General features: G+C 66.9%; 55 protein-coding genes. 26 read left to right on the top strand and 29 right to left on the bottom strand.

Features of this window, described 5'->3' with window-relative positions; genetic code table 11:
* The first annotated feature begins 16 nt into the window (after positions 1-16).
* Entirely contained in the window at positions 17-1,387 is a 1,371-nt protein-coding gene (locus AB0C34_RS16560) for an aspartate aminotransferase family protein (RefSeq protein WP_357072813.1), read from the top strand.
* 5 nt (positions 1,388-1,392) lie between these two features.
* Entirely contained in the window at positions 1,393-1,821 is a 429-nt protein-coding gene (gene speD, locus AB0C34_RS16555; protein ID WP_357072810.1) for an adenosylmethionine decarboxylase, read from the top strand.
* 119 nt (positions 1,822-1,940) lie between these two features.
* On the opposite strand, the gene AB0C34_RS16550 is transcribed toward speD, so the two are convergent.
* From AB0C34_RS16550 to AB0C34_RS16520, 7 genes are all read right to left on the bottom strand, one after another.
* Positions 1,941-2,471 (bottom strand): hypothetical protein, encoded by a 531-nt coding sequence (locus tag AB0C34_RS16550; protein WP_357072807.1) that lies wholly within the window; start codon positions 2,469-2,471, stop codon positions 1,941-1,943.
* Between the two features lie 243 nt (positions 2,472-2,714).
* Positions 2,715-3,746, bottom strand: coding sequence for a zinc-dependent alcohol dehydrogenase family protein (locus tag AB0C34_RS16545; RefSeq protein WP_357072804.1), 1,032 nt, complete (start codon positions 3,744-3,746; stop codon positions 2,715-2,717).
* Between the two features lie 75 nt (positions 3,747-3,821).
* Positions 3,822-4,622, bottom strand: a complete 801-nt coding sequence (locus tag AB0C34_RS16540; protein ID WP_357072801.1) for a family 1 encapsulin nanocompartment shell protein — start codon at positions 4,620-4,622, stop codon at positions 3,822-3,824.
* On the bottom strand, positions 4,619-5,677 hold the full coding sequence (locus AB0C34_RS16535; RefSeq protein WP_357072798.1) for a Dyp-type peroxidase: 1,059 nt from the start codon (positions 5,675-5,677) through the stop codon (positions 4,619-4,621). The genes AB0C34_RS16540 and AB0C34_RS16535 overlap by 4 nt, the downstream gene beginning before the upstream one ends.
* A gap of 51 nt (positions 5,678-5,728) precedes the next feature.
* On the bottom strand, positions 5,729-6,055 hold the full coding sequence (locus AB0C34_RS16530; protein WP_357072795.1) for a cupin domain-containing protein: 327 nt from the start codon (positions 6,053-6,055) through the stop codon (positions 5,729-5,731).
* A 201-nt stretch (positions 6,056-6,256) separates the two neighbouring features.
* A complete protein-coding gene (locus tag AB0C34_RS16525) occupies positions 6,257-6,757 on the bottom strand; it encodes a dihydrofolate reductase (RefSeq protein ID WP_357072792.1) in 501 nt (166 codons plus the stop codon).
* Positions 6,754-7,581, bottom strand: coding sequence for a thymidylate synthase (locus AB0C34_RS16520; protein WP_357072789.1), 828 nt, complete (start codon positions 7,579-7,581; stop codon positions 6,754-6,756). The genes AB0C34_RS16525 and AB0C34_RS16520 overlap by 4 nt, the downstream gene beginning before the upstream one ends.
* 44 nt (positions 7,582-7,625) lie before the next feature.
* On the opposite strand from AB0C34_RS16520, the gene cobF reads away from it, so the two are divergent.
* Positions 7,626-8,369: a precorrin-6A synthase (deacetylating) gene (gene cobF, locus AB0C34_RS16515; protein ID WP_357072786.1), complete on the top strand. Its 744-nt coding sequence runs from the start codon at positions 7,626-7,628 to the stop codon at positions 8,367-8,369.
* A gap of 65 nt (positions 8,370-8,434) precedes the next feature.
* Complete coding sequence (locus AB0C34_RS16510; protein ID WP_357072784.1) at positions 8,435-9,304, top strand: DNA-formamidopyrimidine glycosylase family protein; 870 nt, start codon at positions 8,435-8,437, stop codon at positions 9,302-9,304.
* 7 nt (positions 9,305-9,311) lie between these two features.
* On the opposite strand, the gene AB0C34_RS16505 is transcribed toward AB0C34_RS16510, so the two are convergent.
* The 4 genes from AB0C34_RS16505 to AB0C34_RS16490 are packed head-to-tail and all read right to left on the bottom strand — an operon-like array spanning position 9,312 to position 13,906.
* A complete protein-coding gene (locus AB0C34_RS16505; protein ID WP_357072781.1) occupies positions 9,312-10,823 on the bottom strand; it encodes a carboxylesterase/lipase family protein in 1,512 nt (503 codons plus the stop codon).
* Between the two features lie 13 nt (positions 10,824-10,836).
* Positions 10,837-12,273, bottom strand: a complete 1,437-nt coding sequence (locus AB0C34_RS16500; protein WP_357072778.1) for an NAD(P)/FAD-dependent oxidoreductase — start codon at positions 12,271-12,273, stop codon at positions 10,837-10,839.
* 8 nt (positions 12,274-12,281) lie between these two features.
* Positions 12,282-12,527: a DUF2630 family protein gene (locus tag AB0C34_RS16495; protein WP_357072775.1), complete on the bottom strand. Its 246-nt coding sequence runs from the start codon at positions 12,525-12,527 to the stop codon at positions 12,282-12,284.
* A complete protein-coding gene (locus AB0C34_RS16490) occupies positions 12,524-13,906 on the bottom strand; it encodes a PLP-dependent aminotransferase family protein (protein ID WP_357072772.1) in 1,383 nt (460 codons plus the stop codon). The genes AB0C34_RS16495 and AB0C34_RS16490 overlap by 4 nt, the downstream gene beginning before the upstream one ends.
* An 81-nt stretch (positions 13,907-13,987) precedes the next feature.
* On the opposite strand from AB0C34_RS16490, the gene AB0C34_RS16485 reads away from it, so the two are divergent.
* Positions 13,988-14,680 carry a pyridoxamine 5'-phosphate oxidase family protein gene (locus AB0C34_RS16485; RefSeq protein WP_357072769.1) on the top strand — a complete coding sequence of 231 codons (693 nt, stop codon included), beginning with the start codon at positions 13,988-13,990 and terminating at the stop codon, positions 14,678-14,680.
* A 120-nt stretch (positions 14,681-14,800) separates the two neighbouring features.
* The gene (locus AB0C34_RS16480) at positions 14,801-14,923 is read left to right on the top strand and encodes a hypothetical protein (protein WP_357072766.1); all 123 of its coding nucleotides are present in this window, start codon (positions 14,801-14,803) and stop codon (positions 14,921-14,923) included.
* A 151-nt stretch (positions 14,924-15,074) separates the two neighbouring features.
* Here the strand turns inward: AB0C34_RS16480 and AB0C34_RS16475 are convergent, their stop codons facing one another.
* The 3 genes from AB0C34_RS16475 to AB0C34_RS16465 form a co-directional block, all read right to left on the bottom strand.
* Positions 15,075-15,776 carry an MspA family porin gene (locus tag AB0C34_RS16475; RefSeq protein WP_357072764.1) on the bottom strand — a complete coding sequence of 234 codons (702 nt, stop codon included), beginning with the start codon at positions 15,774-15,776 and terminating at the stop codon, positions 15,075-15,077.
* Positions 15,777-16,024: 248 nt separating this feature from the next.
* Positions 16,025-17,260 carry a hypothetical protein gene (locus AB0C34_RS16470; RefSeq protein WP_357072762.1) on the bottom strand — a complete coding sequence of 412 codons (1,236 nt, stop codon included), beginning with the start codon at positions 17,258-17,260 and terminating at the stop codon, positions 16,025-16,027.
* 14 nt (positions 17,261-17,274) lie between these two features.
* Positions 17,275-18,036 (bottom strand): crotonase/enoyl-CoA hydratase family protein, encoded by a 762-nt coding sequence (locus AB0C34_RS16465; protein ID WP_357072758.1) that lies wholly within the window; start codon positions 18,034-18,036, stop codon positions 17,275-17,277.
* Between the two features lie 64 nt (positions 18,037-18,100).
* On the opposite strand from AB0C34_RS16465, the gene AB0C34_RS16460 reads away from it, so the two are divergent.
* The 3 genes from AB0C34_RS16460 to AB0C34_RS16450 all read left to right on the top strand — a co-directional run bounded on the left by AB0C34_RS16460 (position 18,101) and on the right by AB0C34_RS16450 (position 21,102).
* The gene (locus AB0C34_RS16460) at positions 18,101-18,751 is read left to right on the top strand and encodes a TetR/AcrR family transcriptional regulator (RefSeq protein ID WP_357072755.1); all 651 of its coding nucleotides are present in this window, start codon (positions 18,101-18,103) and stop codon (positions 18,749-18,751) included.
* A complete protein-coding gene (locus AB0C34_RS16455) occupies positions 18,738-20,357 on the top strand; it encodes an acyl-CoA dehydrogenase family protein (RefSeq protein ID WP_357072752.1) in 1,620 nt (539 codons plus the stop codon). Before AB0C34_RS16460 ends, AB0C34_RS16455 begins: the two co-directional genes overlap by 14 nt.
* A gap of 61 nt (positions 20,358-20,418) precedes the next feature.
* Complete coding sequence (locus tag AB0C34_RS16450) at positions 20,419-21,102, top strand: nucleoside/nucleotide kinase family protein (protein ID WP_357072749.1); 684 nt, start codon at positions 20,419-20,421, stop codon at positions 21,100-21,102.
* Positions 21,103-21,566: 464 nt separating this feature from the next.
* Here the strand turns inward: AB0C34_RS16450 and pgi are convergent, their stop codons facing one another.
* Entirely contained in the window at positions 21,567-23,204 is a 1,638-nt protein-coding gene (pgi, locus tag AB0C34_RS16445; protein WP_357072746.1) for a glucose-6-phosphate isomerase, read from the bottom strand.
* Positions 23,205-23,523: 319 nt separating this feature from the next.
* Here pgi and AB0C34_RS16440 point away from each other — a divergent pair, with 319 nt between their 5' ends.
* Positions 23,524-24,978, top strand: a complete 1,455-nt coding sequence (locus tag AB0C34_RS16440) for an NAD-dependent succinate-semialdehyde dehydrogenase (protein WP_357072744.1) — start codon at positions 23,524-23,526, stop codon at positions 24,976-24,978.
* Between the two features lie 320 nt (positions 24,979-25,298).
* On the opposite strand, the gene AB0C34_RS16435 is transcribed toward AB0C34_RS16440, so the two are convergent.
* On the bottom strand, positions 25,299-25,592 hold the full coding sequence (locus AB0C34_RS16435; protein ID WP_357072741.1) for a chorismate mutase: 294 nt from the start codon (positions 25,590-25,592) through the stop codon (positions 25,299-25,301).
* Between the two features lie 381 nt (positions 25,593-25,973).
* Between AB0C34_RS16435 and pcrA the strand changes: the two genes are divergently transcribed.
* Together pcrA and AB0C34_RS16425 are read left to right on the top strand one after the other, a co-directional pair.
* Positions 25,974-28,556 (top strand): DNA helicase PcrA, encoded by a 2,583-nt coding sequence (pcrA, locus tag AB0C34_RS16430; RefSeq protein WP_357072738.1) that lies wholly within the window; start codon positions 25,974-25,976, stop codon positions 28,554-28,556.
* A gap of 122 nt (positions 28,557-28,678) precedes the next feature.
* Positions 28,679-29,110: a hypothetical protein gene (locus tag AB0C34_RS16425; RefSeq protein ID WP_357072735.1), complete on the top strand. Its 432-nt coding sequence runs from the start codon at positions 28,679-28,681 to the stop codon at positions 29,108-29,110.
* Positions 29,111-29,144: 34 nt separating this feature from the next.
* On the opposite strand, the gene AB0C34_RS16420 is transcribed toward AB0C34_RS16425, so the two are convergent.
* On the bottom strand, positions 29,145-30,383 hold the full coding sequence (locus tag AB0C34_RS16420) for a M23 family metallopeptidase (RefSeq protein ID WP_357072732.1): 1,239 nt from the start codon (positions 30,381-30,383) through the stop codon (positions 29,145-29,147).
* Between the two features lie 533 nt (positions 30,384-30,916).
* Here AB0C34_RS16420 and sucC point away from each other — a divergent pair.
* The 6 genes from sucC (at position 30,917) to purH (ending at position 38,543) form a co-directional block, all read left to right on the top strand.
* Positions 30,917-32,083 carry an ADP-forming succinate--CoA ligase subunit beta gene (gene sucC, locus AB0C34_RS16415; protein WP_357072729.1) on the top strand — a complete coding sequence of 389 codons (1,167 nt, stop codon included), beginning with the start codon at positions 30,917-30,919 and terminating at the stop codon, positions 32,081-32,083.
* Positions 32,084-32,108: 25 nt separating this feature from the next.
* Positions 32,109-33,023, top strand: a complete 915-nt coding sequence (sucD, locus tag AB0C34_RS16410) for a succinate--CoA ligase subunit alpha (RefSeq protein ID WP_357072726.1) — start codon at positions 32,109-32,111, stop codon at positions 33,021-33,023.
* A gap of 647 nt (positions 33,024-33,670) precedes the next feature.
* Positions 33,671-34,696 carry a DUF5336 domain-containing protein gene (locus AB0C34_RS16405; protein WP_357072723.1) on the top strand — a complete coding sequence of 342 codons (1,026 nt, stop codon included), beginning with the start codon at positions 33,671-33,673 and terminating at the stop codon, positions 34,694-34,696.
* Positions 34,697-34,769: 73 nt separating this feature from the next.
* Positions 34,770-36,263: a DUF6350 family protein gene (locus AB0C34_RS16400; RefSeq protein WP_357072720.1), complete on the top strand. Its 1,494-nt coding sequence runs from the start codon at positions 34,770-34,772 to the stop codon at positions 36,261-36,263.
* Positions 36,264-36,300: 37 nt separating this feature from the next.
* Positions 36,301-36,978 carry a phosphoribosylglycinamide formyltransferase gene (gene purN / locus AB0C34_RS16395; protein WP_357073050.1) on the top strand — a complete coding sequence of 226 codons (678 nt, stop codon included), beginning with the start codon at positions 36,301-36,303 and terminating at the stop codon, positions 36,976-36,978.
* Entirely contained in the window at positions 36,975-38,543 is a 1,569-nt protein-coding gene (gene purH / locus AB0C34_RS16390; RefSeq protein ID WP_357072717.1) for a bifunctional phosphoribosylaminoimidazolecarboxamide formyltransferase/IMP cyclohydrolase, read from the top strand. The genes purN and purH overlap by 4 nt, the downstream gene beginning before the upstream one ends.
* Before the next feature lie 244 nt (positions 38,544-38,787).
* Here purH and AB0C34_RS16385 read toward each other — a convergent pair whose 3' ends face one another.
* Positions 38,788-39,249 (bottom strand): hypothetical protein, encoded by a 462-nt coding sequence (locus AB0C34_RS16385; protein ID WP_357072714.1) that lies wholly within the window; start codon positions 39,247-39,249, stop codon positions 38,788-38,790.
* Positions 39,250-39,451: 202 nt separating this feature from the next.
* Here AB0C34_RS16385 and AB0C34_RS16380 point away from each other — a divergent pair, with 202 nt between their 5' ends.
* Positions 39,452-40,030 (top strand): LysM peptidoglycan-binding domain-containing protein, encoded by a 579-nt coding sequence (locus tag AB0C34_RS16380; protein ID WP_357072711.1) that lies wholly within the window; start codon positions 39,452-39,454, stop codon positions 40,028-40,030.
* A gap of 204 nt (positions 40,031-40,234) precedes the next feature.
* On the opposite strand, the gene rpsR is transcribed toward AB0C34_RS16380, so the two are convergent.
* The 4 genes from rpsR to rpmB are packed head-to-tail and all read right to left on the bottom strand — an operon-like array spanning position 40,235 to position 41,248.
* A complete protein-coding gene (gene rpsR, locus AB0C34_RS16375; protein WP_357072708.1) occupies positions 40,235-40,489 on the bottom strand; it encodes a 30S ribosomal protein S18 in 255 nt (84 codons plus the stop codon).
* Between the two features lie 34 nt (positions 40,490-40,523).
* On the bottom strand, positions 40,524-40,829 hold the full coding sequence (gene rpsN / locus AB0C34_RS16370) for a 30S ribosomal protein S14 (RefSeq protein ID WP_357072705.1): 306 nt from the start codon (positions 40,827-40,829) through the stop codon (positions 40,524-40,526).
* 1 nt (position 40,830) lies between these two features.
* Positions 40,831-41,001 carry a 50S ribosomal protein L33 gene (gene rpmG / locus AB0C34_RS16365; protein ID WP_357072702.1) on the bottom strand — a complete coding sequence of 57 codons (171 nt, stop codon included), beginning with the start codon at positions 40,999-41,001 and terminating at the stop codon, positions 40,831-40,833.
* 10 nt (positions 41,002-41,011) lie between these two features.
* Positions 41,012-41,248, bottom strand: coding sequence for a 50S ribosomal protein L28 (gene rpmB / locus AB0C34_RS16360; RefSeq protein WP_357072699.1), 237 nt, complete (start codon positions 41,246-41,248; stop codon positions 41,012-41,014).
* A 102-nt stretch (positions 41,249-41,350) separates the two neighbouring features.
* On the opposite strand from rpmB, the gene AB0C34_RS16355 reads away from it, so the two are divergent.
* From AB0C34_RS16355 to rpmF, 3 genes are read left to right on the top strand one after another with little or no spacing between them, the layout of a single operon-like run.
* Positions 41,351-42,682, top strand: a complete 1,332-nt coding sequence (locus AB0C34_RS16355; RefSeq protein ID WP_357072696.1) for a GTP-binding protein — start codon at positions 41,351-41,353, stop codon at positions 42,680-42,682.
* On the top strand, positions 42,679-42,945 hold the full coding sequence (locus AB0C34_RS16350; protein ID WP_357072693.1) for a type B 50S ribosomal protein L31: 267 nt from the start codon (positions 42,679-42,681) through the stop codon (positions 42,943-42,945). The genes AB0C34_RS16355 and AB0C34_RS16350 overlap by 4 nt, the downstream gene beginning before the upstream one ends.
* A gap of 1 nt (position 42,946) precedes the next feature.
* The gene (rpmF, locus tag AB0C34_RS16345; protein ID WP_357072690.1) at positions 42,947-43,120 is read left to right on the top strand and encodes a 50S ribosomal protein L32; all 174 of its coding nucleotides are present in this window, start codon (positions 42,947-42,949) and stop codon (positions 43,118-43,120) included.
* A gap of 75 nt (positions 43,121-43,195) precedes the next feature.
* On the opposite strand, the gene AB0C34_RS16340 is transcribed toward rpmF, so the two are convergent.
* From AB0C34_RS16340 to AB0C34_RS16310, 7 genes are all read right to left on the bottom strand, one after another.
* Positions 43,196-43,420: a hypothetical protein gene (locus AB0C34_RS16340; protein WP_357072687.1), complete on the bottom strand. Its 225-nt coding sequence runs from the start codon at positions 43,418-43,420 to the stop codon at positions 43,196-43,198.
* A 474-nt stretch (positions 43,421-43,894) separates the two neighbouring features.
* Positions 43,895-44,338 (bottom strand): hypothetical protein, encoded by a 444-nt coding sequence (locus tag AB0C34_RS16335; RefSeq protein ID WP_357072684.1) that lies wholly within the window; start codon positions 44,336-44,338, stop codon positions 43,895-43,897.
* 310 nt (positions 44,339-44,648) lie between these two features.
* Complete coding sequence (locus AB0C34_RS16330; RefSeq protein ID WP_357072681.1) at positions 44,649-45,449, bottom strand: MHYT domain-containing protein; 801 nt, start codon at positions 45,447-45,449, stop codon at positions 44,649-44,651.
* Entirely contained in the window at positions 45,442-45,999 is a 558-nt protein-coding gene (locus tag AB0C34_RS16325) for an ATP/GTP-binding protein (RefSeq protein ID WP_357073047.1), read from the bottom strand. Before AB0C34_RS16325 ends, AB0C34_RS16330 begins: the two co-directional genes overlap by 8 nt.
* Positions 46,000-46,099: 100 nt before the next feature.
* Positions 46,100-46,471, bottom strand: a complete 372-nt coding sequence (locus AB0C34_RS16320) for a DUF742 domain-containing protein (protein WP_357072678.1) — start codon at positions 46,469-46,471, stop codon at positions 46,100-46,102.
* A 7-nt stretch (positions 46,472-46,478) separates the two neighbouring features.
* Positions 46,479-46,889, bottom strand: a complete 411-nt coding sequence (locus tag AB0C34_RS16315) for a roadblock/LC7 domain-containing protein (RefSeq protein WP_327110218.1) — start codon at positions 46,887-46,889, stop codon at positions 46,479-46,481.
* Complete coding sequence (locus tag AB0C34_RS16310) at positions 46,886-49,651, bottom strand: ATP-binding protein (RefSeq protein ID WP_357072675.1); 2,766 nt, start codon at positions 49,649-49,651, stop codon at positions 46,886-46,888. Before AB0C34_RS16310 ends, AB0C34_RS16315 begins: the two co-directional genes overlap by 4 nt.
* Before the next feature lie 359 nt (positions 49,652-50,010).
* On the opposite strand from AB0C34_RS16310, the gene AB0C34_RS16305 reads away from it, so the two are divergent.
* The 4 genes from AB0C34_RS16305 to AB0C34_RS16290 all read left to right on the top strand — a co-directional run bounded on the left by AB0C34_RS16305 (position 50,011) and on the right by AB0C34_RS16290 (position 54,622).
* On the top strand, positions 50,011-50,697 hold the full coding sequence (locus AB0C34_RS16305; RefSeq protein WP_357072672.1) for a response regulator transcription factor: 687 nt from the start codon (positions 50,011-50,013) through the stop codon (positions 50,695-50,697).
* A gap of 79 nt (positions 50,698-50,776) precedes the next feature.
* Positions 50,777-52,165, top strand: a complete 1,389-nt coding sequence (locus tag AB0C34_RS16300; protein ID WP_357073045.1) for a HAMP domain-containing sensor histidine kinase — start codon at positions 50,777-50,779, stop codon at positions 52,163-52,165.
* Between the two features lie 424 nt (positions 52,166-52,589).
* Positions 52,590-54,026: a trypsin-like peptidase domain-containing protein gene (locus AB0C34_RS16295; RefSeq protein ID WP_357072669.1), complete on the top strand. Its 1,437-nt coding sequence runs from the start codon at positions 52,590-52,592 to the stop codon at positions 54,024-54,026.
* A 101-nt stretch (positions 54,027-54,127) separates the two neighbouring features.
* A complete protein-coding gene (locus tag AB0C34_RS16290) occupies positions 54,128-54,622 on the top strand; it encodes a MogA/MoaB family molybdenum cofactor biosynthesis protein (protein ID WP_357073042.1) in 495 nt (164 codons plus the stop codon).
* The last annotated feature ends 504 nt before the right edge of the window (positions 54,623-55,126 follow it).

Here is a 55,126-nt window from a genome sequence, read left to right as displayed (position 1 = left end):
GATGCAGGTAGTAATTGTGACTGGTCACGACATCGGCGCAGGCAGTGCCGCTACAGATCACCTGTGGATGCATTTCACTCGCCATTCCACTCAAGACACCTCGGCCGCGTCCGTTATCGTGCGCGGCGACGGCCCCTACATCTACGACGCGGCAGGCCGCCGCTACCTCGACGGGTTGTCCGGGCTTTTCGTCGTGCAAGTCGGTCATGGCAGGCAGGAACTCGCTCAGGCGGCCGCCAAACAGGCGGGCGAATTGGCGTACTTCCCACTCTGGTCCTATGCCCACCCACCCGCGATCGAATTGGCCGAGCGATTGTCCGACCTGGCGCCGGGCAATCTCAACCGAGTCTTCTTCACCTCGGGCGGTTCCGAGGCGGTCGAAACCGCGTGGAAGCTTGCCCGTGCCTACTTCCGGCGCACCGGCCGTCCGCTCAAGCACAAGGCGGTATCGCGGGTGATGTCTTATCACGGCACCTCTATGGGCGCGTTGTCGATCACCGGAATGCCCACCGCACGTAATGATTTCGAGCCACTCGTGCCAACGGTTGTTCGTGTGCCGAATACGAACTACTACCGGCGCCATCATCGGGAATCGGACCTGTACGAATTCGGGCAGTGGGCCGCCGACCAGATAGCCGAAGCCATCGAACAGGAGGGGCCGGACACGGTCGCCGCGGTCTTTCTCGAACCGGTGCAGAACGCGGGTGGCAGTATCCCGCCGCCACCGGGGTATCTTCGTCGCGTTCGAGAAATCTGCGACCGGTACGACGTCTTGCTCGTAGCTGATGAAGTGATCTGCGGATTCGGCAGGCTGGGCGAGTATTTCGGCTCGCAGCGCTACGATCTGCAACCCGACATCATCACCTGCGCCAAAGGGTTGACATCCGGCTACGCCCAGCTCGGCGCGATGATCGCCGATGAGCGTTTGGCCGAACCGTTCCGCGCCGATCGCGACTGGTTCGCGCACGGTTTCACCTATGGTGGGCATCCCGTCGCGGCCGCGGTCGCTCTCGTCAACCTCGATATCATCGAGGGCGAACAGCTCAACGCGTACGTGCGCGCCAACACCGACGTCTTCCGAAGCTATCTCGATCGGCTTTATGACCTCCCCATCGTCGGCGATATTCGTGGCGACGGATTCTTTTTCGGCATCGAGTTGGTCAAGGACAAAGTGACTCGAGAAACGTTCACCACCGAGGAGAAGGAGGTGCTGTTGCGCGAATACGTGTCGAAGGCTCTGTTCGAAGCCGGACTGTATTGCCGAGCCGACGACCGCGGTGACCCGATCATTCAGTTGGCCCCGCCACTGATCTGCGACGAATCGCATTTCGCCGAGATGGAGCAGATACTTCGAGCCGTACTCAGTGATGCTTGGCGGCGACTGTGACGGAGGTGCGCGAAGAGATCACGCCGGTCGGGGCATTCATCGGCCGACACACGATGGCGGAACTCGAGGGTATCGATTCCGCGCTGCTGGACAACGAGGATCTGCTCCGGAAAATCCTCGCGGGGTCGCTGACCGTCGCCGGCGCCACGGTTCTCGACATCACGTCCAAAAGATTTCAGCCGCAAGGCGTCACCGTCCTGCTGTTGCTCGCTGAGTCGCACGCGTCCATCCACACCTACCCCGAACTCGGCGCCGCGTTCGTAGACGTGTTCACCTGTGGTGAACGTGCGGACCCCGGGTACGCCACCCGCCTGGTGGCCGAGGCCCTCAAACCCACCAGGCTCAACCTGCACACTGTCGCTCGCGGACACACCGAACGGAATGTCGTGAGAACCGGCGACGAGCCGGGGACCGAGGTGATGTCGTCGGCATAGTCGATCGCCACCAGGTGGGTCGGAAATGCCCCGGCTCGCTTGGTGTCACCGATTATCGCGGCTGTCCGTGCGACAATCGCGACGCGCGCAGTCGGCGATCGGCGCGCTGATCTGGATGATCAGTGGGTCGGTGACGCGATCTGCCAATGCTCCTGGAGTGCGCCCGCGATCTGCGGGAGCACCGTCACCGGAATACGCTTGCGGCGCAGTATCGCCCGGATCTCGGTGACCTGGTCACGCTTGCGCAGGTCGTAGGCGCCCGCGACCGGGCGGACCACCGGAGCTATCGACAGCAAGACCAGTTCGCCGTAAGGTTCGTCGCCGCCGGACAGGTCCAGCGCCAGTGACCAGCGAGACCGTTCATCGAGGGCGAACCGACCGGCCACCACACGATTCCAGTCGATGCTGGACACCGTCCACGGCGTGCACCGGTAGATGGAGTGATCGGTCAATACGACGGCATCCCTGGTGAACAGCGCCGACAGAACGGCGACGCCCGCGACGGCACCCGCCAGCAGGCCGGTGAACACCCGATTGATGCCGAACGCGGCGACAAACGCACCGCAGATCGTCACGGTCATCATAATGCCGAGCACGCCGTAGACCACTGCGCGCTGCGTCGGGACCACACCCGCTCGCACCGTTGTCATCTCACCTACCTGCCTCTGGTGCACTGCCGGGCATGACGGTACCGCCTGCTCGGCTACCGGCGCACACCGTCGATTTCCCATCGGTGGCCGACGCACGCGTCGAACTGCAGCCAGGTGGCCTCGCTCGTGGCGCGACTCGGTGATCCTGATGCCGTCCACCTCCGCAATACACCGAACTCGTCGAGCTACTGCGCTGGCTCGGACATTCCGATACGGCAGTGTCCGCTCGTGGACCGACGAGTGTCAGTCGATGTCGATCACGATCTTGCCGCGAGCAGTGCCGCTCTCCACGATCGCATGCGCGTCCGCGACCGTGTCGAGCGTGAAGCGCCTGGGGTCGAGCAAGGGCGCGAGCGATCCAGCGTCGGCGAGGGTTGCCGCCGCACGCATGATTTCCCCGTGATGCTCCCGCCCCTGGCCCGTCAGCATGGGCAACAGGGTGAAAACACCCGAATAGGTGGCTGCGCGGAAGGAAAGGGGGGCCAGGCTATGGGTACCCCAGCCCAGGGCGCTCAGGACGTGGCCGGTGTGCGTGCGCGCCGCGGCGAAGGAGGCATCGAGCACAGGACCGCCGACCGTGTCGAAGATGACATCGAAGCCGTCGCCGCCGGTGTATTCGGCGACGTACTCGTCCACGGCTGTGGTTGTGTAGTCGATCGGCGTGGCCCCCAGGCGCTCAACGACCTGCAAGCGCGAGGGCGACACGGTGGCGAAGACTTCGGCGCCGCGAGCACGTGCGATCTGAACGGCCACATGGCCGATACCACCGGCGCCCCCGTGCACGAGAACCTTCTGGCCCGCATGGACCTGCGCCCGGTCGACCAAGCCCTCCCACGCCGTGATGACCACCAGGGGCAGTGCCGCGGCCTCGCGCATGGTGAGCGAGGTCGGTTTACGGGCAATCAGACGAGCGTCGAGGGCCGCGTACTCGGCGAGTGAGCCCTGCAGATCACCGACGCCACCGGTCATGCCGTAGACCTCATCGCCGGATGCGAACTCGGTTACCCCCGCGCCGACCCGTTCGACCACGCCGGCCAGATCCAAGCCGAGTACGGCCGGCAGCTTGCTCTTGGCGTGCGGCGCCTTGCCGGCTCGAATCTTGGTGTCCAGCGGGTTGACACCGCTGGCCTGCACCTTGACCAGCACCTGGCCCCGCCCGGCGGTGGGTTTGTCGATCTGGCTCAGGATCAGCGGAGTGTCGAACTCTTGTAGGACCACTGCGCGCATGATGTGCGCCTCTTCCTGTTTGTCGGTGGATACGGTTTCCTTCGACAAGCCACATCACTGCAGCTCACAGGGCATCTCGATCCACATTCTCACGACTGCGAAATGCCGTCGGTGGATCCGGGTTCAGGCCGTGAGTGCGACCGCGGCCTCGGCGGTGTAGGCCAGGAAGGTCAGGCTTTCCTGAAAGTACAACTGGACGGTCGCCACGTCGTGCGACAGATATCCGATGGATACGTCCTGGCCGACGCGTAGATCGAAGTCGCCGCCGCGGGTCGTGAGCACGATCGCGCCGGTAATGGCGGGCGCCCAGACGATCTCGCCCTCCGGGATCAGGCGTTCGATGTGGGTGCGGATCGGATGCCCGTGGTCGGAGGTCTCGCTGACCTGGGTGAACAAGTCTGCGCTGAGCAGTACCGAGTATGGCCCGTCGACACCGGCCAACCGTAGTGCGCTCAACGCCTGGGCGACCGCTTCGGGGACCAGTCGGGGGTCGCTGGGCAAGGCGACCGGCTGATTGGACGAACTCGCCCGTATTCCGGTGATGTTCGCTGCCGGGTATCCCTCGAAGATCGTGCGGTCTTCGGCGAACGCGATCTTTTTCGCGGCGTCCTTCACCGCGTCCAGATCGGTGTCCTTGGCGCCGCGCTCGACGTTGTCGAGTTCCTCGCGCGACAGCGTGAACGGCACCCGCAGTTCCACCAAGGGCGCGACCACGCGCTGGCGGGCCAGCACGCCGTCGTCGGGTGCCGCGATCGGTGTCGTGTGACCGGTACCTGCCGCGGAGTAGTCGGTGCCGTGCGGGCCGGACAGGTCGACGACGCGGCGGCCCGCGATGTGCCGCTTGAACGTGCGCTTCGACTCCTCCTCGATGGCCGCCCATGCCTCGGAGGTGACCGGCGCGAGTTCGCGATGCAGGTTGTTCATTGCCGAGTGCTCCTTTTCAACGTGCCGATACCGAGGGTGCCGTCACCGGTCAGCGTGGCAGCACCGGCCAGCACCGCCTGCTCGACGGCGTCGGTGCCGAGGGATTCCATGGATTGCCCGACATCCGACGGGGCGGGCGGAAGATCGTCGAGGAAATCGACGGTCGGTGCGAAGAACGAGGTGCCGGTGACGGCGACGGAGAAGTCGAGGATGCGGTCGTACGCGGCATCCTCGGTGCCGACGAACATGCGCGTGAGCATGCGTTCGGTAACGCTCGGTGTGGCCGCGTACGCGATGTAATAGGTGCCGAATTCGCCGTCGCGCACGCTGCCGAAGGGCATGTTTCCGCGCAGGATCTTGCGCTCGGTGCCGTCCGGATCGACGAGGGTGTTGACCGCGACATGCGAGTTGGCGGGTTTGTCCTCGTCGGAGAACTCGAAGTCGTCCAGCTTGGTCCGGCCGATCACGTGTTCCTGCTCCTCGACCGACAGGGCGTTCCAGTCCGCCAGCGGGTGCGTGTACTTCTGCACGATGACGTAGCTGCCGCCGGTGAACACCGGGTCCTCGTCACCGACAAGTGCCGCGGAGACCGCCGCGGGGCCCTCCGGGTTCTCGGTGCCGTCGACGAAACCGAGCAGGTCGCGTTGCTCGAAGTAGCGGAAGCCCGCCGTCTCGTCGACAATCGTGGCCGCGCCTTCGAGTTCCCGGCCGATGGCCATGGCCAACTCGAAGCAGGCGCCTTGCGACTCGGCCTTGATGTGGAACAACAGGTCGCCCGGCGTCGCGGGCGCGCAGTGGCGCGCACCGACGAAGCCTGGGAACTCGTGCAGCTCGGCGGGCCTCGGTCCGGCGAACAGCCGGTCCCACGCCGCGGAACCGATCGAGGTGATGCAGGCGAGTCCGGCGCCCGGTAGCCGGAACCCCACCGAACGGCGCAGACCGGCGATGTCGGCGAGCAGATCGCGTACCGCCGCTTCGCCGCCGTCGTCTATGGTCGCGACCAGGAAGAGCGCGGTCGGCGCGAGCGGTTCGAGGATCGGCTGCGGCTCACCCATGATCGACACCCTAGTGCCCGGCTCGCTCGACCGATACGCATGATGTGGCTGTTATTTGGCCACTGTCAGCAGGAAGGCGACATCGTCGACGGCCTTGACGCTGTGGCGTGCCTTGGGCACCACGATCAGGTCGCCCGCCGAGCCCTTCCATTCGTCGGTGCCGCTGATCAAGGTCAGCGTGCCGCTGAGCACCAGCAGGGTGGCATCGCCGGCGTTGTCGTGCTCGGCCAGGCTCTGCCCGGCCGACAGGCCGACCACCGTCTGCCGTAAAGAATGCGTGTGGCCGCCGTAGATGGTTTGTGAACTGCGTCCACTCGTGGCGGCAGCAGCCAACTTCAGTTGTTGGCGCGCGACCGCAGTCAGCGATTTCTTGTCCATGGACCGCCTTTCACAGATCACCACAGCCGATGCCGGGCTGGTGGCAACGGCTTCAGGCGTTCGGACGAACGAGGGTCCGTCCGGCCCATATCGAGGAGTATGCCTGAGACCGTCGCGGCGCGGGTCGTGTTCGACCACCCCGCACGCAGTCGGGCGTGTTCGACCTGGTCGACCGGATCTGCGCGGCGTGGCGGTCGCCGATCAGGTGGTCCGCCCTCGGGTGTAGTGCCGGACGCGAAAGCGAAGGCCGGTCTTGGAGGTACGCCAGGGTTCCGGTTCGTCCGGTGTCCATTCCGGTCCGACCAGCGGTGCGTAGGCGTCACCGTCGACGGTGGTGTCGATCTCGGTGACCCGCAGATCGGTCGCGAAATCCATGGCGGCGCGGTAGATTTCGCTGCCACCAGCGACCCATACCGTGTCGGAAGCGCACCGTGCCAGCGCCTCGGGCACCCCTGCGGCGCGTTCGGCCCCCTCGGCCGTCCAGTCGGTCTGCCTGGTCACCACGATATTGCGGCGCCCGGCCAGCGGACGAAATTTCGGCGGCAGCGAATCCCAGGTCCGCCTGCCCATCACCACGGGGTGGCCCCAGGTGACGTCCTTGAAGTTCGCCAGGTCCTCCGGTACGCGCCAGGGGATGCTGTTCTGGTAACCGATCACCCCGTCGCGAGTCTGCGCCCAGATCAGCCCGATGGTGCGGCTCACACCGCCACCGCGGCCTTGATGGCCGGATGATGCTGGTAACCGACCACTTCCACGTCCTCGTAGCGGTAGTCGAACAGGGTCGGCGCGGGCCGCAGCCGGAGCGTCGGGAACGGAAAGGGGTCGCGGCCGAGCTGCTCGGTGACCTGCTCGAGGTGGTTGTCGTAGATGTGACAGTCGCCGCCGGTCCAGATGAAGTCCCCGGGTTCGAACTCGGTCTGCTGCGCGACCATGTGGGTGAGCAGCGCGTAACTGGCGATGTTGAACGGAACACCGAGGAACAGATCGGCACTGCGTTGATAGAGCTGGCAGGACAGTTTGCCGTCGGCCACGTAGAACTGGAAGAACGCATGGCAGGGAGCCAGCGCCATCTTGTCCAGTTCCGCCACGTTCCATGCGGAGACGATGATGCGCCGAGAATCGGGGTTGGTGCGCAGTGTGTGCAGCACCTGGGCGATCTGATCGATGTGGGTGCCGTCCGGTGTCGGCCACGACCGCCACTGTGCGCCGTAGACCGGGCCGAGTTCGCCGTTCGCGTCGGCCCATTCATCCCAGATCGAGACGCCGTGTTCGCGCAGCCAGCCGACGTTGGAGTCGCCGCGCAGGAACCACAGCAACTCGTAGATGATCGACTTGAGGTGGACTTTCTTCGTGGTGATCAGTGGGAAGCCCGTGGTGAGGTCGTAGCGCAACTGGTGGCCGAAGATGCTACGGGTACCGGTCCCGGTGCGGTCTGCCTTTTTCGTGCCGGAGGTGAGTACCAGACGAAGCAGGTCCTCGTACTGGCTATCGGGGGCGGAAGCCGGATGGAGCGAGTCAGGGGCCACACCTGCCAACTCTAGTCTTCCGCCGACCTGGCAAGCTCGCGGCCATGCGCAAGCTCTACGTGATCGGCATCGGCGCCGGCGACCCCGACCAGGTCACCGTGCAGGCCGTCAAGGCGATGCGGCGAGTGGAGGCGTTTTTTGTCATCGGCAAGGGCGAGGCCGCGCAGGAGTTGATCGACGTACGGACCGCGATCCTGGCCGAGCACATGGACCGGCCGTACCGGATCGTGCCGATCGCCGACCCGCCGCGTGATCGCCGACCCGCCGACTACGCGGGCGTCGTAGCGGATTGGCACGCTCGCAGGTCCGCGCTGCTGGAATCGGCCTTCGCCGAGGTGGATGGGGTCGGTGGCATTCTGGTGTGGGGTGATCCGGCGCTGTACGACAGCACCCTTCGGATGATCGAGCGGGTGCTCGCGCGCGGCGAGGTGACCTTCGACTACGAGGTGATCCCCGGGGTCACCAGCGCACAGGCACTGGCCGCACGACATCGCGTGGTTCTGCACGACATCGGCGAATCGGTGCACATCACCACCGGTCGTCGGCTGCGCGAAGAGGGGCTCGCCACACCCAACGCGCTGGTCATGTTGGACGGTGACTGCGCGTTCACCGCGATTTCGGGCGATGACGTGCACATCTGGTGGGGCGCCTACCTCGGGATGCCCGACGAGACGCTGATCGAGGGCCCGCTGCCCGCGGTGCGGGACGAGATTGTGCGCCGCCGCGCGGAACTGCGTGCCCGCAAGGGCTGGATCATGGACAGCTATCTGCTGCGCCGCGGCGGATAGCCGGCCTGGTCGCGGCGGTGCGGCGGAACCCGCAGGTTGTCGGTAGGTCTGGGTAGTCTTGACGCGTGCCCGAGCTACCGGAAGTGGAGGCGTTGGCGCAGTTCCTCCGGGAACACGCGGTCGGCGCCGTGGTGGGGCGTGTCGACGTGGCCGCGCTGAGCGCGGTGAAGACGTTCGATCCTCCGGTCACCGCGCTGTCCGGCCGGGACGTGACGGGAGCGGGCCGATGGGGGAAATTTCTCGGTATGGAATGCGGTGGGTTGTGGCTCGTGACGCATCTGTCGCGCGGTGGGTGGCTGCGCTGGATCGACGAACCCAGCCCGACCCCGCCTAAACCGGGCGGTAAGAGTCCGCTGGCGCTTCGGGTGCATTTCTTCACCACGGAGGGCGCGACACCTGCCTTCGACCTGACCGAGGCGGGCACGAAGAAGCGCCTGGCGGTGTATATCGTCGAGGACCCCAAGCTGGTACCCGGCATCGCTCGGCTCGGCCCCGACGCGCTCGAGCTGACCGAAGCGCAGTTCGCGGAGATTCTGCACGGCACTTCGCAACGGATCAAGACCGCCATTGTCGACCAGTCGTTGCTGGCGGGTATCGGAAACGCCTACTCGGACGAAATTCTGCACACGGCGCGGATCTCACCATTCGCGAACACGAAGACTTTGGCCCCGGACAAGGTCGCCGAACTGTACTCGGCCATGGGTGCCGTGCTCACCGACGCGGTGCGGCGGTCGGTCGGCCAGGACGCCGCCCGGCTCAAAGGTGAGAAGCGTTCCGGTATGCGGGTGCACGCCCGGACCGGGCTTGCCTGCCCGGTCTGCGGCGACGCCGTCCGCGAGGTCTCCTACGCCGAGCGGTCGTTCCAGTATTGCCCCACCTGTCAGACCGGTGGCAAGGTGCTCGCCGACCGGCGGATGTCCCGGCTGCTGAAGTAGTGGCGGCTCAGACCAGGGTGGGCGCCCGGACACCTTGCCAGGCAAGGCGTTTCGCCGTCTCCGGGTCGTGTTCCAGTCGGGTGGGGTAGTCGATGATCAAGGTGGTCCTGCGCTCCGCGGTATAGGCGGGCCACGAGGGCAACGGTGTGCCGGAGCGGGCGAACGCCAGCCAGTTGTCCTGAAACTGGTCGGTGACCGCGAGCAGCCCGCGTCGACCGCCGGCGGCGGTGAGGGTGCGGCCGAATGGGGAGTCCGCCGCACCGAAGACCGGGATGAGGTCGCTCGCATGGGTGGCGCCGAGCCCGGCGAGATGCAGTGCGCGCGGCGCGAAGTCGTAGCGATAGGCGTAGGTCGGCGCGTGCCGGCTATGGCCTTCCATCACGGTCACCGAAGGACGCCAGAACGTGAAATCGCCGCCGGCGCGCACCGCGGCCTTCGAGCGCGGATAACCGGAGTACGCCGCGGCGATCCGGGATTCGGCGTTGTCACCAGAGCCGGCGAGTGCGGTGCGTAGCCGCTCCGGGCTGGTCGGCAATTCATCGATGAACCGCGCGAACAGCGTGCCTTCGTCCCGGGTCGTTCCGATGATCAGCGGCACCCGGTGCGCGGTGCCCGCGCTGATCGCGTCGATCGGTGCGCGCGGAAGGTAATCACCGTCCACCACCGGACATGCGGGATACAGCCCCGGCTGTTCGCGCAGCACCTGGTTGATGGTGCGGTCGACCGCGCGGCGGATGTCATTGGCGCCCGCGGTGCGTAGTGCGGTAGTGGCGGTGTCCGGTGTGGCGCCGAGCGCCGCGACGCAGCGGCGGGCGAAGACGCGTGCCTCGTCGGCGGTCACCGCCCAGTCGGCGGGCGCGCTCTGCGCGATGGCCCGATGGAACAGGCCGTTCGCCGCGGGCGTGGTGAGCAGGGTGAGGACGGCGTGCGCGCCCGCCGACTCGCCGAAGATCGTCACGTTGTCCGGGTCTCCGCCGAACGCCGCGATGTTGGTGCGCACCCACTCCAATGCGGCCACTTGGTCGCGCAGTCCGAGATTGGTGTCGAACGGGTGTTCCGGCGTGCCGAACTCGCTGAAGTCGAGGTAACCGAACGCGCCCAGGCGGTAGTTCAGCGAAACCACCACGGCGTCGCCGCGCAGTGCCAACCGCGACCCGGAGTACAGCGCCAGCGCGGACGTGCCGGTGAGGTAGCCGCCGCCGTGGATGAAGAGCAACACCGGGCGCGGGACCGCGGACGGCCGCGTAGGCATAGTGACATTCAGTGTCAGCGCGTCTTCGCTGGTCGGCTGGAAGCTACGCGGTCCGGTCCTTGCGCCGGAGCGGTGCTGCATCGCCGCGGAGGTGAATGCGGTGGCCTGGCGAACACCGGACCATGGGTCGACCGGTCGCGGGGCGCGAAATCGCAAGTCTCCCAGCGGAGGAGCCGCGTAGGGAATGGAACGCCAGCGCGACACGCGGTTGCCACGGCGTCCGCGGACGACTCCGTCCGCGGTCGTGATATCTCTCGTTGCCACCATTCACCGATGGTAGCTACGCGCGCCGCTGCTCCAATAGACGCAACCAGAATTCGCTCACGGCCGGAAATGCCGGCACCGCGTGCCACATCGTCGCGAGCGGTACCCGGCCGACCACCGCGATCGTCGCCGCGTGCAGCTGTTCGCCCACGTCCGGCCCGACGAACGTGGCGCCGAGCAGTGTGTCGGTGGCGCTGTCGACGACCAGTTTCGCGTGGCCCGCGTAGTCGTCGCGGGTCAGGGACGATCCGGCCACCACGATGTCGAGTTCCACCGTCTCGACTGCGTGGCCCGCTGCCCTGGCCGCCGCCTCGGTCAGCCCGACGGAGGCGACCTCGGGTGCGGTGAACACCACCTGCGGCACCTTGCCGTGGTCGGAACTCGCGAAAAACTTCCCGTCGTCCAGCGGCCGGCCCTCAGCCCGTGCCGCGATCACGTCGCCGCACACTCTGCCCTGGTACTTGCCCATATGTGTGAGTGCCACGCGCCCATTCACATCGCCGACGGCGTACAACCACTCGCCCGTGACCCCGCCTACGGTGAGATGGTCGTCGACCGTGACATAACCGCCGGGTAGGCCGACCGTGGCCAGTCCCAGCCCCGCACTGGTAGGCGCACGTCCCGCCGCGACCACGATCTCGTCGACAACGATCTCCGACTCTCCCTCCGCGCTGCGCAACCGGACCGTGGCGGGACCGCCGTGGATCCAGCCCTCTCCGGTGGCCACGGCTGCCGGACGCTCGACTGCGGTCGGTTCGGTGCCGAACCGCACCCGCACGCCCGCCTGGGTGAGCGTCGCGGCCACCCGCTCACCCGCGAACTGTTCGGCCGAGGCAAGGACGGCGGAGCCGCGCACGAGCATGGTGACCTCGGCGCCCAGTGCGGCCAGCCACGTCGCCGCCTCGCAGGCCACCACGCCACCGCCGACCAGGGCGACTCGGCGCGGGACCTCATGCAGATTGGTGACGTCGCGGGAGATCCACGGCAGCGCCGCGCGCAGGCCGGGCACATCGGGGACGTTGGCGGTGGTCCCGGTGGCCAGCACTACCGCGTGCCTGGCGCGCAGCTGCCGCCCGTCGACCTCGACCAGGCGCTCCCCGGTCAGCCGGCCCGCGCCGCGCACGACCTCGATATGACTGTGCCGGGCCCAGTCGACCTGCGACGAGTCGTCGTGGTCGTGCACGAACGCGTCACGTCGGCGCAGCACGGCCGCCACATCGAGTCCGGTGGCGGAGACACCCGGCATGGTTCGTGCGGCCGCCAGCACGTGGCCCGGCCGTAAGAGCGCTTTGCTGGGGATACAGGCCCAGTACGAACATTCGCCGCCGACGAGCTCGCGCTCGACGATGGCTGCGGTGCGGTCGCTACCCGCGATGGCGTAGGCGGCGGCATTCTCGCCGGCCGGCCCGCCACCGATCACGATGACGTCGTACTCGGTTGGTGTACTCGACATGGCGGCGGCTACTGCAGGTAGCCCTCGACCTGCGACACCGAATTGGCTTGGACTCCGTCGGACGACTCGCCCGAGTCGGCCCGTGCCCTGCGATGCCGTAGCAGGTCCCAGGCCTGATCCAGCATCACTTCGAGTTCGGCCAGACGCTGGCGTTCGGTCTTGGGATCCAGTTCACCATTGGTTGCCTGCGAGCGCAGCTTGTGCTCCTGGTCCACCAGATCCTTGATGCGCGCCAAGATGTCCTGTTCGCTCATGCGGACCATGCTACGGGCCGGCTCAGGCAATCGGCGGCGATCGGGACCGCGGCGACCAGGTCTGACCAGGACAGGGCGGTGTAGCCGAGTGCGACGCCGAAGTGGCCGCGGCGGGGCCCGAGATGGTGTCGGGCCAAGCCGTCGAGTGCGATGCCGCGTGTCTGTGCCGCCGCGACAACGCGATCCTCGGTCTGCGCCGAGTCCACCGGGACGACGACATGAGAACCGGCGTCGTCGCCGACGACGTCGAGCCCACGCCGGCCCAGTTCGGTCACCACCAGCGCGCGACGGGGTGGCAGCGCGCGGCGCAGCCGGCGTAGGTGCCTGGCCAGATCGCCGTGCGCGGCGAAGGCCGCGAGCACCTGCTGGCCCGCCGGACTCGGGCTGGTTCCGGTCCGCTCCCGATGAGTGAGCACTGCCTCGGCGATCTCGGGTGCGGCGAGCAGCCAGCCGACGCCGAGACTCGGGGACAGAATCTTGCTCGTCGTGCCGAGGTGGACCACGACATCCGGAGCCATGGTGGCGAGCAGTGGCAGCGGTGCGGCATCGTAGCGCAATTCGCCGTCATAATCGTCTTCCAGCACGACGATTCCGGATCGGCGCGCGTGCTCGACCAACTCCACCCTGCGGGCTGCCGGCATCCGCGCGCCGAGCGGAAACTGGTGTGCCGGTGTGCAGTACACGGCCTTTGCCTTCGGCGGCACCAAGTCGACACGCAAGCCGTGCTCGTCCACCGGAACCGGAAGAACCTGGACCCCGACTGCGGCGAACGCTCCGGCCGCTCGCTGATAGCCCGGGTCCTCCATCGCGACGACATCACCCGGGCGCAGCAGGGCGGCGGCCAGTTCGGCTACGGCGGAACTGGTTCCGGCTGTGGCGAGCAGCACGGTGTCGCTTCCCGCGCCGAGGCCGCGGTGGCGTAACAGGTGCTCGATCACCGCTGCGCGAAATTCCGGTTCGCCTGCCCGGTCCTTGCGCACCAGCGGAGCGTGATCGGCGGCGGACCGCCAAGCCCGGCGCCACGCGGCCGGATCCATGGCTTCGGCGCACGGAGCGCCGGGGCCGAGGTCGAACAGCCGAGGTGTGCCGTCGGTGCTACCGGTTACCGCGTCGCGCGCGGGTATTACGGCCGGGGCGGTGGTCAGATAGGTGCCGGACCCGCGCCTGCCGTTGATCCAGCCCTCCGCGTGCAACTGGTCGTAGGCAGCGGCCACCACGGTGCGGCTCACGCCGAGCCGATCGGCCAACGAGCGGGAGGACGGCAACCGGTCGCCGCTGCGCAGCAGTCCGGTTGCGGCCGCGCGCCGCAGCCCGTCGGCGACCTGCATCGAGAGCGGTTCTGGCAGCTCTCGATCGAGGGCTAGCGGCAGGTCGAGCACGGGACACCTCGCATAGTGGCCTGAGAAAATATCGTTGGATTGGCACTTCGATAATGCCATTGAGGGACCGATGCTGAGCATATGACCGAATCAGCCAGCTCACGGCCTCCGCTGTCTCCGACACCGCGCAGCACACTTAACCGATTGCGGGACCGTGCTCGGACCGATCGGGCCGACCTGGACGCGGTGCTCGACGCCGGGCTCGTCTGCCATCTCGGTGTGCTGCTCGGCGGGGCGCCGGTGGTGCTGCCGACCGCCTACGGGCGCGACCGAGACACGCTCTACCTCCATGGCTCGACTGGTGCGGGAAACCTGCGCGCGGCCATCGCGTCGGACGTCTCGGTCGCGGTCACGCTGGTCGACGGCGTGGTCTACGCACGCTCGGCCATGCACTTCTCGATGAACTATCGCTCCGCGGTGGTACTCGGTCGTGCCGTCGAGGTCACCGAACCCGCCGAGCGGATCCACGGGCTGCGGGTGGTTGTCGAACACGCCGCACCAGGCGCCTGGTCACGGGTGCGCTCGCCGAGCGCCAAGGAACTCGCCGCGACGATGGTGCTCGCCCTCGATCTCACCGAGGCGTCGGTGAAGATCCGCGTGGGCGATCCCCAAGACGACCCGGCCGATATCGAGGCGGGCGGGGTATGGGCCGGCGTGCTACCGGTGCGTCGAATGTGGGGCGCACCGGTCGACTCCGGCGACCTGGCACCCGGCATCGCCGTTCCATCCGACGTACTCCGGCGGACCGAACCCGGTTTGATTCAGGTGCGCTGATCGGTAGGTCCCAATCCCGGTGTGACGTCCACCGTGCGGCCGCACGGTCGCTTCCCGGCTCACCGTGAGTTCGGCCGCCGATGGGGCGTGCTTTCCCGTCGATCGAGGCCGAGTCGACGAATGGCGGGCATCGTTTCGGTCGGGTTCGTCATCGAGCCCACAGCGGAGATCACCGCGACGGTGCCGAGCCGGTCGCTGGCTTCGGCCGTGTACGGGATCGGCCTCCGCGTCGCCGAATCGTGATCGGACCATCGGAGGTCGCGGATCGTAAAGTGTTGATGCGCAGCAGTTATGGATCGCCGCATGCGCCTGTCGATCTGCCGGGGCGTGGGGGAATGGCTATGGACCGTCTCGCATCCCGGTCGAACGCTCGGCTGGGTGCCGCAGTCGCGTTTCAGAACACGAATTGATTTCCGTAACCCGTCGTCTGCAAAGAGCCGTTCCGTGCGTCGGCACGGACGGTGATGAATGGTATCGCCGAGGCCTGCGGGATACACGAGCTGACATTCAACGGGGAATTGTTGTGGGCGAACGTGTAAGGGAACTCCGCATCCTCATCCAGGAGCGCCGCGCCGATAATTACGGCGGTCACAGTGCCGGGGGCCAGAGTCACGTCCAGTTCGAACTCCATGTTCGCCTCGGCACCGATGGTGGGCTGGACACCGACGCTGCCGCCGATGGTGACGCTCGGCGGAGCGTCCATCTCCAGATTGAGGGCCCCGTCGAGGCTGACGAAGGGTGTGATCGAGGCGTTGACGCCGACACCCGGGGCGATACCTATCGTGAAACCATTGGAAAGGTCCACGGCGCAGCCGATCAGATACCCGACACCGATCAGTCCGCTACGCAGCGACGAGACTCCGTCGAGGAGGACCGAGAAGTCTCCGGACACCTTGACCGAGTGCGCGAAAGGTATGAATGGGACATCTCCGCCGGCGGGTACGGCAGCGTTCGAATTCACCGCCGCGATCAGATGCAATCCGCCTGCACTGATTTCCCCCGGCTCCGCGCTGGCCGTCGTGTCGGCGACAGTGCCGGTGGCAGCCACCAGCATTGCGGTGAGCACGGCCAGGAAACGCGAATGCTTGCGGTTCATCACGCTCCAGTCGAGTGGTCGTCGAAACGGAAGTTCACGCGCGGCCTCGCACCCAACGATCGTCATGGATTGTGTTCGGCGGGTGTGGACTGGCACTTTACCGTCAGGTCCAGCTCAGCGAGAGTAATCGCTGCGGTCCGGCGAGTTGCCGACACGATCGGCCACGGTGCTGGTAAGGATCGTGTCGACCATCGAGTCCGGCCTGTCTGCGCACGGTTCGACAACGGCGATGACCTCGTGCGCCGACCTCACCACGCGTATGCCGACAGCCCGACTGAGGTTGTCGTGCGCAGCGCCAATGCGCGTAGCGCGGCGGCGGATTCGATGCGCGCCGGGTCCAGGCTGACCAGGCTGAGCACATAATCGTCACCGATGCGGCACAGGTAGCCGGAAAGTCTGGTGCGCGGCAGTTGTGCAGCGGTGAGATCGGGATGGATGGCGCGGGCGGCGACGCCGGTGCAGCGGTGCGGACCCAGGGCCCGCAGCGTGGCGGGCAATGTTCCGATATTGGAGCACAGGATGTCTCGCTCACCCGCGCCTCTGGACAACGCATGGGCCCAGCGGTCCGGGATCACCTGGAGTAGTTCCTCAGGGATACCGCCGGGTGCGTGGATCCGCCGCTCGTAGGCGGATCTGGCCGATGCGCGGATTGTCGCGGGGGTGTCGCCGCGGACGACCGCGATCTCCGTCATGGCGAGGTCGTTGTCGACCTGGGGTTCGTCGCGGGTGTCGACGGGAAGGCTGGCTTCGATGGTGTTGTTCGGAAATCCGCTGTGCCACAGTATGGTCGCGACGAGCTGGATGAACAGACTGTTGGCCGTACCGCCGGTGGTCGCGGCGACCCGATCCCACTCCGGGGCCGGGCATTGCAGGATCGCACTGTGCGTGACCGGTCCGGTGGGTATCGCCGGCTCCGGCGCCCGAGTCGTGGCGGCGGGGTTGCGGGGAATGCCGCGACGGATCGCGGCAGCGGTGCCGCGCAGAACAATCGACCATTGGCGCAAGGCATCGAACCAATCCGAGTCGCTCGCCCCCGATCCCGACACCTCCGGGTGGGGACTACCCAGCGCTCGGTCCACGGCGAGCACCAGCGCGCGGCCGTCGGCAAGGGCGTGCGAGCACGTGAGGGCGATGATCGAGCCGCCATTGGTCAACCTGGCGCTCGAAAGGCGCCACCCTGGACCGAATTCCGGGTCGAGGTCGCTGCCCTGTGCGTCGGCCCAGTCCAGTAGAGCTGTGTCGGACAGCACGACCTCGGTGCTTACGAGCTGATGGGCGCGGGTGTTGCGCTGCCAGGACCGGCGGGCGCCGGGTACCCGCGGCCGACTCACCCTGCGCCCCAGCGGTCCTGAACGAAGGGCGGAGTGCACCTGTGCCAACAGCGCTGGATCGACCCGGTCGGCGGTGCGCCACAGCCCTTGCAGGGCGATCGGGGTGCCCAGCCCGCGGTGGGTGCGCAGAAAGATCTCGTCGACGACGCTCATGCGTCCCATCGTGCTCAGGTGGGTGCGCCGTGTCGGCCCGCGCCCGACGCGAACCGCTGTGCGCCGTCGAGCGCACCGTTGTCCAGCGCTCGCAGCCCGTGCCGGAATTCGTTGCGCAGCGCGGACTCCTCGGTCATCCCGTCCTGCTCGAGCAGGGACATCCGATCCGAACGCAGGCAGGTCTGCGGCAGCGCGGCCAGCTCCGCGGCGAGTCCCTCCGCGGCGCTGCGGGCTTCGCCGGTCGGCACCACCCGGGTGACCAGTCCCATCTGCAGGGCCTCCTCGGCGCCAACCGGACGTCCGGTGAGCACCAGGTCCATGGCGCGGCCGGTGCCGATGAGGCGCGGCAGGCGAATGGTGCCGCCATCGATCAGTGGGACGCCCCAACGGCGGCAGAACACGCCGAAGGTACTGTCCCGCTCCGCGACACGCAGATCGCACCACAGTGCCAACTCGAGCCCACCCGCCACGGCGAACCCGGAGACCGCGGCGATCACCGGTTTGGACAGCCGCATCCGGGTCGGTCCCATCGGCCCGTCGCCGTCCTCGGTGGCCTGGTTGGACCGCTCGGTGCCGAGGCTTTTCAGGTCGGCTCCCGCGCAGAAGGTCCCGCCGTCACCCCACAGGACAGCGACTGCCGCCGCTGGGTCGGCGTCGAACTCACGGAACGCGTCGGCCAACGCGGCCGCGGTCGGTCCGTCGACGGCATTGCGTGCCTCGGGGCGGTGCAGGATCACCGTCGTCACGGGGCCGTTGCGTTCGATCAGTACGGTCACGCGCTCGACCATACGCCGTAAAAGCGCCCTTGTTGAAGAAATGAATCGATGGTTCACTTCTTGTATGGCCTACCGCAGAACTCCCGCCGTGCAGGCCCGCCTGGACGCACAAGCGGGGCTGATCCTGCAGGCCGCGACGAAAGTCCTGTCCCGTGGCGGGTACGCGGCGCTGTCCATGGCGGCGGTCGCGGCCGAGGCGGGCGTAGCCACCGGCACGGTCTACAAGAATTTCAACAGCAAGACCGACCTGATCAGCGCGGTCTTCCGCAAGGTGGTCGCTGGTGAGGTCGCGGCGGTGGCCGAGGCCGGCGCCGTCGGGACGGCGGTCGAGCGGGTGACCGCCGCGGTGGAGACCTTCGCCGGTCGTGCGTTGAAGAACCCGCAACTGGCCTACGTGCTGCTTGTCGAACCGGTCGACACCGTCGTCGACAGCGAACGGTTGACCTTCCGGCTCGCCTTTGCGGAGGTGTTCGAATCGGCAGTGGCCGACGGGGTTTCCCGGGGTGAACTGCCGCCGCAAGACTCGAAGCTCAGCGCGGCCGCCTTGGTCGGCGCGCTGGGCGAAGTGCTGGTCGGCCCGCTGGCCGACGCGTCACAGGGGGAATCCGTCGTCCCCGAACTAGTCGCTTTCGCTGTGCGCGCGCTGGGGGTGCGTGCGGACCCGGGCGTACTCGGCGCTCGGTCGGAACAAGGAGTGTCATATGCGGACACATGAAGTCTTCAACCAGGTACCCGACATCGTTCCGTTCGACGTCTCGCGCAATCCCGCGTTGATCGAGGGGCTGCACCGGGAAGGTGCGGGCTGGGCGGAACCGGAGGTCCGGGAGCTCGGTGCGCTCGCGGGTGGGTCCGAGGCGCAGGAATGGGGCAGGCTGGCCAATGAGTACCCACCAGTGCTGCGCACCCATGATCGCTACGGCCGTCGTATCGACGAGGTCGAGTTCCATCCGCACTGGCACAAGTTGATGCAAGTCGCGGTCGAACACGGCCTGCACGGCACGCCGTGGCTGGAGGACCGTCCTGGCACGCACGTGGCACGCGCCGCGAAGTTCTACACCTGGGGCGTTGCCGACGCGGGCCACACATGTCCGATCTCGATGACCTATGCGGTGGTGCCCGCGCTGCGGCACAACGCGGATCTGGCGGCGACATACGAACCGTTGCTCGGCTCCCGCATCTATGACTTCGGTCTGCGAGAACCGTCCACCAAAGCCGGACTCATCGCGGGCATGTCGATGACCGAGAAGCAGGGCGGCTCGGACGTCCGCGCCAACACGACCACCGCGACCCCGCGACCGGATGGTTCGTACCGGATCGTGGGACACAAGTGGTTCACCTCGGCACCGATGTCGGACATGTTCCTCACGCTGGCGCAGGCACCCGGTGGCCTGTCCTGTTTCCTGCTGCCCCGGGTGCTGCCGGATGGCAGCCGCAATCCGATTCGGATCCAGCGGCTCAAGGACAAACTGGGCAACAAGTCCAACGCGTCCGCCGAGATCGAGTACGAGAACGCCACCGGCTGGCTGGTCGGCGCGGAGGGCGCCGGCATCAAAACCATCATCGAGATGGTGAATGTCACCAGGATGGACTGCGTGATCGGCTCGGCCACCGGTATGCGGGTCGGCGCGGTCTACGCGGTGCACCACGCCAGGCATCGGAAGGCGTTCGGCGCCGCACTGATCGACCAGCCCGCTATGCGCAACGTGCTCGCCGACCTGGTGATCGAATCCGACGCCGCGACCACCGTGATGATGCGCCTGGCCGGTGCCACCGACCGGGCCACGCAGGACCCGGCCGAAGCGGCGCTGCGGCGCATCGCGTTGGCGGTCACCAAATACTGGGTATGCAAGCGGGCGCCCGCGCACGCGGCCGAGGCACTGGAATGCCTGGGTGGCAATGGCTATACCGAGGAGTCCGGTATGCCTCGGCTGTACCGGGAGGCGCCGCTGATGTCCATCTGGGAAGGCTCGGGCAACGTCGCGGCGCTGGATGCTCTGCGCGCCATGGGTCGTCAACCCGATACCGTCGAGGCGTACTTCAACGAGGTGTCGCTCGCCAAGGGCGAGAACCCGCGACTGGACGACGCGATCGCCCGGGTGGGCAAGGAACTGTCCGACCTCGACAACATCGAATACCGAGCGCGGCGCGTCGTCGAGTTGATGGCACTCGTGCTGCAGGGCGCACAACTGGTCCGGCACGGCCACCGAGCCGTCGCCGACGCTTTCTGCGCCACCCGGCTCGGCGACGACTGGGGCATCGCGTTCGGCACATTGCCGGTCGGGGTGGATACCGGCGCCATCATCGAGCGCGCGTTCGTCTGACAAACTTCTCGTCGTGTTCTGCCGCCGTGATGTGCAGGTCACAAGGCGGTATGGTGCGGCGGTGGCTGGGGAATTCGCTGAGAGACCGGTGGACCGGTTGGCGCGGCGGGTGTTGGATCGGGTCGGCCGAGGCCGGTATCTCGTGGGTATCGCGGGTCCGCCCGGAGCGGGCAAGTCGACATTGTCGGCTTTGTTGCGGAAGGCGATCGATGCCGAGGCGGGGGCGGCCGTCGCCGAGATCGCGCCGATGGACGGCTACCACCTGACAAACGACGTGTTGTGTGCCAGGGGAAGTTTCGCGCGCAAAGGGGAACCGGACACCTTCGACGTTGCGGGATACGTGGCTGGCCTGCATCGGCTGCGCAGCACGCCGGTCGGAGAACCAGTCGCCTGGCCGACGTTCGACCGAACCATCGACGCGCCGGTACCCGATGGTGTGGTGTTCGACCAGCAGTCCATCGTGCTCACCGAGGGCAATTATCTGTTGCTGGACGACTTCGAGGGCCGGATGTGGTCGGCGGTGCGAACCCTGCTCGACGAATGCTGGTACCTGGACGCGCCGCGAGAAGTGATCGAAGATCGCCTGCTGCGCAGGCATATCGGTGGTGGCCGCACACCGGCGGCCGCGGCGACGAAGGTGCGCGACAGCGATCTGCGCAACGCGGACCTGATCGCGACGACCAGGGCACGCGCCGATCTGATACTGCGCGAGAATTGCGGACGTTACTCGGTCGCCGAATGCTGAGGGATGCTCATCGCACAACATTCCTCAGCGGCGGGAGCTCCACCTACCACCGGTCGAGTGAAGTAGCGGTGTCGCGGAAAGTGGGTGTAAATGTTCGAAGTCGAGGTGCGGCAAACGGGCCCAGCCGTATGTGGACAGTGCCGCGGCTGTTGATCGTGCAGCGCGAGCACCTGGGCCGGTTCGTGCTGCCCCGTGCTCGATGGTCGAGCAGATGCGCCGGATCACCGACACCGCGACCGCGACCAGCCGCAAGACCCGCCGAGGCGGGTGTTGGGGGCGCCCGTTCCCAGTCGATCGAACTCACGCCGGGTAGTCCATGAATTCGGCGATGCGACCCAGGTCGACGCCGAGTTCGACTGCGCAGGACTTCCCGCTGAAGGCGACTTCGAAAACCGACGGTGGGCGGCTGGCGAGGCAGTCGACCGGGTGGGCAGTAGCGGCCGCTCAGCCGCACCCGGCCGATGTCAGCGATTCGCGCGGTACCAGCGGATGAGCGTGTCGGTGGACGAGTCATCCTGCGGCTCAGGTTCTTCCGCAGCGGTGAGCAATGGAGCGAGGGCGAGCGCTTGTTGCTTGCCGAGTTCCACGCCCCACTGGTCGAAGCTGTCGATGCCCCAGATGGTGCCCTCGACGAAGACTTGGTGCTCGTAGAGGGCGATGAGTTGGCCGACCACCGACGGGGTGAGTTGTGGCGCGAGAATGGTGGTGGTCGGACGGTTGCCCGGCATCACCTTGTGCGGCACCACCTTCGGGCCCGTGCCCTCGGCAGCTATCTCCTCGGCGGTTTTGCCGAATGCGAGCACTTTGGTCTGCGCGAACAGGTTACTCATCAGGATGTCGTGCATGCTGCCGGTGCCGTCGCGGGTAGGCAGGTCATCGGTGGGACGGGCGAACCCGATGAAATCGGCCGGCACCAGGCGGGTGCCCTGGTGCAGTAGCTGATAGAAGGCGTGCTGGCCGTTGGTTCCCGGTTCGCCCCAGAAGATCTCGCCGGTCGAGGTGGTGACCGGGGTGCCATCGGCGCGCACCGACTTGCCGTTCGACTCCATGGTCAGCTGTTGCAGGTAGGCGGGAAAGCGGCCGAGGTCGTTCGAATAGGGCAGCACCGCATGCGATTGCGCGCCGAAGAAGTTCGAGTACCAGACACCGAGCAGGCCGAGCAGCACCGGGGCGTTCGCCGCCAGCGGCGCGGACGCGAAATGCTGGTCCACCGTGTGCATTCCGGCGAGGAACTCCGCGAAGCGCTCCTTGCCGATCGTTGCCATCACCGAAAGCCCGATGGCCGAGTCCACCGAGTAGCGGCCGCCGACCCAATCCCAGAAGCCGAACATATTGGCGGTGTCGATGCCGAACTCCGCCACGCGGTCGGTGTTGGTGGACACCGCGACGAAGTGTTTGGCGACCGCCTCCGCGCCGAGCGCGGTGACCAGCCAGCGCCGAGCCGCGGTCGCGTTGGTCAACGTCTCCAGCGTGGCGAAGGTCTTGGAGGCCACGACGAACAGGGTGGTCGCCGGGTCGAGTCCGTCGAGCTTCGCGACCAGGTCCGCCGGATCGACATTCGAGACGAATCGGGCGCCGATACCCGCGTCGGCGTAGTGCCGCAGTGCCTGGTGCACCATCACCGGGCCCAGGTCCGAACCGCCGATGCCGATGTTCACGATCGTGGTGATGCGCTCCCCGGTCGCGCCGCGCCATTCCCCGGAGCGTACCGCGTCGGTGAACTCGCCCATTCGGCGCAGCACGTCATGCACCTCGGCGCCCGCGTCGACGCCGTCGATGGCCACGGTCTCGCCTTCGGGCATCCGCAACGCGACGTGGCCGACTGCGCGGTCCTCAGAGGTGTTGATGTGCTCGCCCCGGTACATCGCGTCTCTGCGTTCGGGCACGCCCGCCTCGTCCGCCAATTCGACGAGCAGATGCAGGGTTTCCCTGGTCACGCGGTGCTTGCTGTAGTCGATGTGCAGGTCGCCCACCCGGACGGTCAGTTCGCTGCCTCGGACCGGATCGTCAGCGAAGATCTCCCTCAGGTGTCGTCCGGAAACGGCGCCGTAGTGATCGTGCAGTTTCCGCCATGCCGCCGTCGCGGTGATGTCGCTGCTCACGTTCGCCGAGAGTACAAGCAGGCACCGCGGAGTGCACGAAAAGCCTTCGGAGAGTCGGGCGCCTGCCGCGTGCGTGATCTGAGGACTCGATGTCACACCGGGATTTCGCCGAGAGGGTCACGATGTGGTGTCGTCGTGCCGGTGCCGACTGTGCCGAGCCGACCAGTCTTGCTCCGGGTGCGATATTTCTGTTCCGAATCGTGCCGGTTTCGTGCGTGGAGTGTGCTATCGACCGAGCATCGACGGAATCGAGGGTGCTGATATGCGCCGCCGATGTCGCTCGACGGCGTCGATCGGGCAGGCCGCCTAGGCTTGCCCCATGGTGTCCGAACGTGAGGTTCTCGAATCCGTACCGAAGCGATTGTGGATCGGCGGACCCGTCGATGCCACTGGCGCAGGCACCTTCCCAGTGCACAATCCGGCGACCGGTGAGGTATTGACGCAGGTCGCGGACGCGACTCCGGAGGATGCCGTGCGTGCGCTGGACGCGGCCGTCGCGGTACAGGCCGAGTGGGCGGCGGTGCCCGCGCGTGATCGGGCCGAGATCTTGCGGAAGGTGTTCGAGCAGATCACCGCGCGCGCGGAGGAGTTCGCGCTGCTGATGACCCTCGAGATGGGCAAAGCCCTGCCGGAGAGCCGTAACGAGGTTCGCTATGGCGCCGAGTTCTTCCGGTGGTTCAGCGAGGAGGCTGTGCGGGTGCACGGGCGTTACCTGCACGCCCCGTCCGGCGCCGGTCGCATCATTGTGCACAAACAGCCGGTGGGCCCGTGCCTGGCGATCACGCCGTGGAACTTTCCGCTGGCAATGGGGACTCGCAAGATCGGCCCCGCGCTGGCGGCGGGCTGCACGATGATCGTCAAGCCCGCCTCGGCCACGCCGCTGACGATGTTGCTGCTGGCGAAGCTGTGCGGTGCGGCCGGTCTGCCCGACGGCGTGCTGTCGGTGATCACCTCCAGTCGATCGAGCGCGGTGACCAAGCCGCTGCTCGACGATCCTCGGTTGCGCAAGTTGACCTTCACCGGCTCCACCGAGGTCGGCAAGAAGCTGGTGGAGCAGTCCGCGAATGGGCTGCTGCGCACCTCGATGGAACTCGGTGGCAACGCGCCGTTCGTGGTGTTCGACGACGCCGACGTGGATAGCGCGGTCGCCGGGGCGCTTCTTGCGAAGCTGCGCAACGGCGGCGAAGCGTGCACGGCGGCCAATCGGTTCCATGTGCAGAGCGGCGTACTCGAGGAGTTCACCACCAAACTTGTCGAGGCAATGTCCAGCAGCGTGACGCTCGGACCGGGGACCGACCCTGCTACCACGCTCGGCCCGCTGATCAGCGAGGATCAGCTCAACACGGTCAGCGAACTGGTCGACGACGCCGTCACGGCAGGCGCTCGGGTGCGGCTCGGCGGCAAGGCGCCCGGAGGACCCGGCTGGTTCTACCCGGCGACCGTCCTCAGCGATATACCGGCGCGGGCCAGGATCCTGCGCGAGGAGGTGTTCGGCCCGGTCGCCCCGATTGTCGGATTCGAGACCGAGGCCGAAGGTCTGGCCGCCGCGAACGACACCGTATTCGGCTTGGTCAGCTACGTGTACACCCGTGACCTCGACCGCGCCTTGCGGATCGCCGAGGGGCTGGAGTCCGGGATGGTCGGCGTCAATCGCGGCGTCATCTCCGACCCCGCAGCCCCCTTCGGCGGCGTCAAGGAATCCGGCTTCGGTAGGGAGGGCGGCACCGAGGGTATCGAGGAGTATCTGTCCACCAAGTACATCGCCCTCACCTGACCACAGCCGCCCTGGCGCGCGAGCGGCTCGCACCGACCAAGGCAGATGCTCGATCACGCGGCACGATCGACTCCGGCGGGCACCGCTGACCGTCGAATATTTCGACACGGCTCAGGTGTGACCTCTGGACCGAGGTGGCAGCGGTCGGTGGTCGAGAGAAAGCCGGATGATGGTCCGCGAACATGGACAGGATCACGGCTGCGCGGACATGAAACGGCCGCCCCGGGGTCTGCACACCCGGGGCGGCCTTCTGGAATGCGACGGTCTTGCGATCGCCGCGGGGTTCGGGGGGCGAGCTCTACGGCCGGGAACAGGCCGAATCAGTGGCCGAGGCGGCCGCGGCCGAGGCGCAGCAGCAGCATGGCGAGGGTGTGACCTTCCTGGCCGAGTTCGCTGAAGCGCTCGAGCACCTTCATTTCCCGGGCGTGGACGAGCCGCGGCCCGCCGGACGCCATCCGCGTCCGGCCGATGATCCGGGAGACTTCCGTGCGGCGCTTGATGGCGGCGAGAATCTCGGCATCGAGGCGGTCGATCTCCTTGCGGAGTTGGTCGATCTCGGCCTCGGTCTGCGGCAGGGCGGAATCGGACCCGGCCGTCGTTGCAGGCGTGCTCATCATTCATCTCCTCGTGTCAGAACATGGATCGGTGCGTGCAGATGGCTCGTTACCGATCAGTTCTTTCACCGTGAAACAGACCTGGGGGCTTGTATCGTCCCCGCAAGAAAGGTGCGCTCAAGTATTGGCTCCGCATTCACGATATCCAGCGGGTGGCCGGACGGGAAGTGTCGTGAGAGTGCGGAACATGTCGCCAGTGTGCCATGGGGTGGGGGGTATGCAAAACGATTGTTTTGTATATCTCGTGAGAAGCCCTGGTCGCTTTGCCCCCACTTCCCATCAGTGGGAGTCTGCGCCCGGCTCGCTCGACCGGGGCCGAACGGCCGGTACTCGGCCCGGAACTACATGTCTGTCGGTCCCCGCCGGTAGCGTGGATGGACGATGGACATCACGGTGGCTCCCATAACGCAGTCCGGTCCGGTCGGGCACCCGGATCCGATATCGAATCCCCAGGTCGCGGGCGGTAATGCCGAGGAGGGGGCGGAGCGCGCCACCGCTCGGGCGGCACTACCGTCGGACGCCGAGCGGGAACAGCGGCGCATCGAGCATGCGCGGCGTCGCGCCGAGGAGGCCGAACGACTGCTGGACGGCCTCAACCCGCAGCAGCGTGCCGCGGTGGTGCATACCGGTTCTCCCCTGCTGATCGTGGCGGGCGCGGGGTCGGGTAAGACGGCGGTGCTCACCCGCCGCATCGCCTACCTGCTCGCCGCCCGCGGCGTCACTCCCGGCCAAGTACTCGCCATCACCTTTACCAACAAAGCCGCCGCGGAGATGCGCGAGCGCGTGACCGGGCTGGTCGGCCCGCGCGCCGACACCATGTGGGTGTCTACCTTTCACTCGAGTTGCGTTCGCATCCTGCGGATGCAGGCCGCGCTGCTGCCCGGCCTCAATTCGAATTTCTCCATCTACGATGCCGACGATTCGCGTCGACTGCTCACCATGATCAGCCGCGACCTGGACATCGACACCAAGAAGTATTCGGCACGACTCTTGGCGACCGCGATCTCTAATCTGAAGAACGAACTCATCGACCCGGTCCGGGCGACCGCGGACGCCGAAGCGGACGACGCCGACCTGTCCGGTCTGGTGGCCAGGGTCTACACCGAGTATCAGCGGCGGCTGCGCTCGGCGAACGCGCTGGACTTCGACGACCTGATCGGCGAGACGGTGGCGCTGCTACAGAATCATCCGCAGGTCGCCGAGTATTATCGCCGCCGATTTCGGTATGTCCTGGTAGACGAGTATCAGGACACCAACCACGCGCAGTATGTCCTGGTCCGAGAGCTGGTCGGACACCACCTGGCGGACTCGGGTGCGGATCGGGTACTGCCGAGCGAACTGTGCGTCGTCGGCGATGCGGACCAGTCCATCTACGCCTTCCGCGGCGCGACCATCCGCAACATCGAGGAGTTCGAGCGAGACTTCCCCGACGCGAAAACCATTCTGCTGGAACAGAACTACCGCTCCACCCAGCACATTCTCTCCGCCGCCAACGCGGTGATCTCGCGCAACGAGAACCGACGTGACAAGAAGCTGTGGACCGACTCCGGCGAGGGTGACCTGATCACCGGCTACGTCGCAGACAACGAGCACGACGAGGCGTCGTTCGTCGCCCGCGAGATCGACCGGCTGGTCGACCAGGGTGACGCCAACTACGGTGACGTCGCGGTCTTCTATCGCACCAACAACAACTCCCGTGCGCTGGAAGAGATCTTCATCCGGATGGGGCTGCCGTACAAGGTGGTCGGTGGCGTTCGCTTCTATGAGCGTAAAGAGGTGCGCGATATCGTCGCCTACTTGCGGGTGTTGGAGAATCCGGACGATGCGGTGAGTATGCGCCGAATCCTGAACACCCCACGCCGAGGCATCGGCGATCGGGCCGAAGCCTGCGTCGCGGTACATGCCGAACAGCGTGGGATCGGATTCGCCGCCGCCCTGCGCGATGCCGCCGACAACAAGGTGGCGCTGCTGAATACGCGTGCACAGCGCGCGATCGCCGGTTTCCTGGATCTGCTCGCGGAGATTCGGGCGGCGGGCGAACGTGAGGAGTCCGGCTTCCCGGATGTGGGTAACATGGTGGAGGCGGTGCTGGAGCGCACCGGTTACCGCGCCGAGTTGGCGGCTTCGGACGACCCGCAGGACGGCGCCCGGTTGGACAACCTCAACGAATTGGTCAGCGTCGCACGGGAATTCAGCTCCGAGGCGCATAACAACGCTGAAGCGGCCCGGCAGGAGGGCCTGCTGTCGGAGGTGGGCGAGGGGGAGCCGGACCCTGGTTCGCTCGCCGCGTTCCTGGAGCGGGTATCGCTGGTCGCCGACACCGACCAGATTCCGGACGAGGGCTCCGGCGTCGTCACGATGATGACGCTGCACACGGCCAAAGGTTTGGAGTTCCCCGTCGTGTTCGTGACCGGATGGGAAGACGGCCAGTTCCCGCATATGCGGGCACTCGGCGATCCGACCGAGCTCGCCGAGGAACGCCGCCTCGCCTACGTCGGCATCACCAGGGCGAGACAGCGCCTTTATCTCACCCGCGCGGTGGTCCGTTCGGGGTGGGGCCAGCCGGTCTCCAATCCGGAATCGCGCTTTCTGCAAGAGATTCCGGGGCATCTCATCGATTGGCGCCGACTGGAGCCCGCCGGGTCGTCCGCGTCGAGGGGCATCCGGCGGCGCGGCAGCGACGACGGGTCGGAGCGGGACTGGACCCGCGGCGACGGTTGGTCGGAGCCGCGGCCAGGACTGCGCGATCGTGGCCCACGCAGGCCCGCGCCAGGGGGCACGGCGCGCAACAACACCAATCTGATACTCGCCGTGGGAGATCGAGTCAGCGACGACAAGTACGGGCTGGGTCGCGTGGTCGCCGCGGAGGGCTTCGGGCCGTTGGCCACGGTGACGATCGACTTCGGCACCGCGGGCAAGATCCGGCTGATTCCGCAATACAGCCGGACGCTGGTGAAACTCTGAGCGCTCCGAAGCGATCCACGCTCCGAAGCGATCCAGGGACACAACCGCGCGATCCGAGCCGTGCCCCGCGGTTGCGCGTTTCGGCCCTGTCTATGGCGTCGACGCATCAGTAGGGTCCGAGTATGGACACGGTCGCGCGGCACATCCTGTGGTTTCTGCCCATGCTGTGGCTCGGCATGGTGCTTGCCATCTCGTTCGTGGAAGCGCCACTGAAGTTCCGTGCGCCGGGGATCACCCTGCCGCTCGGTCTCGGCATCGGCCGCGTGGTATTCCGCGCGCTGAACATCGCCGAGTCGGTACTCGCCACGCTGCTGGTGCTCGCCGCTTCGATCGTCTCGTCCGCCGCGGCGAACTGGGTATGGCTCGCCACCGCGGTCGCGCTCCTGGCTGTCCAGGTCTTGGTGGTGCGACCGCCGCTGAGCCGCCGCACCGATCGCGTGCTGTCCGGCGAGGACCTGCCCCGCTCGACCGCGCACTACTGGTACATAGGCCTGGAGGTCGCCAAAGCGGTAGTGCTGGTCGGCCTGGCGATTGCCATGGCGCCGGTTAGCTGAATATCGGGACGCGGACCCTCACACCGGCGTGCTGTCAGTCGCGCTGCGGGCCGAGACTGATGCCGCGAGTGGCCAGCCAGGGCAGGGGATCGACTTTGTCGGACCCGTTCAGCCAGACCTCGAAGTGGCAGTGCGGGCCGGTGGAGAAGCCGCGGTTGCCGATTGTGGCGATCTGGTCGCCGGCGAGCACGTGCTGGCCCTGCGACACCGTCGTGGTGTCGACGTGGCCATAGATGGTCACAGTTCCGTCGTCGTGCAACAGGCGAACCCACATGCCGAAGCCGGCGGCGGGACCGGCTTCGATCACGGTTCCGTCGGCGACCGCGACGATCGGGGTGCCGATCGGACCGGCGATGTCGATGCCCAGATGCTGCACGCCCCAGCGGGCGCCGAATCCGGAGGTGAAGGTTCCCGCGGCGAACTTGGTGAACAGCGGACGAAGTTTCGCGGCTTCCTGCGCGGCGAGGTCTTCCGCGTACTTCTGGCCCTTGTGCAGGATGTCGTTGAACTGGTCGAGATTGGCGGCCGCCGAAACGTTCAGCACCTGTGGCGATTCCGGTGAAGCGCTGGGGTCGGCGACGTTCATCGACTGCGCGGCGATCTCGTGGATCTGGCCCGCGGCTTCGTAGTCGACCGTCTGTGCCGGCTGTTCCGGCGAGGCGAACGCCGCCTGCCCGGCGGCGACGACCGCACCGGCGGCGACCGCGGCGACCGCGGCGCGGCCTTTGAGGGCGGCGGGCGGTGCGGGCATCCGATGAGCACCGCCACGCTTGTGCGCGCTGCGGCGGCCGGGGATCACCGTGGGAGCCGGGGCGTCCGACTCGGATTCGGCTTCTCCCGATTCGGTCGCCTCGGAAGACCAGGTCTCCGCCGGCGTCCAGGTGCTGTCCTCGGCCGCCCACGAGTCCTCTTCGGCCCACGCGTCGCCGGTGCTCCACGCGCCACCATCGGACCAGGAGTTCTGTTGCGACCACTCCTGCTGGGTCCACGCGTTGTCGGTGCCCCACGCGTTGTCGGTGCCCCACGAGTTGTCGGCGCTGCCGGCGTCGTCGTAGCGCGCGCTCTGGTCGTAGCTCATGCTGTCGTTTCGTTCGCCCGAGGCGGCGAAGTCGTATCCGGCGGGCGCGGACGTCACGCTATAGAGCGAATTCCGCTGTCGGTCGACCGAAGGATCCTCGTGCCCGCCTGTCTGGCCGAAGGGCTCGTTGTCGGGACGGTAACGATGTCCCGACCGAGTGCGATTATCGGGAGCGAAGGTGGAGCGATGGTTCATCGGCGGTGCCACATCGTGAAGCGAAAGATCCTTGAATGCCTGCTGGTCAGCGGCGTCGATGGGTCATATGCGGAGCGGCTCTCCGTCTGCGGAGTGCTGTGCTGCGTCAAGCTCGCCGTCCTCCTGTCGTGACCGTGCTGTGACATCGACCGCAATGACGGTAACGAAACGATTGCGTCGCCACAAGCGCAGCGACCCTTGGATTCAAACATGTGAGATTGATCACTCAGTGTGCGGGGAATATCTCACTGCGCTATGGGCATCCAGAAGGGGTTCTTCGACGACAAGATGTAGTAGACCGACGTCGTTCCCGGTTCGGCGGCTCTACCTGGCGCGGCGTCGGCAACCTACTCGTCGGTAGTGTTGGCCAGCGGTTTTGCCGCTGTCGGCACTGGTCCGTGACCTGCGCCACTTACGATGTATGTGGCCGATTGGCCGTCCATGTGACTGGTTAGAGTCCGACCCGACCCGCTTCCGACGTCGGGCCGCCAACAAAGACGTTGTCATCACAACGCAGACGAGACGGTGAGTACATGGATCTCTTCGAATATCAGGCGAAGGAGCTCTTCGTTAAGCACGGAGTGCCTTCGTCCGAGGGCCGCGTCACGGACACGGTCGCCGAAGCCCGCGCCATCGCGGAGGAAATCGGCAAGCCGGTGATGATCAAGGCCCAGGTGAAGACCGGTGGCCGCGGCAAGGCGGGTGGCGTGAAGTATGCCGCCACCCCGGACGACGCGCTGACGCACGCGCAGAACATCCTCGGCCTCGACATCAAAGGCCATGTCGTCAAGAAACTGCTCGTCGCCGAGGCCAAGGACATCGCGGAGGAGTACTACATCTCCTTCCTGTTGGATCGCGCGAACCGGACCTACCTGGCCATGTGCTCGGTCGAGGGCGGCATGGAGATCGAAGAGGTCGCCGCGACCAAGCCCGAGCGGCTGGCCAAGGTCCCCGTCGACGCGGTCAAGGGCGTCGACCTCGCGTTCGCGCGTTCGATCGCCGAGCAGGGCCACCTGCCCGCCGACGTGCTCGACGCCGCTGCGGTGACCATCCAGAAGTTGTGGGAGGTCTTCGTCAAGGAAGACGCCACCCTGGTCGAGGTCAACCCGTTGGTGCGCACCCCGCAGGACGAGATCCTCGCGCTCGACGGCAAGGTCACCCTGGACGAGAACGCGGCATTCCGGCACGCGGACCACGAGGCGTTCGCGGACAAGGATGCGACCGACCCGCTCGAGCTCAAGGCCAAGGAGAACGACCTCAACTACGTCAAACTCGACGGTGAGGTCGGCATCATCGGTAACGGCGCCGGCCTGGTCATGTCGACCCTGGACGTCGTCGCCTACGCCGGCGAGGGCCACGGCGGCGTGAAGCCGGCGAACTTCCTGGACATCGGCGGCGGCGCCTCGGCCGAGGTGATGGCCGCCGGTCTCGATGTCATCCTGAACGATGCGCAGGTCAAGAGCGTGTTCGTCAACGTGTTCGGCGGCATCACCGCCTGCGACGCGGTGGCCAACGGCATCGTGAAGGCTTTGGAGATCCTGGGCGACGGCGCGAACAAGCCGCTGGTGGTCCGGCTGGACGGAAACCGGGTGGACGAGGGCCGCAAGATCCTCGTCGATGCCGCGCACCCGTTGGTGACGCTGGCGCAGACAATGGACGAAGGCGCCGACAAGGCCGCCGAACTGGCTGCCGCCCGATAACGACGGCCGAGTAAGGACAAAAACAATGTCTATCTTCCTGAACAAGGATTCCAAGGTCATCGTCCAGGGCATCACCGGTGGCGAGGGCACCAAGCACACCGCGCTGATGCTGAAGGCGGGCACCCAGATTGTGGGTGGTGTCAACGCGCGCAAGGCGGGCAGCACCGTCGCACACACCGACAAGGAAGGCAACGCGATCGAGCTGCCGGTGTTCGGCACTGTCGCGGAGGCCATCAAGGAGACCGGTGCCGACGTGTCCATCGCGTTCGTGCCGCCGAAGTTCGCCAAGGACGCCATCATCGAGGCCATCGACGCGGAAATCCCGCTGCTCGTGGTGATCACCGAGGGCATCCCGGTGCAGGACACCGCGTACGCGTGGGCCTACAACGTGGAGAAGGGCGCCAAGACCCGGATCATCGGCCCGAACTGTCCCGGCATCATCACCCCCGGCGAATCGCTGGTCGGCATCACCCCGGCCAACATCACCGGCAAGGGGCCGATCGGCCTTGTCTCGAAGTCCGGCACGCTGACCTACCAGATGATGTACGAGCTGCGGGACTTCGGCTTCTCGACCTCGATCGGCATCGGTGGCGACCCGGTCATCGGCACCACCCACATCGACGCCATCGAGGCGTTCGAGAAGGATCCGGAGACCAAGCTGATCGTGATGATCGGCGAGATCGGTGGCGACGCCGAGGAGCGGGCTGCCGCCTACATCAAGGCCAATGTCACCAAGCCGGTCGTCGGCTACGTGGCGGGCTTCACCGCTCCCGAGGGCAAGACGATGGGCCACGCGGGCGCTATCGTCTCCGGATCGTCGGGCACCGCCCAGGCGAAGAAGGACGCGCTGGAGGCCGCAGGTGTGAAGGTCGGCAAGACGCCGTCCGAGACTGCCGCGCTCGCTCGCGAGATCTTGGAGAAGGCCAGCATCAGCGCCTGATCCACGCAACGCACGAAGGCCGCCTCCGATCGGGAGGCGGCCTTCGTCATGTGTGGTGGCCGGGCTCGGCTCGGGCAGAAGCTGAGCGTCCTGAACCAACCACGCGCGGAATCTGTTCTATCGGTCGGGGAACCTTTCGTTTGTTCCTCCTATCGACAACGAGACAGCAGGTGGAGAGGTTCAGCTGGGCCTTTGGTCAGCCATACACTCGGTCAGGGGTGGGCTGTCGGACAGCTCATTCCCCGGTACTGAGAACCCTGGCAGTGTGAAAGCAACCACCGTGACCATCGCACGTTTACTGTTGCTGTCGGGCGTACCGGCACCGGTCTCCTTCGGCGTGGTATCGCCGGACCACGGCGGGCTCGATGCACACCTGCCTCAGCGACTGCCGCCAGCGCGGACAACGGCGAGCGGGCCCGTCGGCGGCGAGGACATACCGGAACCTGCAGTCGCACGACCGAGCGGGAACGATCTCGGTCCGGAGCAATCACAGTGCGCCGCTGGCCTGCTCGTGGCCCGTCTGGCGAGGTCGAATCGGGTGGTCCGACCACTCGGTCAAGGGTGACCTGGCTCCGGGAGTGCAGTAGCGTCAGAAGCGAGATTCCGCCGTGAAAGACCCTGTACGACTCGACCTAGGAGACGACGACATGTCATACCCGACCGGGGGCTCCGGGTACAACACACCCGCACCCTCAGCACCGTCCAGTCAAGCACCTGCTGCGGGTGGTGCCAGTTCAGGTTCGAGCGCCGCCGGTTCCGATGCCAAAGGCCTGCCGTTCCTCCTGGCGGTCGGTGTAGCGGCGCTCGGGGTGATCAACTTCCTGCTCGGCTTCCTCCCCTTCCTCGGCAGCAAGCCGCTCGATTTCGACGGCACCCGGGTGGGCGGTCAGGAGACGGCGAAACTGTTCGAGGTGGCGTCCGGCTCGCCGCTACTCGGACTGCTGCTGCTCGGTGGCATTCTCGCCGGCTTGTCGCTGCTGCCGAAGCAGAGTTTGATCGGTGCGGCCGCGGCGGCCTCGACCGCGGGTTTTCTCGCGCTGCTGTTCCAGTCGTTCAACTTCGGTACGGGCGCCGAGCTGAAGTGGGGCGCCTACGTCGTACTCGTGCTCGCTTTCGTGCAAGCCGCGCTGGCGATCGCCGCGCTGCTGTTCGAGGCGGGCATTCTGAAGCCGCCCGCGCCGCGCCCGGCCACCCCGCCGAGCGGTTTCGGCCAGGGCGGTTACGGCCAGCAGCCGCCGTCGTTCGGGCAGAACCAGCCACCGTTCGCGCAGAGCCAGCCCGGTTACGGCCAGAGCAGCCCCTACGGGCAACCCGGCTACGGCAGCCAGCCCGCGCCACCGCAGTACTCGGCGCAGCCTTCGCCCTATGGCCAGAGCCAACCGACCTACGGCCAGGGGCAGTCGGCGCCGTCCTACGGTCAGCCGCAGTCGCCCTATGGGCAGAGCCAGCCGAGCACGCCCTACGGCGCGGCCCAGCAGGCTTCGCCCTACGGTGCGCAGCCGCGACCGGACGAGAGCGCGACGCAGCAGTTCGGCGGCCAGCAGTCGCCATACGGCGCGCCGAGCTTCGGTCAACCGCAAGCCCAGCAGGGCCAGCCGTTCGGCGGTGAGCAAGGGAGCGAATCGTCCTCCGACGCCACCCAGGCATTCCGGCCCTCGGAAGACAACAAGTAGTACGCACGGGCATCATCCCCGGCGCGGCGCGCCTGACCCGCTCGCGCCGGGGAAGATGCCACGCTGAAAAGCCATGAGCTCCTCCAGAAACTCCCTGGTGCGTCGGACCGGCGGGTCGCGGGCGCCGAAGCCGCACCGCGGCGTGGACGAGGTCGGGTTTCTGTCGCTGACCCCCGAACGGGCTCGAGTGCTCGTCCTGGTCGCGGGTCGCCCCGCGGCCATCGCGCTGGCCGTCGTCGTCATTCTCGCGCTCGGCGCGTTGTTGTCCGCGGGCAGCGACCTGGCCGGCACCTCGGGTGCGATCGCCGCCGGTTGGCTTGCCGTGCACCAGGTTCCGCTGACCATCGGCAAGACCACGCTCGGCCTGCTTCCACTGCTGCCGACGGCACTGCTGGTCTGGCTGGCCGGCCGCGAATGCGCACGCGCCGTGGAACCGGACAGCACGAGGGTCGATCTCGGCTGGATCGTCGGCGCCGCGGTGGCCGGTCCGCTGTTGGTCACCGCGGTCTGTCTGGCGGTGGCCGAGGATGCCTCCGGTGTCATCGCCTTACAGCCGCCGAACCCGCTTGCCGCGTTCGCCTGGGTCATCGGGCTGTACCTGCTTGCTGCCGTCGCGGGAATCGTGATCCGCATCCGGCGTCGGCTCGTCGTGCTACTGCGCTTGCCCGATTGGGCCGTCTCCGGACTCTATGGCGCGGGCCGTTCCGGTTTCCGCTTGCTGGGTTGCGCCGCCGCGGTCACGGTGCTGTCGTTTCTCGTCCACGTGCCTCGGGTAGGCGAGACCTACCACTCGGCGGGCAACGCCGCGGGTGTGATCGGACTGACGCTGCTCTCGCTGGCCTATCTGCCGAACCTGGTGGTGCAGACCGTCGGCGTGGTCGTCGGCTCCAGTGCGCAGTTCGGCGCCGCCTCGTTCGGGGTGTTTTCGGTGGTGGGCGGCCCTATCCCGGCCGTACCGCTAATGGTTGCGGTCCCCACAGGGCCGTGGGCGTGGTGGTGGGTCGCGTTGCTGCTTCTGCCTGCTGCGATCGGTGTGCTCGGCGGATTGGACTGCGCGCGGAACTCGACCGACCGGATCGACGCACCGTGGGCCACCTTGACCTCGGCGGCGCTGGCCGCTGTCGCGCTCGTCGTGCTCGGCGCCATCGCGGGCGGTGAACTCGGCACGTTCGGTCGAGTCGGGCTCGACCTGCCGATCTTCGCGGTGATCGTGTTCGCTTGGCTCGCCGTCCCCGGATACGCGGGTCTTGTGTTCGCGCGTTGGTTCATCGTTCCGGTCGGGGCGCCGCCCGCGGAATACACCGATTCGGATGACGATGAGTGTTACTACGACGACGACGCCTACTACGACGACTATCCCGACGTAGACCACGCCCACTACGACGACGATGGTTACTACTACTACGACCACGAGTACGACGGGCCGGAGTTGGAAGGCGAACTGGTCGATGAACGGCCCGCGATCGCGTCCCGCCACGAATACCACTCCGAAACCACACCCGACATCCTCGACGCCGAGGTGGTCGAGGCGGACCTGCCGGACAACGACCCGGTGGATGGTCGTTAGGCTCTAACCCGGCGGTGTCGCATCCGTCCGCCACCCGATCGATCGCAGGAGTAGAGCGCTGACGTCTCCGCACGCCCCGTGGAAGCCCGCAGCGGCGCCGGCCACCGTTGTCGTGCTCGCGTCAGGCACCGGCTCGCTGTTGCGGGCGTTGCTGGACGCCGCGTCCGCACCCGACTATCCGGCGAAGGTCGTCGCCGTCGGCGTCGACCGCGCCTGCGCCGCCACCGAGCACGCGGACGCCGCGGGCGTGCCGCATTTCCGGCTGGCGCTGAACGACTTTCCGGATCGGGCCGCGTGGGATGTCGCGCTCACCAAGGCCGTCGCCGTCTACGCCCCCGACCTCGTGGTGTCGGCGGGTTTCATGAAGTTGCTCGGCCCCGCTTTCTTGGACCGATTCGGCGGCCGAATCATCAACACCCACCCCGCGCTGTTGCCCGCGTTCCCCGGCGCGCACGGGGTGCGCGATGCGCTCGCCTATGGGGTGCGGATCACCGGCTCCACCGTGCATCTGGTCGACGCGGGTGTCGACACCGGGCCGATCCTCGCGCAGGAGGCGGTGGCGGTACGCCCCGAGGACGACGAGGTCACTCTGCACGAGCGCATCAAGGTTGTCGAGCGTCGGTTGCTGGCGGACGTTGTCGCCGCCGTCGCGACGCGAGGCATTGTCTCCGACGGACGAAAGGCAGTTATCCCAGATGAACGAGTTCTCCGGTGAGTGAACGTAAGCCGATCAGCAGGGCGCTGGTGAGCGTCTACGACAAGACGGGTCTGACCGAGCTCGCGACCGGTCTGCACGCGGCGGGCATCGAGCTGGTCTCGACCGGGTCCACCGCGAGCAGGATCGCCGACGCGGGTATTCCGGTGACCAAGGTCGAGGACCTGACCGGGTTCCCGGAGACCCTGGACGGGCGGGTCAAGACGCTGCATCCGCGGGTACACGCGGGGATCCTGGCCGACTCGCGCAAGCAGGAGCACGTGGACCAGCTGGTCGAACTCGGCGTCGAAGCCTTCCAGCTGGTGGTGGTGAACCTCTACCCGTTCACCGAGACCGTGGCGAGCGGGGCGAGCCCTGACGAGTGCGTCGAGCAGATCGACATCGGCGGGCCGTCCATGGTGCGCGCCGCGGCGAAGAATCATCCTTCGGTGGCCGTGGTCGTCGACAGCGGCGACTACGACGACGTATTGGCCGCGGTGAAATCCGGCGGCTTCACCCTCGCCGAGCGAACGGCCTTGGCAGCCAAAGCTTTCCAGCACACCGCGAGCTATGACGTCGCGGTCGCCGGCTGGATGACCAACGTGCTCGTCGACGGTGCGTCCGTTGACGCCACGACCGGATTCCCGGAGTGGCTCGGTGGTACCTGGGCGCGGTCGGCAGTGCTGCGCTACGGCGAGAATCCGCACCAGGCCGCCGCGTTGTACACCACCAGCGATGGCAGCCTCGGGCTGGCGCAGGCGCAGCAGATGCACGGCAAGGAGATGTCGTACAACAACTACGTCGACGCCGATGCCGCCTGGCGCGCCGCGTTCGATCACGAGGCCCCCGCGGTCGCGATCATCAAGCACGCCAACCCCTGCGGCATCGCGCTGGGCGACGACATCGCCGAAGCGCATCGCAAAGCGCACGCGTGCGATCCGGTCAGCGCGTTCGGCGGGGTAATCGCCGCGAACCGCCAGGTCACCGTGGAGATGGCCGAGCAGGTCGCCGAGATCTTCACCGAGGTGATCGTCGCCCCGTCCTACGCGGACGGCGCCGTGGAAGTGTTGCAGCGCAAGAAGAACGTGCGCATCCTGGTCGCGCAGCCACCGCGGCGCACGGGTGCCGAACTGCGCCCGATCAGCGGAGGCGCGCTGCTGCAGCAGCGCGACGTGCTCGATGCCGCAGGCGACAACCCGGCCAACTGGACCCTTGCCGCGGGCGAGGCCGCCGATGCGGAAACTCTGGCGGATCTCGAATTCGCTTGGCGCGCTTGCCGGGCCGTGAAGTCAAACGCGATCCTGCTGGCACACGATGGTGCGTCGGTCGGAGTCGGCATGGGCCAGGTCAATCGGGTAGACGCGGTGGGCCTCGCGGTGCAGCGCGCCGGTGACCGTGCCAAGGGCTCGGTGGCAGCCTCCGACGCCTACTTCCCGTTCCCGGACGGTCCGCAAACGCTGATCCAGGCCGGAGTGCGCGCGATCGTCCAACCCGGCGGTTCTGTCCGTGACCAGGAAACCATCGACATCGCCCGTGCGGCGGGGGTAACTCTCTACCTCACCGGCGCCCGCCACTTCGCCCACTGAGGTCGCCATCGATCAGAACGCCGCGTCGGACGAAATCATCCGACGCGGCGTTCTGTTGGTTGGGCGGTAACCGGGGTGTAGAACGAGCCGACAGGCACTTCGTGAACTGTGACCTAGCGAGCGGCGCAGTGGGCAGTCCCGTTCCGGGGCAGTGCCGCACCGACCGGAAATGGTTTGTCGCAAACAAGCAGCAATCTCGATCTCGGCGTGGTGCGGATTGTCCGCGCCGGGACCACTCCTGCGATCAGACCGCGCTGAGCACTGTGCGATCACCGAGCGGCGCTTTCAGCGGCACCTCCAGCGTGCCGAAGATCGCAATCATCGTGCACATTCGCCCTACCGCGTCCGCGCGGGTGCCTGAGCGTAGTTCGACGGTCACCGTGGAATCGGTCTCGGTGACCGAGGCGTCGACGCCATAGCACTCCGGGGAGCCGGTTTCGAAGTTCACCGCAATCCTGTTGTCCGCCAACCTGGTCCATGAGGTGAACGGAATCGGATGCGCGCCGACTATGGTCGGATCGGCGGTGAACTGGTTGCCCTGGTTCCCCTTCGGGTTCTCGGTCGGTGTGCTCGGCCCCGAGGTTGTCGTGGTGCCGGTGTTCTGCTGTGGCCCACTGTCGTTCGAGCCGCCGCAGCCCGCGGCGACGAGACAGACGAGCACTACGGCGACTGCTGCGGCGGCGCGTCCGCCGGGGATCCGATCCATGCCGTCAACCCTAGTCGGCGTGCCCGACCGGCTGGTGCACTATGCGCTACGGCGAACTCCATAGTGAACCTTCCGCGAACCCTGCGCGTCGATCCCATCGAAAGCCGGAAGCGGGCAGTAAGTTCGGCGGTGTTGTGCGCCAGAAGGTTTCGGCGCGCATCGATGTCGGATGATCTACCAGCCCTCCTCGAAAGGAAGAATCGTGGGCGACACGCTGCACGTAGGCGAAGAACTCGGACTGGGCCAGTCCCTCCAAGGAGGTGCATACACCCTGACCTTGCAGGCCGATGGCAACTTGGTGCTCTCCGAGCCGGACGGAAACGTGGTGTGGGCTACGCAGACTCACGATCAGGGCGTTGAGCGGGCCACCCTGCAGGATGATGGCAACTTCGTCCTCTACAAGGGTGACGGCGCCGCGTGGGCGACGGAGACCAACGGTACGGAGCCCGATCGGTTGACCGTGCAGGCCGACCGTAACATCGTGCTCTACGGCAGGGACGGCAGCGCGCTGTGGGCCTCGGGTACCGACACCGGCGATCCGTTGCCCGCACCGGAGCCGGAACAGGAGCAGGAGCAGGTTGCTGCCGAGTTCGTCGAAGAGGTTCCCCCTCCATCTCCCGCGCCGGAGCCGCGTACCTACACCGTTGAGTCGGGCGACACCCTGTGGGCGATCGCCGAGCGCTTCTATGGTGACGGCAACCGCTACCAGGAGATCGCGGACGCCAGCGGCGTTCCGAACCCGGACGCGATCAACCCGGGCCAGGTGCTGACCATTCCGTGATGCGGTAGCGACAGCGACGACCCGGTGCGCGGTGGATTGCGGGGGTTGTCGCGACATTGGTGTTGCCAGGCGCTCGGCTGGGTTTCCCAGCCGAGCGTTGTGCGTGGGCGGTTATCGAGCTCGGCGGTGAGGTCCGCTCATTCACTCTCCCGAGCCTGAGGCGCGCGTCGAGGTCTTTTGGCTCAGCTCGCCCGATGTCCGCACCTACCTGCTGGTGAACGGCAACAGCGCCATCTCACGGGCGTTCTTCACCGCGATGGCGACCTGACGCTGCTGCTGCGGGGTGAGCCCGGTGACCCGGCGGCTGCGGATCTTGCCGCGGTCGGAGATGAACGTACGCAGCAGGTTCACGTCTTTATAGTCGACCATTTCGATACCCGCGGCGATGAGCGGGTTCTTCTTCGGACGGCGGGCCTGTTCGGCGCGAACCTTCTTCGACGGTGCTCGCTTGACTGCCATGTGAGGGGTTCCTTCTGACGAGATCAGCGGTTGTCTACCAGCTCGATTTGCGCACACCGGGGAGTTCGCCCCGGTGGGCCATCTCGCGCACACGCACACGGGAAAGTCCGAACTTCCGGAGATGACCGCGCGGTCGTCCGTCCGCGGCGTCCCGATTGCGCAATCGTACCGGACTGGCATCACGCGGCTGGCGCTGCAGTTCGGCGTGGGCGGCTGCGCGGGCGGTGTCCGATATGTCCGGCTTCTGGATCAACTCCTTCAGCTCGGCACGGCGTTCGGCGTAGCGTGCCACCGTCGCCCTGCGCTGGCGGTCGCGGGCGATCTTCGACTTCTTCGCCATGTCAGCGCTCCTCACGGAAGTCGACATGCTTGCGCGCGACCGGGTCGTATTTGCGTAGGACCAGGCGGTCCGGGTTGTTGCGGCGATTCTTGCGGGTCACGTAGGTGTACCCGGTGCCCGCGGTTGACTTCAGCTTGACGATCGGGCGGATGTCGGTCGATTTCGATGCCATGGGTTGCTCCTCAGACTTTGTCGCCGCGTGCTCGGATCCGGGCCACCACGGCTTCGATGCCGTCCCGGTCGATGGTCTTGATGCCCTTGGCCGAGACGGTCAGCGTGACGCGCCGGCCCTCGCTGGGCAGGTAGTAGGTCTTGCGTTGGATGTTCGGGTTCCAGCGCCGGCTGGTCCGTCGGTGCGAGTGCGACACGGACTTGCCGAATCCGGGCTTGCGTCCGGTGACCTGGCAGTGGGCGGACATGCCAACTCCCTCCAGTAGATGATAATCATTTTCGACAACGACTGTTGGGCAATGTACCGTTGCCCCGCAGTAAATGAAAATCGTTATCGAAAGGGGTTGCTGGTGTCAGCGCCGGATTCCACCCTGTTCCCACCCGAGTCCGACCGGAGGACGTCCGTGGTGGTCCTCGCCGGTTTCGTGGGACTCGCCGCGGACGGCGTGGATCGCGCGGCCGCGGCGTTGCGCGAGACCCCGGGTACCGTTGTCGTCCGACACGATCTCGCCCAGTTGCGGGAGGGCATCGTGCACCGCACGGTGCGCAGCGCGACGCAACACCACTCGGCCGTGCTCGAGCTCGCGCACGGCTGCGTCTCCTGCACGCTACGCAGGGACCTGCTTCCGTTGCTTTGCACGCTCGCCCAGCGCGAGGATGTGGGTCGTATCGTCCTCGCACTCGATTCCGCTTTCGAGGCGGAAGCCGTGTGTCAGGCCATCGAGCACGTCGTGGTCACCGGCGTGGTCGGTCGGCTCGACGGACCGGCCGCCCGCGATGTACGGGTGTCGTCGATACTCACCTGTCTGGATGCGGCAGCCTGGCTTGCCGACGCCACCGGTGACGAGACGCTCGCCGAGCGCGGACTGGCCGCCGCTGACGACGACCGGACGGTTGCGCAAATCGCTGTCGGTCAGGTCGAATTCACCGATGCCGTCATCGCCGTGGACTCGGCGGGCTACGGGCGGACCGACCGGGGCAAGCTCGCCGCGGTGCTGGCCCGACTGGCGCCCGGCGCGCCGCTCGTCTGGGTCGACGATCCGCGCGAGCTCACACCCGCCTGCGTCGAAGCACTGCTCGAGCGCGTTCCCGCTGGTTCGCGGCGCGGCCGGGTATTCGATGCACACGCGCCGCTTCTGCGCGGCCGGCCACCGCTGACCAGCGAGTACGGCGTCGAACTCGTGGAATTCGCCGCGGCGAGGCCGTTTCACCCCGCTCGGCTACACGAAGCGCTCGATGTGCTCTTCGACGGCGTGGTCACCGCGCGCGGGCGAATATGGCTGGCCACTCAGCCCGATGAGGTGGTGTGGCTGGAGTCCGCGGGTGGCGGCCTGCGGGTGGGCGGCGCGGGGCGCTGGCTGGCCGCGATGTCCGACGACGAACTGGCCGAGACGGACCCGGAGCGCAGGGCGATGGCTGCGATGCGCTGGAATGAGCGCTTCGGCGATCGGGACGTCTCGCTGGTGATCCTGGTGCACGACGCCGATCCCGCCCAGATCCGTGCGGCGCTGGATTGGGCGCTGGTGGAAGACGAGGAAATGCGACTCGTCGAGCGGGCGCCGGATCGGGTGGCGCAGTGGGAGGACCCGTTCGGGGAGTGGCATGCCGACCCGTGCGACAGCGATGAGACGGCGGCTCTGGCCGTCGAAGACGGGAAAAGCCCGAGAGGAGAGGCGAAATGAAGAAGGGTATCCATCCGGACTATCACCCGGTGGTCTTCGAGGACGCGAGTACCGGAAAGCAGTTCCTTACTCGGTCCACGGCCGCCGGTGCTCGCACGGTGGCGTGGACCGACGGCAACACCTACCCATTGCTGACAGTGGATGTGACCGCGGACTCGCACCCGTTCTGGACCGGCGCGCACCGCTTGCTGGACACCCAGGGCCGGGTGGAGAAGTTCGAGCGTAAGTACGGCAAGCGCGTGACGCGTCGCAAGGAGGCCTGACATGGCGGTGCCGAAGCGGAAGATGTCGCGGTCCAATACCCGCAGCAGGCGGGCGAACTGGAAGGCGACCGCACCGGACCTGGTCCCGGTGACGGTCGGAGGTGTTGTGCGGCAGGTGCCGCGCAGGCTGGTCGCTGCTGTGCGCCGCGGCCTGATCGATCTCGATCGGATCTGAGCGGCGTCCGATCGCGCCGGTACGCGGCAGGCCGACCGGACGCCGATCCCGGTCGGTCCGCTCGTGTTCTAGCGATCAGCCTTCCTTCTTGGCGAGGTCCGCGAGGGCGGCGGCAAGCCGGAAGTACTTGTTGTCGGCCAGATCGGCGATCGTCTTGATTCTGAGGGTTTCCAGCAGTTGCTTGTCGTGCGCTTCGGTGAGACCTGCCAGGGCTGAAGGTGGGGCGGACAGGATTTCGTCGAGTGACTTGTTCTCGTATTCCTTGTCGAGAGCCTTGTCGAGCACCACATTGACGGCCATACGAACTCCTTCGAACGAACCTTGGTGTGTGGCGCCGCGCGAGCGCCTCCTGCAAGGCGACGATAACTCGCCAGGTGACGACGGAGTGTCGAACGCGCCGGAGCATTTTCGATCGAAGACCACGTGCCGTGGTCCAGGGGCATACGACGGTGCGGGCGCACGCCGCCGAGCGATAGCAATCTTTCGGCAACCGATAGTGTGGGTGGTATGCGGCAAGATTGCGTTTGTCTGGATTGCGCCGGAGTAGCTGATGGGCGAATTACATACTGAGAGTTGGTTTTTCGTAGGCGTAAAAGTCCTGAAAAAGTGATGCATTAGTGGCCGTAGCACCGGTATTCTCGTGCGGGAGGGCGGGTTCTTCTGGCTCCCAGGAGAACCCGCTCATCGCCAAATTTCCCGGCATTCGCCGATACCCGATCTTCCCCCGATCGCCCTCTCCCGCTCTCGGTCTGCGCGAACGCAGGGCTCTGCGGCTCAGTTTTCCGAGGTTGACGCCGCGGCTGTGCCACTGCCGTCAGGCGCGCGCGTGACATCGTCACGCTGACCTGGCAAACCGGGGAAGTCTGGCAACAGGGCTTCGAGTCGGGCCAACTGTTCGCCGACCAGGGCGGCGGGCCCCTCGATCAGGGACAGCGGCCACGGCCACTGCCGCCCGTTCAGCCGCGCCACCTGTTCGGCCAGCTCGGCCGTCGTAGCCTCCAGTTCGCTGATTTCGGTACGCAATTCGCCTACCTGCGTTCGCAATTCGGTGGACTCGCGCTCCAGCTCGTCGATCCGGACCAGCGCCGCGGCCAGCCCGTTCACCATCGTGCGATGACTGCCGTCCAGCTCGGTGCCCAGCTGCGGCCAGCCGGACAGGTCGGGCCCGCGCAGTTGAATCTGGATGTCGCGCAGCACTGCCTCTTGCTCCGGCGTCACGTCCGGGTCCTCCTGTGCAACGAAATCTCACTGGCCACGATCGGTGGAGACGGGTAGCCCCGCCCGCCGCGCGGAAAGCCCGCGCCTTGGACATCCCATGGCGGAGTCCGGTTCGAAAAGCATGACTCTCACCTTAGGTCGGTCGGCGAAAAATTATCGGGGCAGGGGCAACCTGGAACCCGCTTGCCCGACTGGGTCGTACGGCACCTGGCGCTGGCTTGCGGCGTCGGTTCGGCGGCTGCCCCCGGGCCGACCACGCCGGCGCAGTCGATTCCGCACGGTGCCGGGTCACTCGGTCGACCGGGCGAGGTCAGTGCGCGGGTTGCGGCTTCGGCCCGCGCGGCTCGGCCACGGTTGTCCGAAACTCGCGCCGGTCCGGCGCGATCAGGACCGCCGAGATCGGCACCGTCAACGCCAGCAGGCCGACAACGAACATCGGGAAGACGAAGTCGAACAATTCCACACCGCCGGGCACCTTGGCGGACCGGTCGATGTCGAAATGCAGTGCCGCAAGCGCGGTGTTGTACGTCGCCGCCACGCCGATGCCGAACAGCAGCACGGTCGCGATCCTGGCCAGCGGGAAGTGTAGGGCCTGGAACGACCACAGCGCCGCCGTCGCCGTGATCACCGCGATAGCGGCGGACACGACGGCAGGCCAGACCGTCACATCGACCGAACCCTGGATATCGATCGAGCCGATACCGAGGTAGTGCGTCAGGCCGATACCGAGGCCGAGCACCAGTCCGCCGGAAAGCAGCAGGGGCAGCCGCAAAGTGCGCCCGATGATGAGCAGTGCCGCGAGCACCGTGATGATCGACATCACCATGGCGGCGATCAACCTGCCCGGATCGTAGCGTGTGGCGCTACCAGGCACTCGCAGGCCGAGCATGGCCACCGATGTCGCGAGCCACACCCCGACGCCACCGAGCGACACTGCCGCCGAGACCAGCCACACCAGTCGGAATCCGGCCGAACGGGCGCCGTGCACGACGCAGGCCAGCCCGACCACCCCGCCGAGCACCGAGATCCCCACCGACAGTGCGATCAGCCAGTAACCCATGGCGAACTGGTCGACGGTCTCGCCCGCGGCCAGCACCGCGCCCTCATGCATGCGGGGCAGTTCCTTCCAGTTCCTTCGCTTTCAGTTGGGCGATCGCGTACTCGGTGACGGCCGCCAGCGCTTGGCGCACCTCTCCGGCATTACGCGCGTCGATATCCACGATCGGGACACCCTCACGGACCGAAAGCGCTTCACGCAGTTCGGCGATGGGAAAGCGCGGCGAGTCGGGGAATCGGTTCACCGCGATCAGGAACGGCAGTTTGCGTGCTTCGAAGAAGTCGACCGCGGCGAAGCTGTCTTCCAGACGCCGGGCGTCGATCAGCACGACGGCACCGATCGCGCCGCGGATCAGGTCGTCCCACATGAACCAGAAACGACGCTGTCCCGGGGTGCCGAACAAGTAGAGCACCAGATCGCCCGGCAGGATGATTCGGCCGAAATCCATGGCGACCGTAGTGGTTTCCTTCTCCGGCGTACTGGCGAGATCGTCGATTCCGTCGGAGAAGTGGGTGACCATCGCCTCGGTCCGCAGCGGAACGATCTCCGACACGGCGCCGACGAACGTGGTCTTGCCCGCGCCGAAGCCGCCTGCGACAACGATCTTCGTCGAGGCGACTCGGTTCTTGGTGCTGTCCGGCCCCGGGTTGCCACCCGGTCCGGAATTCCCACTCGGCCCGAGATTCCCAGTGGGCGCTGGATTCCTAAAGGGCGCGGAGTCCACGCAAAGTCCTCTCCATCAGGGAACGGCGCTCGTCATAGCTCGCCTCTTCGGTCAGGGTCGAATGCGCGCGCACCGTGCCGTCGACGACGAGGTCGCCGATCACCACCCGGACCATACCGAGCGGACGATCCAGATGCGCGGCGATCTCCGCGACCGACAACTGGTGCGCGCCGAGTCGCAGTATCTCGGCACGAATATCGCCGGTCGGCCAGTCGAGATGTGCAGTGTACGACAAGGTCTCGATCACCGCCTCGAGCGGCAGGTCGACCGCCGGTTCGGTGCGCCCTGAGGTCAGGGCATAAGGCCGGACGCGAGTGGTCGGTCGTTGTCCGGGGCCGTAGGGGTTGGACATCTCACGCTCAGACAGCGGTACGGGCGGTGGCGGTGACCACCGAGCCCACCCGGTCGACCAGCAAGGCCATTTCGTAGCCTATGCGGCCGATATCGTGCGATTTGTTCGCGAGCACGGCCAGGTGCGAGCCGTTGCCGACGCTCATCACCAGCAGGTAGCCGCGCTGCATCTCCACGATCGACTGCATTACCTTTCCGCCGTCGAACAGGGAAGCCGCGCCCATGGAAAGGCTGGCGAGGCCGGCGGTGACGGCGGCGAGCTGCTCGGCCCGATCACTCGGCAAATTCGGGCTGGTGGCCTGCAACAAGCCATCCGCCGACACCAGCACCGCATGAGATACCCCGGGGACGTCCCGAGTGAAGCGGGCAACCAGCCAGTTCAGATTCTCGTCTGTGGTGCTGTTGTTCGCGTTGGTCATGCAAGCCCTCCGTCGTTGTACTGCGCATTGGCCCGCCCGCTGCGGACCCCACTGAGATGCCTGGTCAGGTTGTTGCGGATTTCTTCAGGATTGCGGGGCGCGGCTTCGTCCGCCGGTGTCAGGCCGCCGGGCACCAGCTGGGCGCCCGGCCGACGAATCGGCAAGCCGCCGACGGTGCGCGAGGTCGTCGTCGGGTGGCTGGCGTCCTCGGCGGCCACCCAGCCGGCGTCACCAGGCGACGACCAGGCGCTGTCGGACGATTGCACGGCCGAGGGCTCGACCAGCCATTCCGAGACCATGCGTTGGTAGATCGGCGTCGGCGACGCGCCCGCGACCGGTTGCAGTCGGGTGGACGTTGCCGTCGCGGGTTCGGGTGTCCCTTCCTGCGGCGGGTCGGCGGGTGCGGCCGGCTTCCGGATCGGAAGGCCGGATCCGGCGGTGGTTTGGGGTGCGGCGCTCTCGCGCGGCACGGTCGGGCTCGGGCCGGTGCTGTCGTCGTCGCTGTCGTCGATCTCGGCCCACAGGTCGGTGTGCGCGGACGTCTGCTTCTCGGCACGAGACTGCGTGGTCGCGGCCGTCGTCGGCCCGAACGCGCCGGTCGGCGTGCGGTCGCTGTCCGCGTGCGGCGTGATCACCGGCCACGGCTGGGTGGCGGGCTGATCCGCCGGGTTGTCGGTGCGGCCGACCGGCGCGGAGGGCGGGGGCTGGTCGGCGACCTCGGCGACCCGGATGGCGGGTCGGCGCTGTGGCAGTCCGGAACTCGTCACGCCGAAGCGCGCGGTGTCGCGTTGCGGCAGACTGGGCACCGGCACCAGGTTTCGCTGCGTCCCGGCGGGCGGGGCGGTGAAGGTGGGCAGCTGATGCTCCGCGGTGAGGTCGAGCGGTTTGCCTGCCGGATCGGTCGCGTCCATCGGCGGCGCGACCAAGGAGCCGGGCAGATGCACGCTGGCGGTGATACCGGGCTGCTGCGTCGTCGTCGAGGTGCGCCGCAGACTGACCGTGATGGTGTGCCGCTTTGCCAATCGGCCGACGACGAAAAGACCCATCCGGCGCGCGGTCTCGACGGTGACCTCGCCACCGGATGCGAGCCGGTCATTGGTGGTCTGTAGGTCTTCCGCGGACATGCCGAGGCCGCGGTCGGTGATCTCGATCAGGTAGCCGCCATCGACGGCGCGCGACACCATCACGGTCACCGGTGTGGTCGGCGGGGAGTAGCGCAGCGCGTTGTCGATCAGTTCGGCGAGTAGGTGCTCGATGTCGACCGCTGGTTCACCCGCGACGATGCCGTCGGGAACCGTTCCGATCTCGACCCGCTGGTAGTCCTCGACCTGGGAGACCGCGCTCCACAGCATGTCCGACAGCGGTACCGGGTGCAGCAGACCGCGGCGCAACGCGGTGCCGGCCAGCACGAGCAGGTTGTCACCGTTGCGGCGCATGCGGGTGGCCAGGTGGTCGAGACGGAACAGGCTCTGGAGCCGGTCGGTATCGTCTTCGTCGTGTTCGAGGTTCTCGATCAGGGCCAGTTGCTGCTCCACCAGCGATTGGCTGCGGCGGGACAGGGTTTCGAACATGTTCCCGATCTGGAGGCGCAAACGAGCCTGATCGGCGGCGAGATTGAGGGCCTGTTCATGGATCTCGTCGACGGCGCGGGCCAGCTGGCCGATCTCGTCGGTGCTGTGTACCGCGACCGGGGTGATCTCCGGAGTGGCGCCGCCCGCGCGGACGACGGCGAGCTCGTCGGGCAGCTTGACGTGCGCGACCTCGAGCGCGTCGCGACGCAGCCGGCGCACCGGGACGACCAGGGTGCGCGCGACCGACAACGCCAAGGCCAAGCCCGCGAGCAGCATGCCGATGACGATCGTCGTCTCGCGCAGCGCGCCGGTCTGCGCTTCGATGGTGCGCTCCGCCAGGGCTTTGTCGATGGTGTCGATCAGCTGCGCGGTGGTCTTCTCATAGGTGTCCGAGCTGACCAGCAGCGAGTCGAGCACGGCGGGATGGGTCGCCGGGTCGGCGACGTTCTGGCTGAATGTGCCGAGCCGGGTCTGCACCGCGTCGAGCAACGGGCGCATATTGCCCGCGTAGTCCGGCAGGATCTGCGCGTACTGGTAGATCATGGTGACCTCGGCGCCCGCCGCGACCAACACGCGCGGCCGCACGCTCGAGTTACGGCCCGCGTCCGGCGAGCCGACCAGCATGCGTTGCTGGGTGAGCATCCGCCGCGCGGTCTGCACCGAGGCCAGCTGTTGAAAGTACCGCTGGATGACCAGGTCGTCGACGGAGGGAGACAGCGCGAGCGCGTTCCCGATCCGCACCATGATCTCGTCGGCCTGTTCACCGACCATCGCGGGCGAGCCGTTGCGCAGACTATTGCGCATGGTGGTGCCGGTCGCGACGGCCGAGGCGAGCTCCGAGGTGACTCGGCTACCGGCTTCGGTGGTGTGCAGCGCGGCCTCCAGGTCGGCCAGTCCCTTGTCGAACTTCGTCAGTGCCGCGTCGGTCTGCGGGTCGGCGGTATTGCCCCAGGTGGCAGTCGCGATCACGCCGAGTTGCTCGGTGGCTGAACCGAACTTGACGATTGGGCGGATGATGATGGCCTGTTCGGTGGCGGCGTCCAACTGCCCCATGGTACGCAGTTCATTGTTGATTCGGAGCACGGCGAAGACGGTGGCCAGCAGCACGGGAAGGACAAGCACCATGCCGACCTTGCGGGTTACCGACCAGTTCGACAGGGTGAATTGCCAGGACCGCGGTGCAGCTTCCATCCGCTTCCGTCGCCTCCGCTTCGCGAGTGACCTCGGTCGCGCGTGGCTGTTCAGTATTGATTCAACCCGCAAAGAACCAACGAGAGGTCTTCTTTTTTACCGCACGGAACATACCGTGCAGAGTGATCATCGGCAATCCGGGGGACCTGGCCCGCAAATTGCCGAATATGGCTATAGAGAACATGATTCGCGTCGGAATGCGTTAGGGTCACGTCGACACCTCGACATCACGGTGGAAGCCGCTGGTCATCCGGGGTCTGTAGGCGTGCCGCGCCGAAGGCGGTTCGCCGCCGACACGCCGCGGCGTGTCGGCGGTGTCCTCTCAGTTACCTCTCAGTCGATGCGGTCAAACTGGTGGCATGCGCATTCTGGTAGTCGACGACGATCGCGCCGTCCGGGAATCGCTGCGCCGGTCGCTTACCTTCAACGGCTACTCTGTCGATCTCGCGGTGGATGGCGTGGACGCGCTGGAGAAAGCGACCGCCCAGCGGCCGGATGCCCTCGTGTTGGATGTGATGATGCCCCGGCTGGACGGGCTGGAGGTCTGCCGACGCTTGCGCAGCACGGGTGATGATCTGCCGATTCTGGTTCTGACAGCACGGGATTCGGTATCCGAGCGCGTTGCCGGACTCGATGCCGGGGCCGACGACTATCTGCCGAAACCGTTCGCACTGGAGGAATTGCTCGCGCGTCTACGTGCTCTGCTGCGCCGGACCACCGCCGATCCGGGCGAGGTGTCGGAGGCGATGAATTTCGCCGATCTGTCGCTGGATCCGGTGACCCGCGAGGTGTCCCGCGCTGCCCGCCAGATCAGCCTCACGCGTACCGAGTTCGCGCTGCTGGAAATGCTCATGGCGAACCCGCGCCGGGTGCTCACCCGCAGCCGCATTCTCGAGGAAGTGTGGGGCTACGACTTCCCGACCTCCGGCAACGCCCTCGAGGTATACATCGGCTATCTGCGCCGCAAGACCGAGGCAGAAGGCGAGTCCCGGCTGATCCACACCGTGCGCGGCGTCGGTTACGTGCTGCGGGAAACACCTCCGTAGGCCGGCGATCATGGCACGCACCGCTCCCAGACGCCCCGTTGTCGCCGCACTCGGCAACGGACCGATCGAACACCGCGACATGCGGCCGCCGATGCCGTTGACCCGTTCGATCTCGCTGCGCTGGCGAGTGACCCTGCTCGCCGCCTCCGTGGTGGCGATCGCGGTGGCCGTGACGTCGATCGCGGCGTACGCCCTGGTCGCGCGGGCGCTGTATGCCGACGTGGACGCGCAGTTGCGTACCAGGGCCAGCGCTGTGATCGCCAGCAACCCGTATGGCTTCAACATCCAGAATCTGATGGTCGCCACCGCCTTCTACAACGACACCGGCATCGCCCTGATATTTCCCGACCTGAGGCCGTATTCGCCGCCGCAATCGACCGATCCCCCGGTCGGGAACCAGGAACTCGAGGTCGCGCAGGGCGAGCTGAGTTCGTCGCTGCGCACCGTCGGCAATCAGCGTGTCCTGGCCGTACGCACGAACTCGGGTGCGACGCTGGTCATCTCGCAGCGACTCGACCCGACTCGCGAGGTGCTCGACCGGCTCGCCTGGTTGCTGTTCGTAGTCGGCGGCTGCGGCGTCGTGCTGGCCGCCGCGGCGGGAACGGCGGTCGGCCGCACCGGACTGCGGCCGATCGCGCGGCTCACGGCGGCCACCGAGCGAATCGCCCGCACCGACGACCTGACGCAGATTCCGGTCACCGGAGATGACGAACTGGCCAGACTCACAGATAGTTTCAACACGATGCTGCGTGCGTTGGCCGAGTCTCGCGATCGGCAACGCAGGCTGGTCGCCGACGCCGGCCACGAATTGCGCACTCCGCTCACGTCATTGCGTACCAATACCGAGCTGCTGATCGCCGCGGGTCGTCCTGGCGCGCCTCGAATACCGGACGAGGATATGGCCGGATTGCGGGCGGACGTCCTCGCCCAGATCGAAGAGCTGTCGACCCTGGTGGGCGACTTGGTCGATCTCGCTCGCGAGGACGCGCCGGAAACCGTCTACGAACGGGTGGATCTCGGCGAAGTGGTGGAGCATGCGCTCGGGCGCGCCCGGCGCCGCCGGACTGGAATCGAGTTCGTCGCGGACCTGCGCCCGTGGTTCGTCTACGGGCACGAGGCCGGGCTGGAGCGCGCGGTGCTCAACGTGCTCGATAACGCGGCGAAGTGGAACCCCAGCGGTGCCCAGGTCCGCCTCCGCATGCGGGAGAGCGGTCCCGGTCTGCTCGAGTTGTCCATTGACGACGCGGGACCGGGAATTCCCGCCGCGGAGCGTGAGCTGGTGTTCGAGCGGTTCTATCGGACCACGTCATCGCGGTCGATGCCCGGTTCCGGTCTCGGCTTGGCGATCGTGAAGCAGGTGGTGACAAAGCACGGCGGGACCATCGCGATCGATACGTCGGATCGTGGTGGTGCGGTGGTCCGCATCGTTCTCCCCGGCGAGGCGGGGGCGAACGATGCGGACGAGTGAAAAGTGAGCATCGCGTCTTGTACGGATGCGACTGTCGGGCCGATCCGGCGGGGCGAAAGCACAATGGCGGCGAATTTCCACCGCGGTGATCGTGTTGGTGCTGAATATTCGCCGACTGTGTGGTACTTCGAGCATTGTTTCGGCGGGATTTGTTGTGGCGGATTCCGGTTCGCCGCGCGATGTGGCGTATCGCCGGGGCGCGTGGTGAACCGCCGCCAGAGCAGGGGGCCGGCAAGCTGCGTATCGTAATTTTCGACGGGACGATGGGAGTGGCCGGTGATTGTCGCCGGGGTCGAGTGCCACCAGTGGGCGCAATGCACACCACCGCAATCGCACATCTCGGAAAACTGAAAGCACGGTCTCAGTCCGCTCTCAGTCGCCGCGGCCACAGTGGTCGACAGACGTGAGGAGAAACGAGGAATCGATGACCGAGGATTCGAAGGATCGCCGGGAGGAGCCGGGGACGGCAGGTGCCGGGTCGGGGGATCGGCCGACCGAGCAACTCTACGGCCAGGTGACCGGCGCCCCGCTGGGTGTCGAAGCCGGACCCGCGCCGGTCGGGGGCGTATTCGGACCGCAGGAGGCGCCAGGCCCCGGTTACATCCCGCACGAGCCGCAGCACCCGATGGCGCACCATCCGACCGCGCAGTTCTCCCGCCCGGAGTACGTCACGGGTCCCTTCCCCCCGCCGAACGCCGCGTATGGCGCGCACCACGCGTCGCCCAGCCGCTCGTTCCGCACCGGGATTGTCGCAGGCGCGGTGGCGCTCGCGCTGGTCAGCGGTGGCGTCGGTGGCGTGGTGGGCGCGCTGGCAACCCGGACCGACGATGGCCGCGCGCCAGTGACAAACGCACTGGATGCGCCGAAGCCGAACTTCAGTAACGTGGCCAACGCCCCGGCCGGCTCCACCCAGGCGGTCGCGCAGAAGGTCCTGCCCAGCGTGGTCATGATCAAGGTGGCCAGCAGCAAAGCGGAAGGCGAGGGCTCCGGGGTGGTGCTGTCCGCGGACGGCCTCATTCTCACCAACAATCACGTGGCCGTGGGTGGTGGACCGAACGCCAAGATGGACGTGATGTTCTCCGACGGCAGTACCGCGCCGGCCACGTTGATCGGAGCCGACCCGGTCTCCGACCTGGCGGTCATCAAGGTCTCCGGCAAGAACGGTCTCACTCCGATCGAACTGGGCAGCTCGGCGAATTTGCAGGTCGGCCAGCCGGTTGTGGCGATCGGCTCGCCGCTTGGCCTGGCCGGCACGGTCACCACCGGCATCGTTTCGGCGTTGAACCGACCTGTCGTGACATCCGGTGATGGCAGCGGGGAAAGTCGTGGAGTCAGTCCGGTGATCGACGCGATTCAGACCGATGCCGCGATCAATCCGGGAAATTCTGGTGGTGCTCTGGTGGACGGCAGCGGCAAGCTCATCGGCATCAACACCGCGATCGCGACACTCGGACCGACGGAGATGGCCGGCGGTCAGACCGGATCCATCGGGCTCGGATTCGCGATCCCGGTCGATCAGGCCCGCCGTGTCGCCGACGAGCTGATCAAGAACGGCAGGGCTACCTATGCCCAACTGGGTGTCAGCGTCGCGCGTCAGCAGGATCCGGCTCAGACGGTCTCCGGCGCGAAGGTCCGCGACATCACCTCGGATGGTCCTGCCGCTCGTGCCGGCCTTCCCTCTGGAGTGGTCGTGACGAGACTCGATGACCGGCCGATCGATTCCGGGGACGCGCTCGTCGCGGCGGTCCGCTCGCACCAACCAGGAGACAAAGTGAAGGTCACTTACACGGATGAACAAGGCAACAATGCCAAGACCGTCGAGGTGACCCTCTCCGGTGCGCCCGCGGAGGGTGGCCGATGATGCGGGTGGTGCCGGGCGGACAGACCCGACTGATCGGCGTCGACGGCGACGTTCGCAGCGCGGAGGCCGAGTTGTTCGACGCAGGCGCTACGGTGAGCAGCATGGAAATCGATGCTCCTGTGGCGGGGCGTGCTCTGGTGGTGGTCGTCGACGATCGAACGGCGCATGGAGGTGTTGACTCGCTCGGACCGCTGGTTACCGAGCTGCTCACCGAGGCCGGTTTCCTCGTGGACGCGTCGGTGTCGGTGCAGGCCGACGAGGTGGAGATCCGTAACGCGCTGAATACCGCGGTGATCGGCGGTGTCGACTTGGTGATCTCGGTCGGTGGTACCGGTATGTCCCCGCGGGACGTCACGCCGGAAGCCACCTCGCAGGTGCTCGACCGTGAGTTGCCGGGAATCAGTGAGGCGCTGCGTTCCTCCGGTCGGGTGGCGGGCTCACTGGATGCGGGCCTTTCTCGTGGGGTGGCAGGCGTGTCCGGAAGCACCCTGGTGGTCAATCTGCCCGGCAGCCGGTCCGCGGTTCGTGATGGCATGGCGACACTCGGTCCGCTCGCCAGCAGGGTGATCGGCGAGCTGTCCGGATTGGTCGAATAATCACGACTACGCCGCCCTCGGACAGCCCTCGCCCGGCGATTCGCCGGGCGAGGGATGATGCGCGTCTAGCGAAGATTTTCGGTGCGACCTTGCCCGAGACCACCGGTGACGAGCGCGGAGACGACCGCGACGACCCTCGATCCTCCGACGATTGGCTCCGTGCGCAGGTTCCGCCGCATCACGGTTGAGCGAGCTATCTACGTAGTAGCTACGTATTAGCGCTCCCGGATGCCGCAATTAACGCGCAATCATTTCCTTCTGAAAGTAATCCGCGCGATATATTTACGGTCTTGTCCCGTATGCCGGCACTGGCGCTGTTGTGACGAATGGCGAATGACCTGGGCCCGCCGGCGGTAGCGGTTGGACATTTATGCACGTCATGCCATATCAAAATGTTCGCAACTGTGAGTTACGTCACTTTGAAATTTACGAAAGCTTGCGTTGCAGCGTTGTTTCCGAGCGTTTAATGTTCGCCATCGAGCCACCACAACCGGATCCCACCAG

The organism is Nocardia sp. NPDC049220, assembly GCF_040647855.1.
Classification (GTDB): Bacteria; Actinomycetota; Actinomycetes; order Mycobacteriales; family Mycobacteriaceae; genus Nocardia.
This window is presented reverse-complemented; position numbering and strand designations above follow the sequence as displayed.

What these genes read in the sequence shown, in the direction of transcription:
- AB0C34_RS16550 (WP_357072807.1), bottom strand. Translation starts at nt 2,471, where the DNA reads ATGACAACGGTGCGAGCGGGTGTGGTCCCGACGCAGCGCGCAGTGGTC.
- AB0C34_RS16540 (WP_357072801.1), bottom strand. Translation starts at nt 4,622, where the DNA reads ATGAACAACCTGCATCGCGAACTCGCGCCGGTCACCTCCGAGGCATGG.
- AB0C34_RS16535 (WP_357072798.1), bottom strand. Translation starts at nt 5,677, where the DNA reads ATGGGTGAGCCGCAGCCGATCCTCGAACCGCTCGCGCCGACCGCGCTC.
- AB0C34_RS16530 (WP_357072795.1), bottom strand. Translation starts at nt 6,055, where the DNA reads ATGGACAAGAAATCGCTGACTGCGGTCGCGCGCCAACAACTGAAGTTG.
- cobF (WP_357072786.1), top strand. Translation starts at nt 7,626, where the DNA reads ATGCGCAAGCTCTACGTGATCGGCATCGGCGCCGGCGACCCCGACCAG.
- AB0C34_RS16505 (WP_357072781.1), bottom strand. Translation starts at nt 10,823, where the DNA reads ATGGTGGCAACGAGAGATATCACGACCGCGGACGGAGTCGTCCGCGGA.
- AB0C34_RS16500 (WP_357072778.1), bottom strand. Translation starts at nt 12,273, where the DNA reads ATGTCGAGTACACCAACCGAGTACGACGTCATCGTGATCGGTGGCGGG.
- AB0C34_RS16495 (WP_357072775.1), bottom strand. Translation starts at nt 12,527, where the DNA reads ATGAGCGAACAGGACATCTTGGCGCGCATCAAGGATCTGGTGGACCAG.
- AB0C34_RS16485 (WP_357072769.1), top strand. Translation starts at nt 13,988, where the DNA reads ATGACCGAATCAGCCAGCTCACGGCCTCCGCTGTCTCCGACACCGCGC.
- AB0C34_RS16480 (WP_357072766.1), top strand. Translation starts at nt 14,801, where the DNA reads ATGGCGGGCATCGTTTCGGTCGGGTTCGTCATCGAGCCCACAGCGGAG.
- AB0C34_RS16475 (WP_357072764.1), bottom strand. Translation starts at nt 15,776, where the DNA reads ATGAACCGCAAGCATTCGCGTTTCCTGGCCGTGCTCACCGCAATGCTG.
- AB0C34_RS16470 (WP_357072762.1), bottom strand. Translation starts at nt 17,260, where the DNA reads ATGAGCGTCGTCGACGAGATCTTTCTGCGCACCCACCGCGGGCTGGGC.
- AB0C34_RS16460 (WP_357072755.1), top strand. Translation starts at nt 18,101, where the DNA reads ATGGCCTACCGCAGAACTCCCGCCGTGCAGGCCCGCCTGGACGCACAA.
- AB0C34_RS16455 (WP_357072752.1), top strand. Translation starts at nt 18,738, where the DNA reads ATGCGGACACATGAAGTCTTCAACCAGGTACCCGACATCGTTCCGTTC.
- AB0C34_RS16440 (WP_357072744.1), top strand. Translation starts at nt 23,524, where the DNA reads ATGGTGTCCGAACGTGAGGTTCTCGAATCCGTACCGAAGCGATTGTGG.
- AB0C34_RS16435 (WP_357072741.1), bottom strand. Translation starts at nt 25,592, where the DNA reads ATGAGCACGCCTGCAACGACGGCCGGGTCCGATTCCGCCCTGCCGCAG.
- pcrA (WP_357072738.1), top strand. Translation starts at nt 25,974, where the DNA reads ATGGACATCACGGTGGCTCCCATAACGCAGTCCGGTCCGGTCGGGCAC.
- AB0C34_RS16425 (WP_357072735.1), top strand. Translation starts at nt 28,679, where the DNA reads ATGGACACGGTCGCGCGGCACATCCTGTGGTTTCTGCCCATGCTGTGG.
- AB0C34_RS16420 (WP_357072732.1), bottom strand. Translation starts at nt 30,383, where the DNA reads ATGAACCATCGCTCCACCTTCGCTCCCGATAATCGCACTCGGTCGGGA.
- sucC (WP_357072729.1), top strand. Translation starts at nt 30,917, where the DNA reads ATGGATCTCTTCGAATATCAGGCGAAGGAGCTCTTCGTTAAGCACGGA.
- sucD (WP_357072726.1), top strand. Translation starts at nt 32,109, where the DNA reads ATGTCTATCTTCCTGAACAAGGATTCCAAGGTCATCGTCCAGGGCATC.
- AB0C34_RS16405 (WP_357072723.1), top strand. Translation starts at nt 33,671, where the DNA reads ATGTCATACCCGACCGGGGGCTCCGGGTACAACACACCCGCACCCTCA.
- AB0C34_RS16400 (WP_357072720.1), top strand. Translation starts at nt 34,770, where the DNA reads ATGAGCTCCTCCAGAAACTCCCTGGTGCGTCGGACCGGCGGGTCGCGG.
- AB0C34_RS16385 (WP_357072714.1), bottom strand. Translation starts at nt 39,249, where the DNA reads ATGGATCGGATCCCCGGCGGACGCGCCGCCGCAGCAGTCGCCGTAGTG.
- rpsR (WP_357072708.1), bottom strand. Translation starts at nt 40,489, where the DNA reads ATGGCAGTCAAGCGAGCACCGTCGAAGAAGGTTCGCGCCGAACAGGCC.
- rpsN (WP_357072705.1), bottom strand. Translation starts at nt 40,829, where the DNA reads ATGGCGAAGAAGTCGAAGATCGCCCGCGACCGCCAGCGCAGGGCGACG.
- rpmG (WP_357072702.1), bottom strand. Translation starts at nt 41,001, where the DNA reads ATGGCATCGAAATCGACCGACATCCGCCCGATCGTCAAGCTGAAGTCA.
- rpmB (WP_357072699.1), bottom strand. Translation starts at nt 41,248, where the DNA reads ATGTCCGCCCACTGCCAGGTCACCGGACGCAAGCCCGGATTCGGCAAG.
- AB0C34_RS16350 (WP_357072693.1), top strand. Translation starts at nt 42,679, where the DNA reads ATGAAGAAGGGTATCCATCCGGACTATCACCCGGTGGTCTTCGAGGAC.
- rpmF (WP_357072690.1), top strand. Translation starts at nt 42,947, where the DNA reads ATGGCGGTGCCGAAGCGGAAGATGTCGCGGTCCAATACCCGCAGCAGG.
- AB0C34_RS16340 (WP_357072687.1), bottom strand. Translation starts at nt 43,420, where the DNA reads ATGGCCGTCAATGTGGTGCTCGACAAGGCTCTCGACAAGGAATACGAG.
- AB0C34_RS16330 (WP_357072681.1), bottom strand. Translation starts at nt 45,449, where the DNA reads ATGCATGAGGGCGCGGTGCTGGCCGCGGGCGAGACCGTCGACCAGTTC.
- AB0C34_RS16320 (WP_357072678.1), bottom strand. Translation starts at nt 46,471, where the DNA reads ATGTCCAACCCCTACGGCCCCGGACAACGACCGACCACTCGCGTCCGG.
- AB0C34_RS16315 (WP_327110218.1), bottom strand. Translation starts at nt 46,889, where the DNA reads ATGACCAACGCGAACAACAGCACCACAGACGAGAATCTGAACTGGCTG.
- AB0C34_RS16310 (WP_357072675.1), bottom strand. Translation starts at nt 49,651, where the DNA reads ATGGAAGCTGCACCGCGGTCCTGGCAATTCACCCTGTCGAACTGGTCG.
- AB0C34_RS16305 (WP_357072672.1), top strand. Translation starts at nt 50,011, where the DNA reads ATGCGCATTCTGGTAGTCGACGACGATCGCGCCGTCCGGGAATCGCTG.
- AB0C34_RS16300 (WP_357073045.1), top strand. Translation starts at nt 50,777, where the DNA reads ATGCGGCCGCCGATGCCGTTGACCCGTTCGATCTCGCTGCGCTGGCGA.
- AB0C34_RS16295 (WP_357072669.1), top strand. Translation starts at nt 52,590, where the DNA reads ATGACCGAGGATTCGAAGGATCGCCGGGAGGAGCCGGGGACGGCAGGT.
- AB0C34_RS16290 (WP_357073042.1), top strand. Translation starts at nt 54,128, where the DNA reads ATGGAAATCGATGCTCCTGTGGCGGGGCGTGCTCTGGTGGTGGTCGTC.